The sequence below is a fragment of the Pseudomonas sp. CFBP 8758 genome (genome assembly GCF_014841725.1).
Classification (GTDB): domain Bacteria; phylum Pseudomonadota; class Gammaproteobacteria; order Pseudomonadales; family Pseudomonadaceae; genus Aquipseudomonas; species Aquipseudomonas baltica.
The window spans coordinates 458,775-515,927 of record NZ_JACYUK010000003.1 but is presented as its reverse complement, the minus strand read 5'-3'; the positions used below and the strand labels follow the sequence as shown (position 1 = coordinate 515,927).

Here is a 57,153-nt window from a genome sequence, read left to right as displayed (position 1 = left end):
ATCGATAGACAGCAACAATGCGCTCACTGCCAACGGTATTGATGAATAGATATTTTCATCAATACCGTTATTGAATAACTTGATATAAAGCTGCTTTCAATACCAACTTTAAAAACCTCTCGACTACACTCGTTGCATTGCAAGTCTGCATTGACCACCTGATCGCCCACCGCGCCTTGTTTAATCCGCGCGCTTGGCTGTGGGAGTTGCCAATGAATACCAACGAGTTGTTGATACGCACCAGTCTACTGACCGCACTGGCCGTACCGTGCGAATACGCCCGGTCCGATTGCACCTTCAGCCCCGGCGTCGGCAATGACGCCTACGTGTGCGACAGCGGAACGGCGCCGGGGCTTTCCGACCTGCTGGGCAACAACAGCCTTACCCTGCCCGCCGACGGCACGGGCACCATCACCGGCGCGGTCGAGTTCGGCCCTGGCCAGGACAGCTTGTTGATGCGCTCGGGCACTGTGGGCGGCGCACTGAACACCGGCGCGGGTGCCGATACCGTGTTCATCAGCGCCGGGCGCCTGTTGTCCCTGACCCAAGGCGATGGCGCCGATACGCTCGAAGTCGTTGGCGGTACCGTCAGCGGTACGGTTAACCAAGGCAGCGGCATCGACAACTTCATCATGCGCGGCGGGCAGATCCAGGCTCTGGGGCAAGGTGACGGGCTGGATACCTTTCTCATGACCGACGGCACTATCGTCGGCGCCTTCGAGGACGGCGACATCGCGCGGATGAGCGGCGGCACCATCGGCCGGGTCGACATGAAGCTCGACAACAACCTGTTCGAGCTGTCCGGCGGGCGCATCAACGGCAACCTGGTTGCCGGCTTCGGCAATGACACCATCGCCGTTTCCGCAGGCAGCATCGGCGGCAACATCAGCGTCAGTGGCGGCACCGACCAGGTGACGGTAAGCGGTGGTGATATCGGCGGCAACGTCTTGCTCAGCTTCGGCGACGACCGCTTCATCTGGCGCGACGCGGGCCTGATCCACGGCGCCATCAGCCTGGGCCCAGGCAACGATACGGCGCTGCTGAGCAACCTGGGCGAGACACAACTGGCCTCCCCCAGCCTGGTCTACGGTGATGCCGGGGTCGATACCCTGACACTGGACAACAGCCGCACCACCGGCGGCGCGCGCTACAGCTACTGGGAAACCATCAACCTGAACAACGGCTCGGTGCTGGACCTGCCCGACCGGCTGAGCCTGGCCGATGACTCGACGCCGCTGGACAGCGGTCTGCTCAACCTTGACCGCACCAGTACGCTGGGCGCCACCCAGGGTTGGGTCGGGCCGATAGTCGCCGCGCAAACGGTGACCCTGAACAACGCCGGCCTGATCGATCTGACCCGCAGTGGCGCCGACGCGAGTGACCGGCTGACCGTGATTGGCAACTATGTGGGCAATGACGCGCGTTTGCGCTTGCAGAGCGTGCTGGGTGGTGACGACGCGCCTGCCGACCGGCTGATCGTGGCGCGCGGCACCGTCAGCGGCAGCACGGCGATCACGGTGGACAACCTCGACGGCCAGGGCGCGCTGACCCTTGCCAACGGCATTGCCGTGGTCGAGGCCACGCAGGGCGCGACCAGCACTGACGGCGCTTTCAACCTGGCGCAAGACTTGTCGGTCGGGGCCTATCAGTATTACCTGTTCAAGGGCGGCGTGACCGCAGGAAGCGAGAACAGCTGGTTCCTGCGGTCTTCCGTGGTGGCAGCGCCGCCGGTGACACCGCCTGTGGTCGAACCGCCGATCATCGCGCCCCCGGTGGTCGAACCTCCGATAGCCGAACCACCGATCATCGAGCCGCCCGTTGTCCAACCTCCGGTGACGCAACCCCCGGTCGATGAGCCGCCATCGGTAACACCGCCGGACGCCGAACTGCCCGAGGAGACCCCGGTCGAGCCATTCGTGCCGCCGGCGCCCGTGCAGCCGGAAACACCTGTGGCCGAACCAACACCAACGGAACCCGCTCCAGCCGCCCAGGCACCCGTTGCTGCGGTCGGCACGCCGATCTTGCCGAAGGCCACTCCGGGCCAGCGTATCGTGCTCTATCGGATCGAGGTGCCGGCCTACAGCGTCGTACCTCCGGCCGCCGCCTTGCTGGCGCTGGACAGCCTGGGCAGCTTCCACGAGCGGCAGGGCGAACAAAGCCTGCTCGGTGAGCGCGGCGCCCTGGCGGCGGGCTGGGCACGCACATTCGGCAGCCACGGGCGGCAGAAATGGGCCGGGGCCGCAGCGCCAAGCCTCAAAGGCAACACCCGCGGCTACCAGGTCGGTCACGACTTGTTCGCCACCCTCGGCGACGACGGCTATCGCCAGCATGCAGGACTGTTCGCTGGGCATTCACGTGTGGACGGCCAGGTGCGTGGCTTCGCCCTGGGGTTCGACGACACCCCCTCCGGCGACATCCGCCTGCGCGCCGACAATCTAGGTGCCTATTGGACCCTGGTGGGCCCGGCCGGCGGCTACGTGGACGTGGTGGCCATGGGCACCCGGTTCACCGGACGCAGCCGCTCCGAACGCGGCTATAGCCTGGATCTCGATGGACACGGCATCACCCTTTCCGTGGAAGGCGGCTATCCGATTGCTTTATCCGGGGACTGGACACTGGAGCCGCAGGCGCAACTGATCGGCCAGAGGGTCACGCTGGACACGGCTCGTGACCCGGTATCGAAAGTGGACTTCGACAGCGAAGACTATTGGCGCGCCAGATTGGGCGCGCGCTTGAAGGGCGAGTACCGTGTCAGCGGCACGCCGGTCGAGCCCTACGTACGGGCCAACCTGTGGCACACCTTCCAGGGCGAAGACGCAGTGACGTTCGATGACAGCGACACCTTGCGCACCCAGCATCGCAGCACGCAGGCTCAGCTCGGGTTGGGCATCGCAGCCCGATTGAGCAGCGATGTCAGCCTGTACCTCAATGCCGACTACGCCCGCAGCCTGGACTCACAACCCCAGGAAAGCCTGCAAGGCAGCCTGGGGGTGCGCATCAGTTGGTAGCTTCAGGCGGGATCGTCAGGGCTCATGTCAGCGTCACCGGTCTGGGTGCGGACCTCACGCGGATCCATCTCCCGATCGCGGTCCATCGATACGGGCGAAAGATTCTCGTCGCCGGGACGTGGGTCTTCGGCAGGCTTGCCCTCGGCAAACGGCTCGGGTTCGATCGGATCGTTGGGACGATCCAAAGGGTCGGGAATCTGCGTCGAACTGCTGGGTGCCATATCATCCTCGCTGAAAGCACATGGGGTTCAGCGCATATGACGCCGTTGCAGCGCCGACGTGCAGATTACTTTGCAGCACAAGGCCTTGCACTCAGAGGCAGGTGGCCAGAGAGGCCAGGCGACGCGTAGCGACCTCGCCCTGCTCGCGGGCATAGAAGCTGACCAGACTGCCGGCGCCGCGCGGGCGGATGTCGGCGAAATAGGTCGCCGCAGGTGTGAACACCGTGTACCCGCCCTCGCTGGCCTCCGAAGAGGCATCGGTCATGACACCGAACATGGCTTCGTCCTGCCAGCTGAACTGAACGCACTGGGCTATTTTCTGCGCGGTTTTTTCCGAGCTCATGGTTTGCACAGGCGCTGCGCTGCGCGCCTGTTTCATGTTCAGGCCCGTGCAACCGGTAAGTACACACAAGCCCAGTGCTGCTGCGATGATCCGCATCGTCGTTTCCATTCGAAATAAACCGCGAATGTATCACTGCCACGTGATGCCGGCATCACCGACCCATCACTGACAAAGATGCATGGCCATGAGGAACAGAACGAAAGCGCCAAGCACCTCGAAATGACCCAGCACCCAGGCGCCCAGGCGGGAACGCCGAGGTGCGCCGTACACGCCGTACACGCCGTACAATTGCGGCCACAAAGCGGCCGAAGTCGCCAATACGGCGCCTGCCAACAGCAACAACACATAGGCCATCGCAAGGTCCCGCGGTGATGAATGAAGGTAGGCCTTAGTGCCCTCGCTGCAGTGCTCGTTCCAAACCGATGCGTGCGCTTCGTCACAAAAGCGCGCATCAGCGGCATTGCCTGCCTGCATCCGTGCCTGCACAATCCCTGCTCTTTCATTACCCATCGAAGGCCTCATGGCAGAACCCGATTCGCGTCACCAGGCCGCCCTGGACCGCTTTCTCGAAGCGCGTCCCGAGCTGCAAACCGAACTGGACACTCTCAACCCGCTGGCAGCACGTGCAGCCGGAGTCAGCGTTACGGAATACCGTGCGGAGCGCCTGCACGAGGCGTTCGAGGAATTCGCTGATGCGCAAGGCATGTTTGCCTGGGAATTGACATTGCAACTCACCGCCGCGACGCCGCAAGAGTTCGAAACCCAGCGTCTGGAAGTGCACAAGGAAGTGGCCGAAATGGCCGGTATGCCATGGGATGAATACATGCAACTCAACGGGCTGAAAGAGAGCTGACGAATCACGCTGCACAAGAGCACCCCGCACTCGGCAGGGTGCAGGTGTGCCTGGTGGTCAAACGTATGGCTTAAAGGCTGTTGCCGAGGGAATGTTCTTCGTCTTCATCGACAAGCGCGTTGCGGCCTGGTTCATCTACCGCCTTGTTGCCCGGCGAGCCGTCCTGATCATCGTCGTGCTCGTCGTGCTTCTCGTCCTTCTCGTGAATATCAGGGTAGCCCTCTTCCCCGCTGCCGGGCTCGGCCGGCCCTTGATAGGGGTTATCCGGGTGATTGTTGTCTTGGACCATGATATGTCTCCTTTCTTGGCACGGTTCATCCGCGCCTGATAGTGGGAGACGACTACTGCGCTGGAAGTGCCGTTGGCTTGACGAGCGGCATCCTGACGTCGACCAACCACGCCTCGCCTTGTCATCTGTCGATTCTTTGCTATAGCTAAAGGCCTCGCTGATGATCCTGGCAATGGAGTGGCCGTCATGAAGAAGATGAGTGTAAGTCAGCTGACCATGCTGACAGCCGTCAACATGCTGGGGTCCGGCATCGTTCTGTTACCCACCAAACTCGCCGAAGTCGGCGGCATCTCGATTCTCTCCTGGCTGATCACGGCCACCGGCTCCCTGGCCCTGGCCTATGCCTTCGCCCGCTGCGGCATGCTCAGCCGCAAGACCGGCGGCATGGGTGGCTATGCGGAATATACGTTCGGCAAGTCGGGCAACTACATCACCAACTACACATATGGACTGTCACTGTTGATCGCCAACGTGGCGATCAGCATCACGGCGGTTGGTTATATCCAGACGTTGTTCGGTATCAAACTCGATTCGCTGCAAGTGGGCCTGGCGACCATTGCGCTGCTGTGGATCACCACCTTCGCCAATTTCGGCGGGGCCAACATTACCGGCAAGATCGGTGCGATCACGGTGTGGGGCGTGATTGCCCCGGTCGTATTGGTATCGACGGTCGGCTGGTTCTGGTTCGACAGCAGCACTTATGCGGCGGGCTGGAACCCCCACGACATGCCCTGGTACGAAGCGGCCGGTGCCTCGGTGGCAATCACGCTGTGGGCGTTCCTGGGCCTGGAGTCGGCCTGCGCCAACGGCGATGCCGTGGAAAACCCGGAAAAGAACGTGCCCATCGCCGTGCTCGGCGGGACCCTGGGCGCGGCGGTGATCTACATCGTCTCCACCAACGTCATCGCGGGCATCGTCGGCAATGCCGAGCTGGTGTCCTCTACCGCACCGTTCGGCCTGGTGTTCGCCACGATGTTCACGCCGATGATCGGCAATCTGGTCATGGGCCTGATGGTCCTGGCCTGCATCGGCTCGCTGCTGGGCTGGCAGTTCACGGTCGCACAGGTGTTCAAGAGTTCTGCCGACACCGGTTACTTCTTGCCGATCTTCGCCAAAGTCAACCAGCACGGTGTGCCGATCATCAGCATGCTGGTCCTGCTGGCAATCCAGACGGCCCTGGCCCTGCTGACCATCAGCCCCGACCTGGCCAAGCAGTTCGATACCCTGGTGAACCTGGCGGTGGTCACCAACCTGGTGCCCTACATCCTGTCGATGGCCACCCTGATGACCTTGCAGAAAGTGTCCAACGTACCGGCCAACAAAGCCCTGGTGACCAACATCGTCGCCTGGATCGCAGCGGCCTACAGCTACCTGGCGCTGTATAGCTCGGGCGCCCAGGCGCTGATGCTTGGCGGTGTGGCGACCATCGTCGGCTATACGCTGTTCGGTTTCGTCAACAACCGCCTGATCCGCCTGGAAGCGGTCAACAACAGCGCCCCGACCCAGACCGTCGCCGCCCAGCACATCGTCGGCGAGCCGATTCCCGTGAACGGCCTGCCCCACTCGACATTGAAGACCCCTGAACTGGAGGCACGACCATGACGGAACATAGAAACCTGCTGGGGATGCTGGCACTGCTGGTCAGCAACCAGCCCGACAAACGCACGGTATTCGGCCGGGCGCTGATCCAGCTCATCGCCGATGTGGAAGAGCGCGCGGTCAGCGTGATCACTTCGGAAAGCGTGCGCGACGCCAAGGCCATCCTGAGCACCGACCCGGCGATCCAGTGCGTGCTGCTGAGTTGGGAAATGGACGAGAGCGATCACCACCAGCAATGCATCGACCTGCTCGTCACCCTGCGCGAACGCAATACTCGGGTCCCGGTGTTTCTGATCAGCGATCGCAGCACTGCCGCCAATGTGCCGCTGATCGTCATGCAACACGCCGACGATTTCATCTGGCTGCCGGAAGACACCAGCCGCTTTCTCAGTGGGCGGATCATGGCCGCCATCGAGCGCTATCGGCAGGCGGTGTTGCCGCCGATGTTCGGCGCGCTGCTCAAGTTTGCCCGCAGCTATGAATACTCCTGGCATACGCCAGGGCATGCCGGCGGCACGGCGTTTCTGAAGAGCACGGCGGGCCGGGCGTTCTACGAGTTCTTCGGGGAAAACCTGTTGCGTTCCGACCTGTCCATCTCGGTGGGCGAGCTGGGCTCCCTGCTCGACCACAGCGGGCCCATCGGCCAGGGCGAGCGCTACGCGGCCAAGGTGTTCGGCGCGCATCGCACCTACTACGTCACCAACGGCTCGTCGATGTCCAACCGGGTGATCCTAATGGCCAGCGTCACCCGCGACCAGATCGCGCTGTGCGACCGCAACTGTCACAAGTCTGCCGAGCACGCGATGACGCTGTCGGGGGCGATTCCGACCTACCTGGTGCCGACGCGCAATCGCTTCGGCATCATCGGTCCGATTCTGCCGCAGACCTTGAGTGCCGACGGGGTGCGCGCGGCGATTGCAGGCAACCCGCTGGTCAAGAGTCACATCGACCCCACGCCGGTGCATGCCATCGTCACCAACTCCACCTACGACGGCCTGACCTATAACGTGACGCGCGTGGAGGAGTTGCTCGGGCAAAGCGTCGACCGCCTGCACTTCGACGAGGCCTGGTACGGCTATGCGCGGTTCAATCCGTTGTACAAGGACCGCTTCGCGATGCACGGCAGCCCCGACGATCACGACGCGTCCAAGCCCACGGTGTTCGCCACGCAGTCGACCCACAAGTTGCTCGCAGCATTGTCCCAGGCGTCGATGATCCACGTGCGCAACGGGCGCAATCCGATCCCCCACGGACGCTTCAACGAGTCGTACATGATGCACGCCTCGACCTCGCCCAACTACGCGATCATGGCGTCGTGCGACGTCAGCTCGGCCATGATGGAGGCGCCGAGCGGGCAGATTCTCACCAACGAATCCCTCGAGGAGGCCATCGCTTTCCGCCAGGTGATCTCGCGCATGCACAGCGACATGCTCGCCAACGGCGACTGGTTCGTGTCCTGCTGGCAGCCGCCGTCGATAGCGGTCGGCGGTGCCGCCATCGCGTTCCATGAAGTCGATCCGCTCAAGCTCAAATCCGACCCCGACTGCTGGGTCCTGCACCCCAACGAAGTCTGGCACGGTTTCGGCGACATCGAAGACGGCTACTGCATGCTCGACCCGATCAAGGTGTCGATCCTGAGCCCCGGCATGGGCGACGACGGCGAGCTTCTGGACTTCGGCATACCGGCGTGTGTGATCAGCGCGTATCTGGGCCGGCAGGGCATCGTGGTCGAGAAGACCACCGACTTCACCCTGCTCTTCCTGTTCTCCATCGGTATCACCAAAGGCAAGTGGGGCACCTTGGTGAATGCGCTGCTGGACTTCAAGCGTGATTACGATGCCAACCTGGAGCTCGAGCTGTGCCTGCCCGACCTGCTTGCTGCCACCCAGCAGCGCTACAGCGGCATGGGCCTGCGCGATCTGGCCGAAGAAATTTTCGCGGCAATGAAGGAAACCCGCACCACTGCAGCCTTGGCCGCGGCCTTTGGCATGCTGCCCAAGGCCGAATTCAGCCCGGTGGAAGCCTACGAGAAGCTGGTCAGGAACGAAGTGGAACAGGTCACTCTGGAGAACGCAGCCGGACGCATCGCCGCCACGGGCATAGTGCCCTACCCGCCCGGCATTCCGTTGCTGATGCCTGGAGAAAACGCCGGCGCCGCCGATGGACCGCTGCTGGCCTACCTGCGAGCCCTGGAGAGCTTCGACCGGTCATTCCCCGGGTTTACCCATGACACCCATGGCATTGAAAGCGATGGGGGGGAGTATCGGTTGTTGGTGCTCAAGTGAGGATGCATCTGCTGGGGGAATTGACTGTCGGGCGCCGTACAACTGCTGCCATACCTATGCGACAATACGCACAATGTCCGGTTTGAATTCCCCGCGTATCGCCCAGCAGTTCGGCCACCGAAACCATCGCTCCCCCAGTTATTGATAGGTAAGCTCCTTGATCTCCACCGCTAACATCACCATGCAGTTTGGCGCCAAGCCGCTGTTCGAGAACGTTTCCGTGAAATTCGGCAACGGCAACCGCTACGGCCTGATCGGCGCCAACGGCTGTGGCAAGTCGACGTTCATGAAGATCCTGGGCGGCGATCTGGAGCCGTCGGGCGGGCAGGTCATGCTCGAGCCGAACGTGCGCCTGGGCAAGCTGCGCCAGGACCAGTTCGCCTACGAGCACTTCACGGTGATCGACACGGTCATCATGGGCCACGAGGAGCTGTGGAAGGTCAAGGCCGAGCGTGATCGCATCTACTCGCTGCCGGAAATGAGCGAGGAAGACGGCATGGCCGTCGCCGAGCTGGAAACCGAGTTCGCCGAAATGGACGGCTACACCGCCGAGTCCCGTGCCGGCGAGCTGTTGCTGGGCCTGGGCATTCCACTGGAACAGCATTTTGGCCCGATGACCGAAGTGGCGCCGGGCTGGAAGCTGCGGGTGCTGCTGGCGCAGGCGTTGTTCTCGGATCCGGAAGTGTTGCTGCTCGACGAGCCGACCAACCACCTGGACATCAACACCATTCGCTGGCTGGAAAACATTCTCACGGCGCGTAACAGCACCATGATCATCATTTCCCACGACCGGCACTTCCTCAACAGTGTCTGCACCCACATGGCCGACCTGGACTACGGCGAGTTGCGCCTGTTCCCCGGCAACTACGACGAATACATGACCGCTGCGACCCAGTCGCGCGAGCAGTTGCTGTCGGACAACGCCAAGAAGAAAGCCCAGATCGCCGAGCTGCAGACCTTCGTTTCGCGCTTCTCGGCGAACGCCTCCAAGGCCAAGCAGGCCACCTCGCGGGCCAAGCAGATCGACAAGATCCAGCTGGCCGAGGTCAAGCCCTCGAGCCGCGTCAGCCCGTTCATTCGTTTCGAGCAGAACAAGAAGCTGCACCGCCAGGCGGTCACCGTCGAGCGGATGTCCAAGGGCTTCGACGGCAAGCCACTGTTCGAGAACTTCAGCTTCGTGGTCGAAGCAGGCGAGCGTGTAGCGATCATCGGCCCGAACGGGATCGGCAAGACCACCCTGCTGCGCACCCTGGTCGGCGAGCTGACCCCGGACGCGGGCGCGGTGAAGTGGACCGAGAGCGCCGAGCTGGGCTACTACGCCCAGGACCACGCACACGACTTCGAAGACGACATGAACCTGTTCGACTGGATGGGCCAGTGGACCCAGGGCGAGCAGATGGTACGTGGCACCCTGGGCCGGATGCTGTTCTCCAACGACGAGATTCTCAAGTCGGTGAAGGTGATTTCCGGTGGTGAACAGGGCCGCATGCTGTTCGGCAAGCTGACCTTGCAGAAGCCCAACGTGCTGCTCATGGACGAACCGACCAACCACCTGGACATGGAGTCGATCGAGGCACTGAACCTGGCGCTGGAGAACTATCCGGGCACGCTGGTTTTCGTCAGCCATGACCGCGAGTTCGTGTCGTCGCTGGCCACCCGCATCATCGAGCTGAGCGCCGATGGCGTGATCGATTTCAGCGGCACCTACGATGATTACTTGCGCAGCCAGGGTGTGGTTTTCTAAGGGTTCAACGCATTTCGACCCACATACCCCCGGACGCGGATCACGCGATCTCTGTAGCAGCGGCGCGAGCCGCGTCCGGGGGCGTCGCGTTTATCCTGACCCCCCGCATGTGTCGCCGACGCGGCTTGCGCCGCTGCTACAGGGGTTCCGGGCGGCCTAGGAGGAAGCCTTGGGCGTTGGCGGCGCCCAGGCGTTTGAGTTGCGCCAACTCGGCTTCGGTTTCCACGCCTTCGGCAACGATCACACTCCCCGTCTCGCGGGCGAACGCGATCAACGCCGACGCCATGGCGCGTCGCTGGAAATCCTGGTCGATGCCACGGGTCAGGCTCATGTCGAGCTTGATGATGTCCGGACGCACCTGCAGGATGTGCCGCATGCTGGCATAGCCGGCGCCGGCATCGTCGATGGCCACGCGCACACCCCGCAGCCGCAGCGGCTGCAGGGCCACTTGCAACGACGCATAGTCCTGCACCACCGCATGCTCGGTGATCTCCAGCACCAGGCGCTCGGCCGGGTAGTTCTTGAACAGACCCAGCAATCGTCCGCTGAGCACCAGCTCGGGTGAGCAGTTGATGCTCAGGTAGGTGCCCGGCGCCAGCCGCGCCAGACCGGCCAGGGCCACAGCAATGGCCAGGCATTCCAGTTCCTTGCCCAAACCGACTTCGGCGGCCTCCTTGAACCAGACGTCCGGGGTGCGCGCCGGTTGGCCGTTGAAGCGCGACAGGCATTCCCAGCCTGCCACGTGCATGGTGTGCAGGTCGTAGATCGGTTGATAGACCACGCGTGGCTGCTGCGACTGGATCACGTCCAGCACGCGCAGCGCCTTGTCGTCATGATCGCGGACCATTTGCAGGTCGGACTCCAGGCGCTCGGCAATCAGCTCGGCGAACACCTTCATCATCTTCAGGTCGCGTTCGGTCAACCCCGGATCCGGTGCGTGACTGAAGCAGCAGAACGTCCCGTACAGGCGTCCATCACTCAAATGAATGGGCACGCTCATGTGCGCACCGATTGGCAGGCCGGGGGTCTGCGGTATGGCCATCGCAGCCGGCAATTGACCGGTATCGCGGATAAGCCCGGGCAGTTCGCCGCTGACCACGCCGCGACAGTAGCCGGCGCTCATCTCCAGCACATCGCCGGGGCTCAGGGGTATCAACGCCGCCGCGTCGACGTGGGTGAACACGCGGTCGGTCTGGCGGAAATGAGAAACGAACGCTACATCCATGCCCAAGTGCGTGCGCATGGCGCGCAACACGCGATCCACACAGCCTGCCTCGGTGGCAGACAACGGCTTCAGCGCAACCAGGTCCATCAGGTTATTGGCTGTCATGACACACTATCGCCTCCTAATGTGATAGTGCCATCAGTGTAGATGCAGCTCCCCCCCTGCATTCAAGTAAAAAACGACGAGTTGCCCAACGGTAGGTCCGCGTCGAGAGTTGGGGTGTGGCCAATTGCGCCGACCCGGCGCAACTTGCCGTGCCACGGGTGGCGACGCTGCTACACTGGGGCTTCCAACAGTCCACAGGACACAGCACCCGATGCTCGCAATCTTCAACGTCGCCTTTCCAGTGTTCGGGTTGATTCTGGTAGGTTTCGTCTGCCGTCGGCGCAACGTCCTGGGGCCCAATGCCTCGATCGAGCTCAACCGTTTCGTGATCTACCTCGGCTTGCCGGCCCTGTTATTCGAGGCCATGGCGCGGCTGGGCACACTGCACGGGCTGGACATGGGCTATGTGGTGGCTTTCGGCCTGGGCATGGGCATCGTGTTTCTGTTGACGCTGTGGCTGCGCGTGCGGGCCCGTGCGCACTTTCTCGATGCCACCATCGATGCCCTCGGGGCGGGTTATCCGAACTCCGGGTTTCTTGGCATCCCGCTGTGCCTGCTGACGTTCGGCGACCCCGGTATCGCCCCGGCGGTGATCGGCGCGGTGATGACCGCCTGCCTGCTGTTCGCTGTCGCCATCATCATGATCGAGACCTTCCAGCAAACCGAGAAACGCCTGGGGCGTACCCTGCTCAAAGTCGGCAAATCGCTGCTGCGCAATCCGATCATGGTCGCCCCGGTGCTGGGTTCGCTGGTCGCCTACAGCGGGTTGGTGCTGCCGGTGGGCGTGCGCCAGCTGTTCCAGTTTCTCGGCGCGGCGGCCGGACCCTGTGCGCTGGTGTCGATCGGTCTGTTCCTGGCGGCGGAAAAATCGCACAAGGCCGACGGCAAGACCTTGGCCATGCTGGTGGCGATGAAGCTGCTGGTGCAGCCGGCGCTGACCGCCTGGTTGGCGTTCTGGGTGTTCGACATACCGGCGATGTGGGCCTGGGCGGCACTGCTGGTGAGCGCCCTGCCCATCGGCAACGGGCCGTTCATGCTGGCTGCGCTGTATGGCCGTGAGGCCGACACCATGTCGCGGGCGATCCTGGTCTCGACCCTGTTGTCGCTGGTCACGGTGTCGCTGATCCTGGCCTTGATACCGGCCGGGGTGCAGCGCTAGTCGCGCATGTAGCCGCCGTCTACGTCCATGATCTCGCCGGTGACGAAGCTGGCCGCGCCACTGGCCAGGAAGCACACTGCTGCAGCGATGTCGCGTGGCGAGCCGGCACGGCCAAGCGGCATGTCGGCGAGCACTTTGGCGCGCGCCTCGGGGCTCAGGGCGCGGGTCATGTCGGTGTCGGTCAAGGCGGGAGTAATGGCATTGGCGGTGATATTGAACGGCCCGGCTTCACGGGCCAGGCCCTTGGTCAGGGCGATCACTCCTCCCTTCGCCGCTGCATAGCAGCTGTTGCCCAGCAGGCCGCCACCGCGCTTGCCGGCCACCGAAGCGATATTGATGATGCGTCCGGCGCGCCGGGCCATCATGCCCGGCAACACGGCCTTGGCGCAGAAGAACACGCTGGTGAGGTCGATGGCCATGACCCGGTTCCATTCGGCGGCGCTGACTTCCAGCAGCGGTCCGGTGGAGACGATCCCGGCATTGTTGACCAGGATGTCGACGCAGCCCAGCGCCTGCTCGACGCTGTCGACCATCGCTTGCACCTGGGCTTCGTCGGACACATCCACCGCCACACCGATAGCGTCGATGCCCAGTTCGCACAACTGCCCGGCAGCGGCGCGCGCGGCCGCGCCGTCGAGGTCGGCAATTGCCACCCGGGCACCGCATTGACCCAGCGCCTGGGCGATGGCAAGGCCGATACCGCGCGCGGCACCGGTCACCACCGCCACCTGGCCGGTGATGGCAAGACTGATAGGGGCATTCATTATTGTTGTTCCCTTGGTTGAAGATCAGGCAATACAGAGGCGGCGTCAGGCTGGCAGGTAGGCGCCCTGGGCCAGTTGGTCCTTGAGCGGCGGGATGCCCAGGCGGCGCAGGACGCGATACAGCGATGGTCGACAGATGCCCAGGGCACGCGCCGCCGCCGACATGTTCCAGCGGCAGGCGTTGAGCACATCGAGCACGTCGGCGCGCTCGTCCACCGGTGCGGCAAGAATCACCGGACGACGGATCGGCGTGACGTTGGCAGGCGACACGGCGGGCGCACTGCCCTGGGCGATGAAGTCCACCGGCAGGTCGGCGCGCTGGATGCGGGTACCTTCCATCACGGCACAGGCGTAGCGAATCACCGCACGCATCTGCCGCAGATTGCCTGGCCAGGGATGATTGAGCAGCAGTGGCCAGACATCCGAGGCGATGAGTTGCCGAGGGTCGCAGCCGGGCAATTCGCTGGCCACCATGCGGCAGACCAATTCGGCGCGGTCGGTGCGCTCGCGCAGCGGCGGCAATTGCACCACACCGGTGGCGATGCGATAGAACAGGTCTTCGCGAAACGTGCCTTGTTGCACCAGGCCAGTGAGGTTCTGGTGAGTCGCGCAGATCAGGGCGAAGTCGACCTTGACGCTGCGCTCGGCGCCCAAGGGTGTGACTTCGCGTTCGGCGATCACCCGTAGCAGGCGCGTCTGCTGTTCGAACGGCATGTCGCCGATCTCATCGAGGAACAGGGTGCCGCCGTCGGCCTGCTGGACCTTGCCTTTCTTGCCGCAGGGCAACGCGCCGGAGAAGGCGCCGCGCGAGTAGCCGAACAGTTCGCTTTCGATCAGGCTTTGTGGAATCGAGGCGCAATTGAGCGCGACGCACTGCGCCCGATGGCGTTGGCTGTGGGCGTGCAGGGCGCGGGCCAGCACTTCCTTGCCGGTGCCGGTTTCGCCCTGGATGAGCACGGCAATGCCACGCTCCATCAGGCGCAGGGCGCGACGAAAGGCCTGGCGAACCTGCGGGTCGCTGTCGTTGGCAATATCGGAATCGCACGCGGCGGGCGAAGAAAGTGCGGGCGAAGAAGTCGAAGCACGTGCGGTGTGTTCGCATACAGAAGACATCGGCGTCACCTTTTATTGTTCTATAGCTTGTGACTATCTCGAGGTCTGGCGCTCGTGACGCAAGCCTCGACGCTGTGGCCATTTCACAATACGGCAGGCGGAGTTATGTTTTCCAATCCATAATCAGGCACCCACTGATACCTTTGCGAGCATCAATGATCGAGCTCAGGCATTTACAGTACTTTCGTGCGCTGGCCGAAACCCTGCACTTCGGCCGCGCGGCCGAGCGGCTGCACATCTCCCAACCGCCGTTGTCGCGGCAGATCGCCTTGCTGGAAGACGAGTTGGGGGTAAAGCTGTTCGACCGCTCGCGGCGGCAGGTGGAATTGACCGATGCCGGCCAGCGTTTCTATCTGGACACCGGAACGGTGTTTGCGGCGTTCGAGCAGGCCAAGCGCAATGCGCTGGCGGCGGCTCGTGGGGCGGCCGGGGAATTGTCGGTGGGGTTCATGATGTCGACGGCCTACAGCGTGACGCCCGCGATCACTCGGCGTTACGCGGCGCAGTATCCGCAGGTGAATCTGAAGCTCACCGAAACACTGCCCATGGACCTGGCCCAGGACATCAGCAGCGGCCACAAGGATGTGGCGATCATGTACCGCCCGCAGGATTGCAGTGGGTTGGAAACGGTGACGATCTACCGCGAGGAAATGACGGTGGTGCTGCCGCCTGGGCATCGGTTGCTGGAGCAGCCGTTGATCGATCCGCGTGATCTGGCTGCAGAGACTTTTATCATCGTGCCGCGACGCATCGCCCCGGCTTTGCATGACATGATCGTCAACTATTGCCTGCAGCATGGCGTGACGCCCAACGTGGGGCTGGAAATCAACATGCAGCAGACCATCGTCAATCTGGTGGGTGAAGGGCTGGGCATCGCCATCGTTCCGCGCTCGATGCGCAACATGCGCTTGACCACCACCACCTTTCGGCCGCTGGTGGCACCGCCGGTGATCGAAGTGGTCGCGGTATGGAAGGCCGACAACCACAACCCCTGCATCGCCACGTTCGTGGAAAGCGCCATGCGCGCCGGGGAAGAGGCGACGCTGCAGGATCAGTGAACCCCTGAGGTATCGCGGCGCCCCTTTCGCGGCCGATGACCGCTCCTACAGGGGAGCTTGCGATTGTGCAGATCCTTCGTAGGAGCGGTCAGTGGCCGCGAAGGGTTGACGCGGTATGCCTGACACACCGCGGTGCCCTTTTCGCGGCCGATGACCGCTCCTACAGGAGAGCTTGCGATTGTGCAGATCCTTCGTAGGAGCGGTCAGTGGCCGCGAAGGATTGACGCGGTATGCCTGACACGCCGCCCTGAACTTTTACCTGGCAGTCAGATTTCGAGGATGCCGGAGGCCATGTAGCCGCCGTCCACCGGGATCACGTGTCCGCTGATGTAGGAAGCATCGTCGGATGCCAGGAAGGCCACCGCGCCGGCCATTTCCGCGGGGGTGCCGTAACGACGCATGGGCACGGCGCGGGCGTAGGACTCGCGGGTGGCACTCGAGTGCAGGCGTTGGGTCAGCGGCGTGTCCACCGGCCCCGGCGCGATGCCGTTGACAGTGATCCCGTACTCGGCCAGCTCGATCGCCATTTGCCGGGTGAGGCCAATGACCGCTGCCTTCGACGTGCCGTACGCGGTGCGCCCCGCGCTCGCGCGCATGCCGCTGATGGAGGCGACGTTGATGATCCGCCCCCAGCCCTGCGCCTTCATCAAGCGTGCCGCGTGCTGACCGCACAACAGTGCGCCGGTGACATTGATGTTGAGTACCCGCTGCCAATCGGCGAGGTCGCAGTCCAGGAAGGCTTGCGTCCTGGCGATGCCAGCGTTGTTCACCAGCACGTCGCAGCGCGGCAGGCTCGCGAACACCTCGGCGATCGACTCGGCATCACCGATGTCGATCATCGCCGCCTCGGCATCGATCCCCTGCGCGCGCAGGCCGGCGACCATTTCCTCGGCGGCGCCGCGGTTGATGTCGGCGACCACCACGCGGTGGCCGTCCTCGCCCAGGCGCTGGGCGATTGCCGCGCCAATGCCCATGGCCGCGCCGGTGATGAAAGCTACCCGACCTGCGCCAATGCTCTTCACGCCGGTGGTGCTTGAAAGCTGTCTGACTGCTTGGCTCATGACCAGGACTCTCTTAAAGGAAACCGATGGAAATCCACGGGAAACAGGCAACGATGACCAAGGCCACCACCAGTGCCGCCAAGTACCCCCAGACACGCCGGATGACGTGGTCGGACGACGTCTTGCTGATGGCACAGGCAGCGTAGAAACCCACCCCCAACGGCGGCGCAAACAGACCGATGCCCATGGCCAGGATCACCACCATGGCGTAGTGCACCGGGTGGATGCCGAGCATTTCGGCCAACGGGAACATCAAGGGGCCGAACAGCACGATGGCCGGAATGCCTTCGAGCACGCTGCCCAGGATGAGGAAGGTGACGATGGTGACGAACATGAAGCCGATCGCCCCGCCCGGTATCTCGCTGATCAGGTCGACCAGGTTGGCCGAGAACCCCGACTGGGTCAGTGCCCAGGCCATGGCCGAAGCCATGCCGATGATCAACAGGATTGCCCCGGACAGTGCCGCAGCCTCGATCATCATCGGATAGACCTTGCGGAACTCGATGTGGCGCATGAACAGGTGCATCACCAGCCCCACCAGCACCACGTAGGCCACACCGATGGTCGACACCTCGGTGGCGGTCGCCGCCCCTTCGAGCACGGCCACGCGGATCAGCAGCGGCAACGCCAGGGCCGGCAAGGCGATCATGAAGGTCTTGGCGACCACCGACATCGGTGCGCGCTTGACGGTGGGCATGGCTTCCTTGCGCGAGCGCCACCAGCAGACGATGGCGATGACTACGGTGGCGACCACCGCCGGCATCAGCCCGCCGATGAACAACGCGGTGATCGAGACACTGCATACCGCACCGATGGTGATCAGCACCAGGCTGGGCGGAATGGTCTCGGTCATGGCACCGGTAGCCGCCAGCAAGGCGGCCAGTTCTTCCGGCTCGGAGCCGCGCTTCTTCATTTCCGGGAACAGGGCCGGCGCCACCGCGGCCATGTCGGCCACCTTGGAACCGGAGATTCCCGACACCAGGAACATCGCACCGAGCAGCACGTATTGCAGGCCACCGCGCACATGCCCCAGCAGCGAGGCCATGAAATCGATCAGGGTGCGGGCCATGCCCGACAGCTGCAACACTACCCCCAGCAGGACGAACAGCGGCACGGCGAGCAGGACCATGTGCGACATGCCCTCGTCCATGCGACCGACCACGATGGACAAAGGTGCATGGGTGGCCAGCGCCAGATAGGCCATGGTCGCGGTGCCGAAGGCGAACGCGATCGGGATGCCACCGAACACGCAGGCGCCCAGCAGCACCAGGAAAAACACCACCAGGTTGTAGTTGCCGATCTCCGCCAGCAGCGGCTGGGACAGCCACAGCGTGCCGCCGACTACCGCGACCACGGCGACGCCGGCGACGAACTGGCGCAGCGTGGAGTAGCGCGCCATGCGTGACACCGCTGCCAGCAGCATGAGCATGGCGCCAACCGGCAAGGCTGCCGCGCGCACCCCGTCGGGGATGCCCAGCGCCGGGGTGGTGATCGCCATCTGCTCGTGGGAGTGGACCATCGCCGGGGTGATGATCATGGCCACGAACAGCACCACGATCAGCGCCGACAGGGTTTCGCTGAAACCACGCCAGGCCGGTGGCAGCTTGTTCACCAGCGCCGACATGCGCATGTGCTCGCCCCGATCCAGGGCCAGCACGGCGCCGAACATCGCCAGCCAGATGAACAGCGACGATGCCAGCTCATCGGTCCACACCAGCGGGTTGTGAAACACGTAGCGCGAGACCACGCCGGCCAGCAGTACACAGGTCTCGACCAGCATCAAGGCTACGGCAAGCACCTCGACCACGCGCATGGCGCCGCGGTTGAGGCAGATGAGCGCCCGGGCCGGCAGGGGCATGGCAGCGTTTTCGACCGGCATCGCCTCGGCGCTCATCATGCCAGCTTCCCGGAGTATTTTTCGAGGATGGCCCAGGCCGCTTCACCGAACTTCTCGTGCCAGTCGGCGTAGTAGTTGGCGCTGCGCAGCTTCTCGCGGAACGCCTGCGGCTCGGTGTCGGCCAGCTCCAGGCCCTTTTCCTTGAGGGTGTCGCGGATGCTGCCCTGCAAGGCCGCCAGGTCGGCGCGCTGGCTCATCACCGCGGCATCGACGTGCTTGCGCACCACGGCCTGCATGTCCGCCGGCAGGCGGGCGAAAGACTTGCTGTTGCCGAGCATCCAGAAGCCGTCCCACACGTGATTGGTCAGCGAGCAATACTTCTGCACTTCATAGAGCTTGGCCGACGACACCAGGGTCAGCGGGTTTTCCTGACCCTCGACGATGCGGGTCTGCAGGGCCGAATACACTTCGGCGAAGTTGATGCTGGTGGGCGCCGCATCGAACGCCTTGAAGATCGACATGATGATCGGACTGGGCGGCACGCGCAGCTTCATGCCGATCAGGTCTTCGGGCTTGAGCACCGGACGGGTGCTGGTGGTGGTGACGCGGAAGCCGTTGTCCCAGATCTTGTCGAAGGCGAACAGGGTCTCGGTCTTGGCGATCTCGCCGCGGACATGGGCGCCGAGCTCGCCGTCCATCGCACTCCAGACCTGATCGTAGTCCTTGAAGGCAAAGCCTACGGCGCTGATCTGTACCGAAGGCACCAGGGTGCCGAGGATCACCGGCGACAGGGCGAACATGTCCACCGCGCCGGAGCGCACCTGGGCCAGGGTGTCGGTGTCGCTGCCCAACTGGCTGCTGGGGAACACCTGGATCTGCACCGCGCCGTCGGTCTCTTCCTTGATCGCCTTGGCCATTTCCCGCGCCCGGACGTTCATCGGGTGAATCATGGGCAGGTTGTTGGCGAACTTGAGCTTGAAGTCCGCCGCCTGGCTTTTCGAGCTGTACAAGCCCAGGCCGGTGGCTGCGACCGCCGCCGATGCGAGGGTGGCGGTCTTGATGAAACTGCGGCGCGAGAAATCACTCATGTAGCTCTCCTGACCTTCTTGTTTTTATTGACCGGTTTGATGACCGGGCTGCCGTGGCTGGCGCTGGGGATGCAGGGTGAGAAAGCAAATCGGGTGCCACCCCTGCCCCGTCGGCGCAAAAAGCGTATCCAAGGGCGCCCGCCGGCAAGCAAGCCCCTGTTTTTCTTGAACAAAACTGTACCGACTCGAATGTATCCGCACGTTTCACGCCTAAAGCGCCGTACAGCCTGATGTAACAGGTGTCTCCCGCAGGTGTCGCCTGCCGCGAACGAAGCGACACCTGTGGCGACACGACACCTCGCCACGGTAACAGCCAGCCCGCCACGGGCCGGCGTTTCAAGCCCTTGGCACCGCTCTTGCTATCGACCTTGGCAAACAACATCAATCCAGATTTCATTCGAGGAAAGACCTCATGGGTTCGCCAGTCATCAGCGGTTGGTACCACTCCCCCTTCGGCAAATTCGACCAGCTCGACCCCGAGCAGATGATGGCCGATGCGGCCGTGGCTGCGCTCGAGCATGCCGGGCTTGACGCCGAACAGATCGATTCGGTTCACGTCGGCCATTTCAACGCCGGCTTTCTCTATCAGGATTTCCCCTCCGCCCTGCTCGCCAACCACATCCCGGCCCTGCGCTTCACCCCTTCGGTGCGCGTGGAGAACGCCTGCTCCACTGGCTCGGCGGCGATCCATTCGGCGTTGCAGGCAGTGCTCTCCGGCCAGTCGCGCCACGCGCTGGTGGTGGGCTTCGAGAAGATGAACACGCTGCCCACCGAGGAAGTCGGCAAGATCCTGCTCAAATGCTGCTACGCCAAGGAGGAAGCACAGATCGAGGGCGGCTTCGCCGGGGTGTTCGGCACCATCGCCCAGACCTACTTCGACCGCTACGGCGACCAGTCGGACGCGCTGGCGATGATCGCCGCGAAGAACCACGCCAACGGCGCGTTGAACCCCTATGCACACATGCGTCGCGACCTGGGCTATGAATTCTGCCGCGAGCCGTCGGCAAAGAACCCGTTCGTGGCTGGGCCACTCAAGCGCACCGACTGCTCGCTGATCACCGACGGCGCCGCCGCCCTGGTCATCAGTCGCGATGACCATGCGCCCGGCCGTGGCCAGGCGGTGAGTTTCCGCGCTGCAGTGCAGGTCAATGACTACCTGCCGCTATCGCGCCGCGACCCGACTTTCTTCGAAGGCGCGGCGCGCGCCTGGCAGCAAGCGCTGGGCACCTCTGGCCTGAGCCTGGCCGACCTGTCGCTGGTGGAAACCCACGACTGCTTCACCATTGCCGAACTGCTCGAATACGAAGCCATGGGCCTGGCCGAACGCGGCCAGGGCGCACGGGTGATCGCCGAGGGCATCAGCCGCAAGGACGGCCGGCTGCCGATCAATCCTTCTGGCGGGCTCAAGTCCAAGGGCCACCCGATCGGCGCTACCGGCGTGTCGATGCACGTGATGGCGGCCATGCAGCTCAGCGGCCAGGCCGGCGACATGCAACTGGCCAAGGCCGACCGCGCTGGCGTGTTCAACATGGGCGGCGCCGCGGTGACCAACTACGTGAGCATTCTGGAGCGCGTGCAATGACCGGCATCGACAATGTGATGAACCTGGGCGAACTGCTCAACCAGATTGCCCGCCGCTACCCGGATGCACCGGGGTTCATCCGCGGTGACCAGGTGCACACCTGGCGCAGCATCTCGCAGCGGGTCGACAGCGTCGCCGCCGTACTGCGCGCGCGCGGGCTGGGCAAGGGCGACAAATTGCTGGTGCATTCGCGCAATAACCTGCCGCTGTTCGAGAGCGCCTGGGTGGCGTTCCGCCTGGGCGCGGTATGGGTACCGACCAACGTGCGCATCACTCCGCCCGAGGCTGCCTATCTGGGCAGTTCCAGCGGCGCGGTGGCCATGTTCTACGACGACGGCCTGGCTCACTACGTGGATGCCGTGCGCGCCGAGTCGCCGGCCCTGGTGCATGTGATCGCCCTTGGCGAACCCCGCGAAGGCGAACTCAGCTACGGGCAGTTGCTGGACGAAGGCGCGCCGCACGCCAGCGCTTTCCGCCCCGCCGACGTCAACTACCATGACCCGTTGTGGTTCTTCTACACCTCGGGCACAACCGGCCACCCCAAGGCCGGGGTGCTCACCCACGGGCAGATGGCCTTCGTCATCAACAACCACATCGCCGACCTGATGCCCAGCCTGACCCAGCACTCGCGCTCCCTGGTGCTGGCGCCGTTGTCCCATGGCGCCGGCATCCATGCGCTGGTCAACGTCGCACGCGGCGCCGCCTGCGTGTTGCCGGCCGGCGATCGACTGGACTGCGACGAAGCCTGGCGCCTGGTGCAGGAACACCGGGTCGACAACCTGTTCACCGTGCCGACCATCGTCAAGATGCTTACCGAAGACCCCGCCGTCGACCGCTACGACCACAGCAGCCTGCGCCAGGTGATCTATGCCGGCGCGCCGATGTACCGCGCCGACCAATGTCACGCCCTGCGCAAGCTGGGCAAGGTGCTGGTGCAGTATTACGGGCTGGGCGAAGTCACCGGCAACATCACCGTGCTGCCCGCCGATTGCCACGATGCCGAGGATTCCCCGGCCGCCAAGGTCGGCAGTTGCGGCTATCCGCGCACTGGCATGCAAGTGGCGATTCTCGACGAGTCGGGCCAGGAACTGGCGACCGGCGAGGACGGCGAGATCTGCGTGCGCGGCCCGGCGGTGTTCAGCGGCTACTACAACAACCCCGAGGCCAACGCCAGCTGCTTCAAGCACGGCTGGTTCCACACCGGCGACCTGGGCCACGTCGACGAGCACGGCTACCTGTTCATCACCGGCCGGGCCTCGGACATGTACATTTCCGGCGGTTCCAACGTCTACCCGCGCGAGGTCGAGGAAGCCCTGCTGACTCACCCTGCTGTCAACGAAGTGGCCGTGCTGGGCATGCCGGACGCGAAATGGGGCGAATGCGGCTGCGCGGTGATCGTCACCACCGGCCCGGTCAGTGACGAGCAGTTACTGGCCCATCTGGAGCCGCGCCTGGCTCGCTACAAATGGCCCAAGCACTTCGTGCGTTGGGACGACATGCCCAAGTCCGGCTACGGCAAGATCGTCAAGAAGCAGATCCGCGCACTGCTGCAGGAACGCGAGGAGGTAGCCTGATGAACCCCCATTTCGAACAGCGCGATGGCGTACGGGTGTTCGTCCACGGCGGGCCGGCGCAGCAGCCGCGGCGCCTGGACCGCAGCGTGGCCCAGGGTGAAGAGTTGCGCATCGTGTTGCCCCTGGCGTGCAACGTCGCCGAAGGCTTGCTGGCCGCCCTGCGCGGGCGCCGCTACGGCAGCGCGGTGGGGCGCATTCTCTGTGGCGGCGCGGCGCACCTGAGCTATCACCGCATGGTGGTCACCGACAAGGCCGAGCGCCCCTACGACTACGGTGCGCCGGTGGTACTGGACGGCTACATCACGTTCATCAGCGGTGCCATCACCGTCGGCCGCGATGCGCAGAACATGCCGTTGCTGCATTGCCACGCCGGGTTCCTGGACCGCGACGGGCAGCAGCACGGTGGCCATCTGGTGCTCGACAAACTGGTGGTCGGCAGCGAAAACCTGGTGATCCGCCTGTGCCTGTTCGATCAGGTCGCCTATCAGGCACAGCCCGATGCCGAAACCCACTTCAATCTCTTGCACCCGATCGACCAGGAGGCCTCATGAACGCCAGCGCCGTACTCGAACCCGACCTGTCCGCTTCCAGCATCCAGACCGGCCGCCTGGGCCGACTCGTGGTCGCCCGGCTCAAACCCAACGAAGACATCGTTGAAAGCGCCGAGGCGCTGTGCGCCAGCCACGGGATCGCATTGGCCGTGATTCGCGGCGGGCTGGGCAGCCTGATCGATGCACAGCTGGGCTATCTGGGCCGACACGGCATGAAGACCCTGAACGTGCCGGGACCGGGAGTGGAGATTCTGAGCATCAGTGGTGAGATCGTCATCGGCGAGAGTCGCCTGCAGGCGGTGGTTGCGGACGCCGACGGCAACATCTTCGCCGGACGACTGGAGCGCGGCCGCAACCTGTCGTTCATCACCGTCGAGTTGACCCTGCAGGAGTGGCTGCCGGACTGACGCCCCCCCCCGTGGCCCTCACGTAGGAGCGGTCATCGGCCGCGAAAAAGCTATCGCGGTGGATCAGGCCGACCGCGTCAACCTTTCGCGGCCACGGACCGCTCCTACAAGGTTCTGCGCGGTTTTCGGTTCCCCGTAGGAGCGGTCAGCGGCCGCGAAAAAGCTATCGCGGTGGATCAGGCCGACCGCGTCAACCTTTCGCGGCCACGGACCGCTCCTACAGGGTCGTGCACAATCTCGGATTGCCCGCTCTATCATTCGTGCCAGTGGCGACATTTGGATGTCTGGCCGACACCCGGGTTGAACGCGTTGCAAGGGTCCAGCTGCTGGTAGAACGCCTTTAGCGCCGGCTTGGCCGGGTACAGATGGCCGACGTTGTGCTCTGCGGGGTACTCGGCGCCGCGCTCGTCGAGCAGTGCCCACATGCGATGCTCCACCGCCAGGCAATCACTGCCCTTGCGCAGGATGTAGTCCTGGTGGAAGACGTGGCAGAAGAAATGCCCGTAGTACAGCTTGACGATCATCTGCTGCTCGATGTCGTCGGGCAGCGTCTCGAACCACTGCCGATCGTTGCGCGACAGGGCGATATCCAGGGCCACGATGTCCTCTACCTCGCGGTCATGCACCGCGCGATAGCGAACCGCCGCACCGGCAGCGGCAAACCGATGCAGGAAGGCCTTGCTGCCCTCCTCTGCGGTACAGCGGAAGAAGTCTCCCTCGCGCCCGGCGAACAATCCTTCGAGCAGCTTCTGGGTCGGTGCCACCGAGCCGGCTGACACCTTGAGCATCAGGTAATGCTCGTAACGCTGCCGGAAATCGCGGATGCGGGGTGGCAGGTGATCGGGGAAGCAGCGCGCGGCGACCTGCAGGACCCGGTCGGCGAGGTTGGCGCGCAGCCAGGGAAAGCGCTTGAGAAAGGTGTCGGCGCGGCTCTTGAGGGCAAACATCCTGGGCAGGCGCTGCGTCCCCAGGTGGTGGATCATCAGGAAGGTGTCCTTGCCGTACTCGGCAGCCACGTCATAGGCGTCGCGATGCATGTACTCGCCGGCAATCGGCAGTTCGTCGAACTGCTCGAGCATGTGCCGGCGAATCTGCGTGAGGTCGGCGGTGTCGTTGCTGCCGATGTAGAACACGGCGGTGTCGCGCTCGGCGGCGAAGGTGTCCAGGCGCACGGCGAACACCGCCAGCTTGCCGGCACTGCCGCTGGCCTCGTGCAGGCGCTGGTGGTCGGCGTTGAAGCGCGCCGGGGTGGGCGCGTCGACCTCGCGCACATAGGCGGCATAGCCATGGTCGGAACCGAGCCCGGCATCGGCCTTGATGTCGGTTGCGGTGTAGCGCTGGGCGTCGAGGTTGCCCAGAATCTGCTCGGGCGTGTCGCCCAGTTCGACGCCCAGGTGGTTGACCAGCTGCAAGGTGCCGTCCGCACCGAGCTGGGCATACACGGCCATCTGCGTATAGGCCGGGCCGCGGCGCACCAGCGAGCCACCGGAATTGTTGCAGACACCGCCGAACACCGAAGCCCCGATGCACGAAGAACCGATCACCGAATGGGGCTCGCGGCCCAGCGGCTTGAGGACCTTTTCCAGCTGATCGAGGGTGGAACCGGGGAAGCAGATGACCTGCCGACCCTCCTCGATCACATGCACCGTGCGCATGCGCAAGGTACTGATGATCACCACTTCGCGGTCGTAGCCGCCGTCGGGCGTGGAACCACCGGTCAGGCCGGTATTGGCCGCCTGCATGATGACGATGACGTCCGCCGCCACGCAGGCCTTGACCACCTGCCACTGCTCCAGCAGCGAGCCGGGGCGGACCACGGCCAGTGCGTTGCCGCTGCCGAAGCGGAAGCCCTGGCGGAAACGTTCGGTCTCGGCCGACTCGGTCAGCACGTGGGTGGCGCCGACGATGCCGCGCAGGGCGCTGATCAACTCGCTCATTGCGGCACCACCGCGACCGCATCGACTTCGATGAGCATACCGTCCAGGGCCAGGCGCGGCACCGGGATCAACGTACAGGCAGGGGTCATTTCGCCGCCCCACGCCTCGCGCAGGGTGTCGCTCCAGATGGCCAGACGCTCGTGGTCGTGATCGACCACCAGCACGGTCAGCTTGGCGACATGGCAATAATCGGCACCGACCGAGGCCAGTGCGGTGCGCAGGTTGGCCAGGGCCTGCCCGGCCTGCAGCTGGAAGTCCGGGGAGATGCTGCTGTCCAGGCTTTCACCGCCCTGGCCTGCGATGAACAGCAACTTGCTGCCAGCGGCGACCTCGGCCACATGGGAGTAGCCATAGGGCGCCGGGTCGAAAAGGCCGGGCGGGTTGCTGAGCGTGAACGGGGCGAGGTCGGGCATGGGCAGGCTCCTGTTGGCTGACAGACCTTACCCTAGCACGGCTGGCCGGGCACATCGCGGCTTCTTCAGGCGTCTTTCGGCCATCCTCCGCCAAGGGCCCGATACAGACGCACACGGTCGATCGCCGCCGCGGTGGCGCTGTCGACCAGCTGGGTTTGCGTGGCCAGCAGCGCGCGCTGTACACCCAGTACGTTGATAAAGTCGGTGGCGCCCTGGTTGTAACGGTCGCGGGCAGTGCCCAGGGCCACGGTGTTCTGCCGCACTGCCTCGCCCAGCGCCGCGTGGTGCTGCTGTTCGGCGGCATAGTCGCTCATGGCATCGTCGACCTCGTGCCAGGCCGCCAGCACCACTCGTTGGTAGTCCAGCGCCGCTTGCTGCTGCTGGTGCTCGCGCAGCTCGAGGGTGCCGGTCAGTCGCCCGCCCTGGAAGATCGGCAGGTACAGGCTGGGGCCGAACGACCAGCTGCGCGAATCCCAGCCGCCCAGGTCCGAGCCGGCCAGCGCCTGGAAACCGAAGCTGGCGCCCAGGCTGACCCGCGGATAGAAATCCGCCTTGGCCACGCCGATGGCTGCCGTGGCGCGATGCAGGGCGGCTTCGCTGCGCTGGATGTCGGGCCGGCGCCGCGCCAGCTCCGAGGGCACCCCCATGGGCACGTCCGGGGCGGGGTTGGGAATGGCCTGCGGGGTGCGCAGTTCGTCGGCCAGGGCCCGGGGCGGCTCCGCCAGCAAGTAGCTCAGGGCGTTGATCAAGCGGTCCTGTTGCGCCTGCAGCATCGGCAGCGAGGCTTCGATGGTTGCCACCAGTGCGGCGGCGTTGGCGGTGTCCAGGTTGGTGGTGACGCCGTTGTCGTACCGGGTCTGCGTCAGGCGCTGGCTTTGCCGGGCGATGTCCAGGTTCTGCCGCGCCACCGCCAGGCGCGCCTGCACGCCACGCAGGCGGATGTAGTCGGTGGCGGTGCGCGCCGCGATACTCAAGCCGACCGCATCGCGCTCGGCCTGGCTGAACTGGACGTCGGCCTCGGCCATCTCCACGCTGCGCTGGACATGGCCCCACAGGTCCACTTCCCAGCTGGCGTCGAGCGCCCCGCTCCACAGTTCGAAAGGCGCCCGGCCGTTCTGGCCGGACGGATCGTTCAACCCCTCGCCACTGTTGCGCTCGCGCTGGTAGCCGCCACGCGCGCTGAGCCCGGGCAATTGCTGGCTGCCGCTGACCTGGCGCAGGGCCTGGCTTTGCTGCACGCGGTTGCTCGCCGAGCGGATGTCCAGGTTGGCCTTGGCCGCGCGGGTGACCAGCGCGGTCAGTTGCGGGTCGCCCAGCTGCTGCCACCAGGCGGCGTCCAGCGCCGCATCGGCGCGCGTCCCGGCGCTGTCCTGCCACTGGGTTGGCAACGCTGCCCGAGGACGCTGGAAGTCCGGGCCGACGCTGCAGGCGCCCAGGCTGCTCAAGGCTAGAACCAGCAATGCACGTTTCATTTCAGGGCTCCTGGGTGGTATCGACCGACGCGACCACCGACAGGCCCACCCGCAGACGGTCAAGGTGCGGTTGGTCGGCCTCGAACACCACCTTGACCGGGATGCGCTGCACCACCTTGGTGAAGTTGCCGGTAGCGTTGTCCGGGCTGATCGGCGCGAACGACAGGCCGGTGGCCGGTGCCACGCTGTCGATATGGCCGCGGAAAACCTGGTCGGGAATGCTGTCGACACGAATGTCCACACGCTGCCTGGCGTGCATGTGCGCCAACTGGGTTTCGCGGAAGTTGGCGACCACGAACGCCTGGTGCAGCGGCACCAGTGCCAGCAGGGGTCGGCCGGGCGCGACGTAGGCGCCCACACGCACCGAACGCTGGCCGATCATGCCATCGGCGGGTGCCAGGATCTGCGTGTACGACAGGTTCAGCTCGGCCTGCTGCAACGCGGAGCGGTCCTTGTCCACTGCTGCCTCGGCCACTTCCAGTTCGGCCTTGAGCACGTCCAGGGTGCGCTGGGCCGCGACCCGCGAGGCCGCATCGCGGTCGCGCGAGGCTTCCCAGCCCTGCAGTTCGGCCTCGGCCTTCTGCCGCTCTTCCTGGGTGCCGGCGCCGGCCTGGGACAGGTTGCGGTAGCGCTGGGCGTTGGCCTGGGCAAACTTCAGCGAAGCGGCAGTGGCACGGGTCGCGGCGCTGGCCTGGTCGATCACGGCCGCCTGACGCTCGATACTGGCGCGCAGATTCTTCACCTGTGCCTGTGCGGCACTGACATTGGCGTGGGCGGCCGCGACCGATGCCGCGTAGTCGCGCTCGTCCAGACGCGCGAGCAACTGCCCGGCCTGGACCGATTGGTTGTCCTGCACCAGCACCTCGGTGACCACCCCGGCCACACGTGGCGCCACCAGCACCGAGTCGGCGCGGATGTAGGCATCGTCGGTGCGCTGCACACCATCGCTGTGCAGCACGTGATAAAGGCCATAGGCCGCGCAGACGAGGATGGCGGCGCCGATGAGGGATACAGCGGTTCGGTTGTTCATAACGGATTTCATGACGGTACCGGGGGTTGCGGTGGATAGGCGCGTTTGGGCAGGGTTACCAACACCACCAGCAGCACGGCGATGAAGGCCAGCAGCGCGAGGAACGCGTCGCTGTAGCTGAGCACGAACGCTTGCGCGCGCACCCGACCGGCCATCTCGGCGGCCGGTTCGCCGTAGAGCGGCATCAGGCTCTGGTAGCTGCTGCCGAGCTGGTCGAGCAAGGTGTTGGAATGCAGGTGCTCGCGGGCGGTGACGAAATTCTCCAGCACCACGCCGGCCACCACCGAAGACAGCCCGCGCAGGGTGTTGACCATGGACGAGGCGAACGGGCCCTCCAGCGGATGAATCACGCCGGTGGCAATCATCAGCAACGGCACCACCACCATCGGCTGGCCGAACGTGTGCAGGGCCTGCAACAGATAGAAGTCGTCGCGGATCCATTCAGCGGTGATCTGCGAGCCGCCCAGCAGGGCCAGGGTCAGCAGGCCGAAACCGGCCGCCATCACATAGCGCGAATCCACCCAGTTGCGGTTGATGACGAACGCCACCAGTGGCGCGACGAGCAGCTGCGGCAAGGCGATGCACAGCGCGGTGGGCATGGTCTGCAGCGGCCGATAGCCCTGGATGTGGGTCAGGTAGCCTGCCGGAATCGCGCTGCCGGCCATGCCGACGAACAGGAACAGGCACAGCGTGGTGATGCCAAAGGCGAAGTTGCGCCGGCCCAGCAACTGCAGCTTGAACAGTGGCAGCGGGTGGAACCACTCGTTGAGCAGGAACAGCGGCAGGCAGACGCCGGCGCCGATCAGCAGCAAGGCAATCAACGGCGAGTCGAGCCAGTCGAGCCGCTCGCCCTGGGTCAGGCCGATGATCAGCATGCTGATGCCCGCGGTCCCGAGCAAGGCACCGCGCCAGTCGGCCTGCTTGAAGCGCTCCAGGCGCAAGGGATCCTGGGGCAGGCCATAGGCAATGCAGGCGGCGCCGATGAGGCACGCTGGAATGATCTGCCAGAACACCATGCGCCAGTCACCGCCCTCGGTCCACAGCGCGGCAAGCGGCATCGCCAGGTTCGGCCCGAAGGTGGCGGTAAGCGCATAGGCCGACAGCCCGTACAACTTGATGTGCCACGGCAGGAAACGCAGCGCGGCGGTCATCAGCAGCGGCGGCAGCGCCCCGCCGGCGAGGCCCTGAAGCACGCGCAACAGCAGCAGGCTTTCCAGATTGGGCGCGAACGGGCACAGTGCGCCGAAACCGGCGAAGGCCACGGTGACCACGATGGCGAAGCGGCGCAGCGAAAACGTTACCGCCAGCCAGGGCGCCAGCAGCATCGCCGAGACCTCGGCGGCCGCGTAGGCGGAACTGACCCAACTGCCTTCATCGTGGCCGAAACCGTAGATGCCCAGCAGGTCGGCCAGGGTAATGTCGGTGACACGGTCATTGATGCCGGACGTCAGCGCGGCGATCAATACGCCGATCAGGCCGAGTGCCAGACGCCCGCCGAAAGGGGCCGGGGCTGGAGGTGAAGGTGGGGACACAAAGAAATCCTGCTGGCGGCAACCGACGACAGACTGACTGTTGGCTCGGTAACCTGTTGACTGGTTAACCTGTTGGCTTAGCAAGTTATGCGATACACTGTACCGAACAGCGATACAAAAGGCAAATTACATGAGCAGCGACAATGATCGCAACGGCATTCAAGTGATCTCCCGGGCAGCGGCTATCCTGCGCTGCCTCGAAAGCGAACCGGACGGTCTGAGCCTGGGGGCGATCGCCAGGCGCATCGACCTGCCCCGCTCCACGGTGCAGCGGCTGGTCGACGCCCTGGCCCACGAAGAGCTGCTCAAGGTGCACGGCGCCGGCGGCGTGTGCCTGGGCCCGGCATTGATGCGCCTGGCCTCCAACAGCCATGTCGACATCATCCAGCAGGTCCGCCCCTATATGGAGGCACTGACCGAGCGCACCGGAGAAACCTCGGTACTGGTCAACCGCAACGGCACCCACCTGATGCTGCTGCACTCGGTGGTGTCGCCGCAGCCGTTGCGTGTCGCGCCCTCCTCCGGGAGTTTCCTCAGCGTCTACGCGACCTCGGGGGGCAAGGCATTGCTGGCCAAGATGAGCGACGAAGCCGTCGTGCAACTGCTCGGCCCGGTGCTCGAGCCGCTGACGCCCAGCACACCGGACCTGCCGCAATTGCTTGAACAATTGGCTGAGGTCCGCGCGCGGGACTATGCCTGCGACGCCAATGAGCACATGATGGGCGTTGGTGCCGTGGCCGTGGCCCTGCAGACCTCGCAAGGTCAGTACGCCCTGGCGCTGGTAGGTCCGGTATGGCGGGTCGAGGCGCAGCATGAGGTGTTTCGCCAGGCGTTGTTCGATACCCGCCAGGCCTTGACCCGTGCTCTGGGCGCAGGCCTGCGCACAGGCGAGACGTCGTCAATTTGAAACAAAATGCCACTATCTTGATTGGCACAAGTGCCGAACCTAAAGGCAACATGACACTCAGAGAGTCGCCCCTGCCACAGGATAACAGGCAGGAAAAACAAAGACAGGGAGACCCAGGCGGCTGCTCGCAGCACGCATTGGACGGGTGTGTCAGCTAACCCAAAGAGAGTTCAAGACCCATCCTATGAAAACTTTGAGCAACTGTGCCCGGCAGTTGAAACGCTACTACTACGCATTGCCCGCCATGCTGTTGGCCGGTACCTGTTCCTTCCTGGCTTTCGAAATCGGCGACAGCCGTGCGGCTCCAGTGGATGGCACGCAGACCCTGGTGTTCCTGCGCCACGCCGAGAAACCCGCCGGTGGCCTCGGCCAGCTCAACTGTCAGGGCCTCAACCGCGCACTGAACCTGGCCGAGGTGCTGCCACAACGGTTCGGCAATGCCGATTTCGTGTTCGCCGCCGACCCTGGCCGGCACGTCGAGGAAGGCGAGAACGACGAATCCTACAGCTACCTGCGCCCGCTGATGACCATCAGCCCCAGTGCGATCAAGCTCGGCCTGCCGGTGAACATCGAATACGGCGCCAACGACACCCAGGATCTGGCCAAGGAACTGATGCGCGACAAGTACCACAATGCCGTCATCTACACCGCCTGGTCGCATGGGTACCTGCCAGAGCTGATCAACGAGGTGGCCGGCCGAGCCGTAGGTCAGAAGATGAACATCACCGACGACTGGGAATCCGGCGATTTCGATTCACTCTACGTGCTGACCCTGACCTGGCACGACGGCAAGGCCAGCCTGCTCTCGCGCAACGTCAAGCAAGGCCTGGACAACGGCCATACGGCCTGCCCGGCCTGACCGCTGCCAGGGTCGTGTGAGCGGCACCAAGCGTTGCGAGGGAGGCTCGGGTATACTGCCCCTCCCTTTCAACGCGCTTGCCCCGGAGTCACCATGCCTGTCAGTCAACATCCCGATGCCGATCCGCTCGTCCAGGACGCCGAGCTCGACAGCCAGGCAGCGGTCCCGGCGTTCACCTTCCCGTTCAAGCCCGGTGCTTTCGCAGCCAAGGAAGCGGCTCGCTACCCCGGCGCCGGCAAGTCCAACCACGACAAGACCCCAGGCCGCGCGCCGAACGGCACGCGCCGCTCCATGGGCAAGCGCTGAGCGCCCGCCGCAAGCAAAACCCCGAATGCACAACGACAAAGCCACCCTAGGGTGGCTTTTTGATTTTCAGGGCTTCTGGCGCTGCTGGGAATACTGCCGCGCGATGATCGGCACGATACGCCGTCCGTCGTGCCAATAGCGCCCGGCCAGGCGACGCGGCTCGCTGAGGATGCGGTGCAGCCACTCCAGTGACAGCTTCTGCACCCACATCGGCGCGCGTTGCACCTTGCCCGACAGGAAGTTCAGCGCTGCGCCCGTGCACAAGCCTACGCCGTGGGCCAGGCCGCGGTCGGCGATCATCTTGCACAGCAGTTCCTGGCGCGGCGAACCGACCGACATGATCACCAGCTGCGCCCGATGCTGTTCGACGAACTGCAGGGTGGCCTCCACTTCTGCAGGGTTGTCGATGAAGCCCATCGGCGGGTTGTAGTGCAGGAACGTCACCGCCGGGTAGCGCTGGGCCAGCACCTGCAGCACATCGGTGGTCGAGCCGACGACCGTCACGGTCCAGCCTTCACGCTGGGCTTCATCCATCACCGACACGGTCAGGGTGCTGCCTGGGATGGCTTCGGGCACACCGGCGTCGAACTTGCGCAGCACGGGCATCAGTACTCGGCTGTCGCAGACCCGGTAGGCCGCCGCGTCATAGGCATTGCGGAAAACCGAGTCGCTTTCAAGCAGCACAACGTGGTTCACGTTGGCGGTAACCACGTAGCCAAACGGCTTGTTCACGTCGCCCTTGATGGCACGGATCAAGTGCGTTTGGTCACCTTTGTAGAAATCTATTCCAAAAACTTTCATCCAGGCCGTCCTATCAGTTCTAGAATGCGTTAATGCAGCGCCATAGAAAGGCTGCGGGAGCTTGGACGATTCGGCTTATTCGTCTGAAGCATGGTAATTGACTGGTTTCCATCCATAGGCTGAGCCAATGAACAGCAAAAGGTTGTATTCACGTGCAGATTCCGGGCGCGCAGTACCTTTCGTGCCTCAACTCCACCCGTCTCGTCCTCGTCGTGCACTGTTGAGTGCGGCGATGTCGATGGCGCTGGTGCTGGGCTCTGGCGCCGCATTCGCGGATGTGCCGATGGTTCAGATCAACGTATCGGGGGCAGAGTTCTCCGAGAATGCGTTTCCGGGCGTGGAAGGTACGCATTATTTCTTTCCGCGCGAAGGTTTCTTTGCCAACTGGAAGCGTCGCGGCATTCAAAGCGTGCGTTTTCCGCTCAAGTGGGAGCGCCTGCAACCCACGCTGGGTGGGGCATTCGACCCCACCTATGCCAAGTTGATCGACAAGATGCTGGTGCAGGCTGCACAGGCGAACATGCAAGTGATCCTCGACGTGCACAACTACGGGCGCTACCGCGGCAAGATCATCGGCACCAGGGAAGTCACCGTGGCTCACTATAAGAACCTCATGACTCAGATGGCCCGCCGCTGGAGCCCCTACAGTGCGCTGGCCGGCTACGACCTGATGAACGAGCCGCACGACGAATCCGACGCCATCTGGCCGACTGCGGCGCAGGCTGGCATCGACGCCATACGCAGCATCGACAAGACTCGTCCGATCTACGTCGAGGGCCGCTCGTGGGCCAGTGCCGAACGCTGGCCGCACTATAACGACGAGCTGCTCAAACTCAAGGACCCGTCGAACAAGCTGATCTTTTCCGCGCATATCTACATCGATCCAGACGGCAGTGGTAACTACAAGAATCGAATTTCCGGTAAATGGGATCCGGATATCGGGGTAAACCGAGCCAAGCCCTTCGTCGAGTGGCTCAAGCGCAACGGCAAGAAAGGCCACATCGGCGAGTTCGGCGTCCCTGACAATGACCCCCGCTGGCTGGACGCGGCCGAGCGGCTGCACAAGTACCTGGCCCTGCAGTGCATGCCGCTCACCTACTGGTCGAGCGGCCCTTACTGGGGTGGCTACTTCATGGCGGTCGAGCCGATCAACGGCAAGGCCCGTCCTCAATGGTCGGTCATGGGCAGGTACCTGAAAGAGCCGAAGTGCAAGGCTATCGGCCCGACCTGATCGCCAGGCCCACAGGGCCGGCCGGTCGTTCCAGTGGACGATCGGCCGGTTGCGATGCCGGCACCCTCACCTGACCGTAATAGACGAATGCCGCAACCGCGAGCGCTGCGATGTTGCCGTCGTACATCATGGCCGGCGACAGGAACAGATTGATCAGGTTGAAGCACATGTCCAGGACGAAGGCAGCCAGCAGGTCGCCTTTGTTGCGGCATTGACGGCTGATTCTCCAGAATCCGACGAAGTACACCAGAATGATCAACGGCATGATGAAGCCGTAGCGATACAGCACGCCCAGCAAGCCCACGTCCGACAGGTAGAAGTACGAGCTGTACAGGCGCGAGAACCCGCCCTGCCACTGCAGCGACAACGCCCCCATCCCTACGTACCAGTTCGCCGCGGTATCACGCAGAATGATCGCCGTGGTATCGGCACGCACCCCACCCGGCTCGGTCGCTTCCTGCACCAGGGCCATCAGTCGCTCGTACTGCGCTTCGAACGGCGCCGGCATCACCATGTAGGCGATTCCGCCCACCACGATCATTGCCAGGCCCAGCTTGACCAGCACATGCAGGTGCGCGCGGAAGATCCACAGCGCCGCCAGGGTCCACACCAGCATCGTGTTACGCGTCTGCAGAACCAGCCACAGGTAGGCGGTGAACAGGCCGAGCAACAGCACCGGGACCAATTCGATACGACGGCGCAGGCGGTACATCAGCATCATCGCGCACAGCGACACATACGACCCGCCAATGCTGAAGCGATCCGGACGCAACGGGTTGAGGCCGTAGTCCTTCTCGTCGACGTTGAACGCGACCGCGGCGTTTTCCGGGACGATCTTGAAGTAGTAGAGAAAGCCTACCGCAACGCACGCCAGGCCACCGATCAGGAAATAGCGCTCGAGCTGCTCCTGGGTCGGTTGCGCCTTCAACATCAGGTACAAGGCCGGGAAGAACAGCAGGTAGAGGAAGTTGCGGCGCTCTTCGAGCAGGCCGTAGAACAGCGGCTGCTCGAAGTGATACCAGGAGAACAGTGCGGACATCACCGGCAGGGCCACGCCCATGAACAGGATCCACATACTGGCCCGTGACTGCCACGGGCGTTGCCACATGGCCAGCAACAGCACCGCTGCGCCCACCACACCGGCCAGGTACAGCTCACGCAGGTACGGCAGCCCCGCCAGCTTGTTGTCGGTCAGGAAAACGAAGCCGGAGTTGACCACCACCAGCAGGCACAGCAACGTGCGCGGATTGAACAAAGCCTGGAGCATGTCCGTTACCTCGTGGACGATAGATCACTCAGCGCCATTTGAACGCCAAGCCCTCGGTGATGCCCTTGATGCCGAACTTGATGTTCTTGGCACTGCCGCGGTTCTGCAGCACGGTGATCGCGCCCAGCGCGATCGCCGAGACGAAGGTGCACGCGGTCGAATGAAAGCGCTTGTTGTACATGATGGCCGCGCGGTTGCGGTAGAAGTGGAACATGTGGCTGCGGCCACGGGTGCTGCCGCTGTCGCCATGGCGAGCGAAGCTGTTCAGAGCGACACGACCATGCCAGCCCACGGCGGCGGCGCGACGTTCCCAGTCCACTTCTTCGGAATACATGAAGTAGCGGTGGTCCATCATGCCGACCTCTTCGATCACCTCGCGACGCACCATCAGGCTGGCGCCCATCAGGTAGTCGGGCTCGGGCAGGCCGGCTGTGGCCAGTTGCGTGCGATCCAGGTTCTTGCCCATCAGCTTGGTCTTGCCCAGCCAGGGGAAGAGCATTCCGCCACCCACGCACTGGACCACCTGTGGCCGGTCCGAATACACCAGCACGGAAGCCGAGAAGCCGCATTTGGGCGACTGCTCCAGGGTATCGCGCAGCGCTTCCAGCGCACCGGCCTCGACGGTCACGTCGTTGTTGAGCAGCCAGATGTAGCGATAGCCTGCGCGTATCGCGTAGTCGATGCCCACGTTGTTGCCGCCGGCGTAGCCGTGGTTGCCTTCGTTGACGATCAAGACGCGCTCATGGGGCGTGTCATAGCTGCCGGCGGCGCGCTCGTCGATCACCCGTACGTCCGGGCCGGTCGAATCGTTGAGGAACTGCTGCAGGCGCGACACGCTGTCGTCCTTGGAATCATTGTCGATCACCACGACGGGAACGCGGCAGTGCGCGTCCAGAGCACGGATGCAGTCGATGGTGGTATCGGCGCCATTCCAGTTGAGGATGATCGCGCATACGTCATTATTGGATCTGGTCATGCTTCAGCCTCCTGTAGAGTGCCACGCTGGCGGTTCTGCCAGGCACGCGCCTTGAATACGACGATCGACAGCATCGCCAGATAGATGAAAATGTTTGCTGCCGCGATGGCCATCACCACCGCCAGGGCCGAGCCGCCCCAGAAGGCGCCCAGGGCCACCGCGCCGAAGCGCAGCGAAGTCGCGAAGACTTCGAAGCCCAGGAAGTAGGCCTGCAGACGCAAGGCCGGGATGGCCACTTCGCACGGCATCGCCGCGAACCGGGCCAATTCCGCCAGGGCCAGCCAGCGCGCGTATTCGCCCGCTTCGTGCCACTGGGCACCGAAGGCCACGGTGAACAGCCAGGGCCCGGCAATGACCAGGATCAGGAAACCCGCCGAGCCGATCGCCGTCATCGCGCCGACGCCCTTGAGCAGCAGGCCGACCACCGCTTCACGCGCATGGACGGCGGCGGCGATACGCGGGTAGAAGACGCTGCCCATGGCCTTGCCGATGAAGTTGCTGGGCATTGCCAGCACTTGCAGGCACAGGGCGAAATAGCCGGCCGGTATGGCGCCGAACAGCGAGGCCAGTACCAGTGTGGGCATGTGCACCGACAAGGCGTTGATCAACACCTGCGGGGCACGGAAAAGTGGGAAGTCGCGGTATTCGCTGGCCAGTTGGCGCAGGGTCTTGCGCGGCGCTTCGTCGGTTTCGGCAACCTCGGCCGGGGCCGGCTTGCTCATGGCCATGCCGATCAGGATCAGCAGGCTGTGCACCACGTAGTACAGGGCGCTGGTGACCACCAGCATGGTTGCGCTGTTGTTGAACAGGCCGCCGACACTGCGCATGCCGTTGTAGACCAGCGCATGGCTGGTGGCGGCTCGGGCGGTCAGGCGATAGCGCCCATGGCGGTAGAGCCACTGCTGCAGCACTTCGAGCACCGCCGAGCTGAACATCACCAGCGGTAGCAGCATCAGGTATGGGGTGAGCAGTGACAGGTTCCAGCGCTCGGCCAGCATCGGCCCCCACCACAACAGCACGCCGGCAACCAGTATGGAAACCAGCAAGGCGACCACGGTCGCCAGCTTGGCCAGTCCGCTGGCGTCGCGGTGGGTCTGCGGCAGGACGATGGCCATCGACCAGGTCAGGCTGCAGGCCGGGATCAGAATGATCGTCAGGCTGAGGAAGGTACCCACCACCCCGAACGCTTCGGGGCCGTAGATACGCATGATCACCGGGATCAGCGCGAGGTTGATCAGCTGCGCGCCGGCCGAGCCGCCGAGCGCAGTCGCCAGATTCCGCACCATGCGGTTCTGGCGCAACTGCTGAATGAGGCCGGGGGCCGGTGTCGGCCCCTGGCTCAAGTCGTGTTCCATCCCAGCCTCCGGGCTCAATAGATGTTCCGTGAGAACAGGGTGAACGGGGTCTTGATCAGGATCTTGATGTCCAGCCACAACGACCAGTGATTGATGTAGGCCAGGTCACGCTCCAGGCGCCCCTGCATCTTGTCCAGGGTATCGGTTTCGCCACGGAAGCCGCTGACCTGGGCCAGGCCGGTGATGCCTGGCTTGATGCGATGACGTGCCATGTAGGCCATCAATTTGTCGCAGTAGTAATGGTTGTGGGCGATGGCGTGGGGACGCGGACCGACCAGGGCCATTTCGCCGCGCAGTACGTTGATCAGCTGTGGCAGCTCGTCGAGCGAAGAACGACGCAGGAACGCACCGACGCGGGTTACGCGCGAATCGTTGCGGGTGGCCTGCTTCACTTCCTGGTCGTCGTGCATGCGCATCGAACGGAACTTGTAGACGTGAATCACGGTGCCGTTGCAGCCGTCGCGACCCTGGCGGAAGAACACCGGGCCTGGCGAGGACAGCTTGACCGCCACTGCGCAGCTGATCAGTACCGGTGCCAGGGCGATGATCGCCAGCAGCGCCAGGCTGCGGTCGATCAGGTCCTTGGCCATGGCCGCAGCAGGGTGCGAGCTCAGCGGGGTTTCGTTGAGGTAGATGGCCGGGAACTGCTCGATCTGCGAGATCGACTGGTTGAGCAGCATCATGCTGCCGAAGTCCGGCACCCAGACCACGTCCACCGCCAGGTCGAGCAGGTCGACGTAGATCGATTCGATCTGCACCATGCGATCCAGTGGCAGGGCGATGTACACCCGACGCACTTGCTCGCGCTGAACGATGTCGCGCAGTTCGTCGAAACCGCCCAGGTGCGGCACGCCCGGCACCGGTACCCAGTCGGCATCGACTTCGGCGTCCGGCGCGATGACGCCCAGCACCGGAACCCGCGGCTTGAGCTGGCGCGCCAGCTTGCCGGCCAGTTCACCGGCGCCGATGATCACGGCCTTGCGCTCGTTCTTCAGGCGCTGGTTGTGGCGGTTGAGCAGGAAGCGCAGCGGGATGAAGGTTGCCGCCTGGGCCAGGAAACCGTAGGCGATCAGCTTGACGGCCATGCCGGGCGCCAGCGTCTGCGGGCTGCCACTGAGCCAGATGACCACGGCCAGGGCCGCGACCAGGGTCAGCCAGCCGCCGAGCAGGCGCAACAGGCCGCTCAGGTAGTTCAGGCGCTTGTGGTAAACGTGCAGGAAACTGTAGACGGGGACCGAAGCAAGAACCCCGATCATCATCAGGACCCGATACTGGGGCGGGAATTCGTTGAAGTGTGCGTACAGGACACTGAATGTCAGCGCGCATGCCAGCGTGGCACCCGCGAGCCACATGGTCCAGAACGTCAGGCCCCGACGATTTACCATCGGGTGCAAGCGAGGCGCAATCATAGATGTATCCTCTGCAGACAAGTGCGGCGTGGTTGGGCATTTTCCGTAACGCGACCAGCCGTGCGCACGGCTCACCCCGAAGGGAGAGCGGCGCGGCTGCAAGGTCGGAAAGGTTTACTGAGCCGGGGCTGCCGGCAGGTAGTCATAGTAGTGGTCGCGACGCTGACCGGGTTCGGGACGCGACACCTGGTTGAGGACCACACCGGTGATCGGCGCGCCGGTCTGCAACAGCTGACCGATGCTCTTGCGCACGAGCGGCATGCTGGTGGCTTCGGACTTGATCACGTAGATCACCGAATCGGCCATGCCGCACAGCAGTGCTGCGTCACTCACCGACTGGCTGGCCGGGGTGTCCAGAATCACGCGGTCGTAGCGGTGGCGTGCCCACTCCAGGAAGGTCTGCATGCGCGTGCTGGCCAGCAGTTCCTGAGGGTTGTACGGCATTTCACCAGCGCAGATCACGTCCAGGCTACCGATGGTCTGCAGGCAGTCATCGACGCCCGCCTTGCCCGCCAGTAACTCGGCCAGGCCGATGTGCTGAGCGTCCAGGCCCAGGTTGGTGGCCACTTTCGGACGGCGCAGGTCGGCTTCCACCAACAGCACGCGTTCGACGCGGGCCATGGCACCGGCCAGGTTGATCGCCAGGGTGGTCTTGCCTTCGCCCGGAGTGGTCGAGGTCAGGACCAGGGTCTTGCGACGTACATCGTCGTCGTTGAGCATCACGCCGGTGCGCAGGGTACGTACGGCTTCGGCGAATGCCGCGTCGTCGTTGCGCTCGAACTGGCGGTGGATGCGCGAACGGTTGCGGCGCTTGAGCAACGGCACCACGCTCAGTACCGGCAGCTGCAGGGCACGCTCGACGTCGGCGCTGTTCTTGAAGCTGTTGTTCAAGGCTTCACGCAGCAGGGCAATGGCGCAACCGGCGATCAGCGACAGCAGCGCGGCCAGCACTACCAGAATGGCCTTGCGCGGAGTGGTCGGGAACAGCGGTGCAATGGCAGGGTCGACCACGCGGGCGTTGCCCGAGACCAGGTCGGCAGTCGCCATGGTTTCGCGCAGCTTGGTCATGAACGTGTTGTACACGTCACGGTTGCTGTCGACATCGCGCTGCAGTTCACGCAGGGCGAACTCCTTGCGGGAGATGTCCTGGATTTCCTGCTTGTTGGTGTTGAACGAGGAGCGCAACGAGTTCTCGTTGTCCTGCGCCAACTGGTAGTTGTGCTGCAGACCGGCGACGACCTGGCTGACCTGGCTGCGCAGGCTGGCCTGGGCGGCTTGCAGTTCGGAGCGCGCGGCAACCATCTGCGGATGCTTGTCGCCGTAGCGCTGGCTGTACTCGTCGACCCGCGCCTGGGCAGTAGCGGCCACGGCCTGGAACTGCTGGATCACCGGGTTGTTGATGACCGCAGGCACGCTGGACAGGTCCAGGTTGCCACCGCGGGCCAACAGACCCTGCACCTGACGGTACTGGCTCTGGGCATCGGCACGTTCGCGGCGTGCGTCGACCAGACGGTCGCTGGTACGAGCCAGTTCGTTGGCAGTGATGGTAGCCACGCCGCCGACATCGACCAGGCCCTGGCCATCGCGATAAGCCTGCAACTTGCTTTCAGCCTGCTGCAGCTGGGTGCGCAGCTCGACCATGCGGGTGTTCATCCAGCGGCTGGCGGTCAGCGATTCCTGCTGCTGCGAGTTCTGCCGGCTGGCCAGGTAACCCTGGGCCAAGGCGTTGGCGGTGGCCGCGCCGGTTTCGGCATCGGCCATGGTCACGCCGATGCTGACCAGGTGGCTCTTGCCCACGACGGTCACGCTGGTGCGCTGGCGCAGTTCCATCACGGCGCTGTTGAACGCCTGCTGCTCGGTGTAGTTGAGCTCCTGGTGCCAGCTCTGCGGGAACCAGTCGGCATGCCAGTTGGACAGCTGGGCCTTGATCTTGGCCAGGCGCGACTGCTTCTGCCGTGGGTCCAGTTCCTCGTGGTGCGACAGGTCGAGCTCGCGCACGGCGCGCTCGGCCACTTCGCGACTCTGGATCAGGCCCATCTGGGTCTGCAGGTAATCGCTGTTGGGATCGGGACGGTCCGGCGTCTGCTGGAACGTGATGACCTGGTTACCGCTTGGCTCGATGACCAGAGTGGCAACGGAGCGATAGGTCGGGGTCATGTTCAGCGCGTAGATCACGGCGGCGGCGGTGCCTACCGCGAACACGCCGAGGATCATGCCGCGGCGACGCCACAGCGTGCGCCACAGTTTGCGCGAATCCAGCGCATCGCGTTCTTCTGACGCGGGCACAGCCTGCCAGGGAGCAACGCCCTGGCTGTTTCTTACGGCAATCTGGCTCATGTCAGAAGAACCCCTGGTCAATGGTGATGGTGTCGCCCGGTTCTACCGGTGTTGCCAACTGGGCCGCTTTGGCACTGCCGCCGCGATTGATGTTGATGCGGTTGACCGAAGCACGCTCGGTCAGGCCGCCGGCCAGCGCGATGGCACGGTCCATGGTCAGGCCCGGCTTGTAGGGATACCCACCCGGTGCCTTGACTTCGCCGCCAATATAGAAGGGGCGGTATTCGACCACGCTCACGGTCACTTTCGGATCTTTGAGGTAATCACCGCTCAGACCCTTGGTGATGACGCGTTCGATCTCGTCGGTGGTCTTGCCCAGGGCTTTCACGTTGCCGAGAAAGGGGTAGGAAAAGGTACCGGAATCGTTGAGGTGGACTTCCTCGTTGGTCAGATCGGGTTCACCCAGTACGGACACCCGGATGACATCGCCCGAAGCGAGTTTGTAGGCATCGGCCTGGGCTCCCAGGCTGAACAGTGCCAGTACGACAATCAATGCATGCTTGAACATGGTGGCTTCTCCCCTTTGGGTTGAGTTCACAGGGACAGCTTGAGGCTGAGCAGGTAGATGTTGCGAACGTAGTCTTCGCTGTTCACGTTCGAGTTGTTGTCGACGCGGCTGTAGCCCAGGCCAACCTCGGCCCAGCGGCTGGCGGTGTAGATGATCTCGGCGCCGGCGGCGTTCTGCTTGTCGTCGCGACCGCCCGTGCCCAGGTACTCGCGATCTGCATAGCGATAGTTGACGTCGGTGGCGAAGAACGACGACCAGCTGTGGCGCCAGCCCAGGCGGCTGCTGGTCACGTGCACGGTGTTGGCACCGTCGTCACCTTCGTCGAAGGCGCGGCGCATGTTCACCGAGATGGTGGAATAGGTGCGTGGTTTGTAGTCCATGCCCACTTCCCAGGTGCCGCTGCCGTAGTCGTTGCTCTGCGAGCTTTCGAAATCCTTGCGCTCGTAACCCAGGCGGGCGGTACCGCTGAGCTTGGCGGTGACATCGCGGTCGATACCGAACAGCACGCGGTTGCCCTTGCTGTTGCGACGATCGAAGTCCAGGTAGTCGTAGTCGACATGGTTCAGCTCGACCAGGGCGCGGGTGCTGCCGCCCAGGCGATGGAACCAGGTACCGCTGACGCTGGTAGCGTCGTATTCCTTGTCATCGTTGATGCCGTCGGCATTGCGATAGCGCTGCTGACGATAGCCACCGCCCAGTTCGATCTGGTTCATGGCGCTGAGTGCGCCAAAGGTGTACTTCAGGCGACCGCCCTGACGGGTGTACTTGTCGTTTTCGCGCTCGTCGGCGGAATCGACGGTTTCTTCACCACGCTTGTAGTCGAGAATGGCGTCCAGACGATTGCGCGAATCGAAGGCCCACACGCCGCTCAGCTCGGCATCGTGGTCGATGTGACTGGCGTCGGCGTGGTCCAGGTAGGTCTGGCTGTCGGCCGAATACTGGAACTTGTAGCCGGTGTTGCGGGTTTCGCGGGTAAACAACAGGGTCGGCTTGACCGAGGTGATCCACGACGCGTCCTCATTGCGATCCACTGCACGAAAGTTGTCGTCGTAGCGTTCGCTTATCTCCAAAGTCGGAGTGAAGTTCACGGGACCAAGCTCGACTTTTGCCGGTTCCAACGCCCAAGCGCTCAAGGGCCAAGGCGCCAGCGCCAGGCATGCCATCCACTGTTGTTTATTCATATCCATTCCCACTGCCGTGATTCGGGGTAGACGCCAAGGGCGCCTAGAAAGAAAAGCCGATTTCGTTGCGTCGCAGATCTGCCTCGACCATCATTCGGCAAAGCTCCTCGAGACTGGTCTGCGGCTGCCAGCCCAGTATCTCGCGCGCCTTGGCCGGATCACCGATCAACAGATCGACTTCGGCCGGACGGTGAAACATCGGGTTGACCTTGACCAGCACCTTGCCGGTCGCGCGGCAGGTGCCGCATTCCGCATCATCCTTGCCCGACCAGTCCAGGCTGATGTCCACAGCCTTGAACGCCATGCTGACGAAATCGCGCACGGTTTCGGTACGGTTGGTCGCCAGCACGAAGGTGTCGGGTTCGTCGGCCTGCAGCATGCGCCACATGCCTTCCACGTATTCCTTGGCGAAACCCCAATCGCGCTTGGCGTCGAGGTTGCCCAGTTCGAGCACGTCGAGCTTGCCGAGCTTGATCTTGGCCACGCTGTCGGTGATCTTGCGGGTCACGAACTCACGGCCGCGCAGTGGCGACTCGTGGTTGAAAAGGATGCCGCTGGTGGCGAACAGTCCGTAGGACTCGCGGTAATTGATGGTCATCCAGTGGGCGTAGAGCTTGGCGACACCGTACGGGCTGCGCGGATAGAACGGCGTGCTTTCGATCTGCGGGATCGCCTGCACTTTGCCGAACATCTCAGAGGTGGACGCCTGGTAGAAGCGGATCTTCGGATTGACGATGCGGATCGCTTCGAGCAGGTTGACCACCCCTACTCCGGTGATCTCGGCGGTAGTCAACGGCTGGTCGAACGACACGCCGACGAAACTCTGTGCCGCAAGGTTGTAGACCTCGGTGGCTTCGGTGTTCTGCAGCAGGCGAATGCTGGCCGACAGGTCGGTCAGGTCGTACTCGACCAGGTGCAGGTTGGCGTGGCCAGCGACACCCAGCTCTTCCAGGCGCCAGAAATTCACCGAACTGGTGCGGCGGTAGGTACCGTAGACGGTGTAGCCTTTCTCCAGCAACAGCTGCGTCAGATACGCTCCATCCTGGCCGGTTACACCGGTGACAATCGCTTTCATGCAAATCTCCAGAGTCTTTGGTAAGCAACAACGACCGGTGCAACGCCAACGGCACATCCTGCGAAGCTGACCTTGGACAAGCTATTGCGACAAGGTTCAGTCCGGACGTCGTTTAAACGCAGCATCGGAGCAAAAAAAACAGGTACACCTCTCGTTTAGTCCTCAAAGGCGCTGAAACGAATCGGAGTGACCCAGGCATTGGCGATCTCGTGCGACCCACAGGTCGCTGTTTGTCAGTGCCGACTCTGGGGCGGCATCGGTAAGGCGAGGTGATACTAGGTGGCAGAAGTCCGGCAGTGCAAGCCGAGTGCTATCACCCGCATGTAAATAAATTATCAGGGCTGTATTTTTTTAGAAAGTACTTATAAATCAGTTGCTTATGCAAACTGGATTGATGGCGCCAAATATCTGCAGGCCCAATTCGTCAATTTTATTGGCGTCAATGAAGCTCATGGCGACAGTGTATGGCAGATCGCCAGCGCAAAGCGACGGTTCATTGGCGAAATTGCCCACCGCCCGACGACCGACACGCTACAGCCCCCGGTGGCCGAGGGCTGCACCTATCGGCCACGGAACACTGTGCAACGCACGCGAAACAGGTTTGCGGCCGTACCGCCAGAACCCTGACCGTTGGCGAAGGCACAAACGCCAGTAAACCGACTCAACGGGTCTCATCGATCAGTGCATCGGCACGGGCCTTGACTTGCGGGCGCAGCGCTGTGCCAAAGCCAGGCACCGTGGGTACGTTACTGAAACCACTCCTTCAAATCGGTTTCGGTCGCTTCGGCAGACGCAGAGGACTTCCAGCGGTGCTGAATCAGAACACGGCGCGAGTGCTCTGTCGCTCGATGAGGGAGAAGCCGATATCGACGATCTCGGCAACCTGCTCGGGCTGCTGCAGACGGCGCAGCAACAGGTCAGCCGCACAGGCACCCAATTGCGCACCGTCAATGCGCACCGTGGACAAGGCCGGAAAGGTATGGCTGGCGAAGTTCATGTCGCCAAAGCCCATCACACCCAGTCGCTCGGGCACCGGCAAGCCACGCGCAGCCGCTTCGGTGAGCACGCCATGAGCGAGGGTGTCGGAGGTACAGACCACCATCAAGGGTGGCGTCTGCGGGGTTGGCCAATCGTCCTCGAGCAGCGCAGCGAGCCCGCGTCGCCCCTGTTCCAGGGTCGGCAAGCCGGCGAAAATCTGCTGCTGAACATCGCCGATGCCGGCTTGGGTGAGAGCATCGAGCAGACTCTGGGCACGGCGCAATCCACGCGGATCGTCCACCGCCAGCAGGGCAAATCGACGGTAGCCCAGTCGCAGCAGGCGTTGCGCGACCTCGCTGCCCACGCGTTCATGGGAAAAGCCCACCAGCATGTCGATGGGGTCGTCGGTCAGGTCCCAGGTCTCCACCACGGGTACAGCCGCGGCACGCAAGCGCGCGCGACTGGCCTGGGTGTGCAGGGTGCCGGTGAGGATGATGCCGTCGGGGCGTCGACTGAGGATGACGTCGAGCAGATGCTGCTCCTGTTCGCTCTGGTAACCGGAAACACCGAGCAGCACCTGGTAGCCTGCCTGCATGAGGCGTTCGTTGATCGCCTGGAAGGTGTCGGAGAACAGCGGGTTGGTGACCATCGGCAGGACCACGGCGACCAGGCGGCTGCGATTGCTCGCCAGGGAGCTGGCCAGGCGGTTCTGCACGTAGCCGGTCTGGACGATGGCCTGCTGAATCTTCAGTCGGGTTTCCTCGCGCACCGCATCCGGCGCGTTCAGATAACGCGAGACGGTCATCGGCGCCACACCGGCCAGACGCGCGACATCCACCAAGGTGATACCGCGGGTACTGCGTCCCTTGCTGCCCGGTTGCTTTGCCGTCATGGTGTGCCGCGTGCCTCAGCTTGCTTCAGGAACAATGGCGTGATGGTATCAGCGCGTGCCGGGCCGCTGCACCTGCGGCCCGTTCGATAATTCAAGGAAGTCCCGTGTCGTCGTCTCAATCTGCAAAACGCTGGTGGGTGCTGGTCGCGGTCATGATGGTGTTTCTGCCCGTGGTGCTGGACGTGACCATCCTGCACGTGGCGGTCCCCTCGCTGACCCTGGCGCTGCAGGCCACTGGCACCGAGGTGCTGTGGATCATCGATATCTACCCGTTGATCATGGCCAGCCTGCTGATCCCCATGGGTACCCTCGCCGATCGGATCGGCCATCGCCAGCTGTTGATCACCGGGTTGTGCATCTTCAGCCTCGGCTCGGTGCTTGCGGCGTTCTCGCCCAGCGTGGCCACTCTGATCGCCGCTCGGGCGTTCATGGCCTTCGGCTCGGCGATGATCATTCCCTGCACGTTGGCGATCATCCGCCAAACCTTCGACGACGAGCGCGAGCGGGCCCTGGCGCTGGGCGTCTGGGGTGCCACCGGCTCGGCAGGTGCGGCCATCGGGCCATTGGTGGGCGGCGCCCTGCTCGAGCATTTCTGGTGGGGCGCGGTGTTTCTGGTCAATGTGCCGGTGATGCTGGTGGTGATGCCGCTGGTGCTCAAGCATGTACCGCGCACCTCCATCACCGGCGACGGCAACTGGACCATCGGCCAGGCATTGATCCTGATGCTGGGTATCATGGCCACTGTCTATGCGCTCAAGTCCGGGTTCAAGCCCGGCAGCTCGGTGTTCGTCACCAGCGCCTCGGCACTGATCGGCCTGACCATGCTGGGCTGGTTCGGGCACAAGCAATTGCACGCCGCACGCCCCATGCTCGACCTCAGCCTGTTCCGCTCACCGGCGATCAGCGCAGGCGTGGTCATGGCGTTGGTGGTGATGGGCGCCCTGGCCGGGGTCGAATTGATGCTGGCCCAGGAGCTGCAATTCGTGCTCGGCCAGACACCGCTCCAGGCCGGCATGTTCCTCTTGCCGTTGATGATCGCCTCGGCGGTCGGCGGGCCCATGGCGGGTCTGCTGTTGCGTGCCATTGGCCTGCGCTGGGTCGGCAGTCTGTCGCTGGCTGCTGCCAGCGCCAGCCTGGCAGGGCTGGCCATGGCTGACCTGCACCACAGCGGATGGGCCGTGATCGGCCTGCTGGTGGTGCTGGGTCTGTCCCTGAGCATTGGCCTGACGGCATCGTCGGTGGCGATCATGAGCAGTACACCGCCGCACAAGGCCGGCTCGGCCGGCGCGCTCGAAGCCACCAGCTATGACCTGGGCACAGGGCTGGGCATCACCGGGTTCGGTATCGTCCTGGGCAGCGGCTACACCCGCTCCATCCAGCTGCCCGATGGGTTGCCCCCGGCAATCGCGGAGACGGCCCGGCATTCGATCGGTGAAACCATGAGCGCGGCGAAGGCGCTGGGTGGCCCGCAGGCTGCCGAGCTGGTCGCCGCTGGCCAAGCCGCGTTCAGCACGTCGCACAACCTGGTGCTGGGATCGGCAGCGACCTTGATCGGGGTTCTCAGCGTGGTGATCTGGGTGGCGCTGCATCGCCATGGGCACACCCACAGCCAAGCGGCGTGATCGGCGGGGGCGTTCGTCGGTCCAGGTGAATTTCTGCAGGCGGGCTCACTCGAAACCAGACACCAAAAACACGATGGGTGCTGTCATGATCCCGCTTGAATCCACTGGCCATCCGCATTCAGGGGCCAGGCCCGAGCGTACTGCCCTGCCGCTCTACCGGTCGCTACTCGACCAGCCCGACGCCACCGAGCCAGGACGGGCGAAGCAGTTTCTCGAAGAACAACTGGCGCTGGCGGCCGAGCTGCCCTGCCCGATGCCCTCGAACCCTGCGCAGCTGCTGCAGTGGGTGGCCGACAACGCCGCGGCGGTGGGTCGCCAGTATTCCGAGTATCTTGCCCTGCGCCACGCCGGCGCGCCCCGACGGTTTTTCAGCAACAAGGCCCACGCCCTGTATTTCCTGCAACAGGTGGCACCGAGCAAGCTGGTCGATGGCGCGTGGTTGTTCGGCACCGTCAAGCATGCGGCGGACTGGCGCTATCACGGCCTGATCCGCACCTACCTCGAAGAGTTGGGCGACGGTGACCCCTCACTCAACCACGTCACGCTGTACCGCGCGCTGTTGGCCGAGCACGACTGCCTGGCGACCCACGACCTGGCCGACGAGCTGTACCTGCAAGGCGCCATTCAGTTGGCCTTGGGCCAGGCCAGCGAGGACTTCCTGCCCGAGGTGATCGGCTACAACCTGGGCTACGAGCAACTGCCGCTGCACCTGCTGATCACTGCGTTCGAACTGAACGAGCTGGGCATCGACCCTTACTATTTCACCTTGCACGTGACCATCGACAACGCTGGCACTGGGCATGCCCACAAGGCGGTAGCGGCCGTGCTCGATCTGCTGCCGGGCGGTGCGGACAACGCTGCGTTTCTGCAGAGGCTGCGGGCAGGCTACAACCTCAACGACTTGGGTATCGGCTCTGCCGCAGTGATCGAGGGCTTCGATCTGGACCATGAGGTGGTGCAGATGCTGGAGCGCAAGCGCGGCTTTGGCCAGTACATGCATTCGGACTACTGCCGCCTCGAAGGCAGGACCGTCAACGAGTGGCTGGCCAAGCCGGGCCAGTGCGGCGCTTTTCTGACCGCGCTGGAAAACAAGGGCTGGATCAAGCGACACCAGGACCCCGAGGCCAGCCGTTTCTGGCAGATGCTCGATGGGCCGGGCGCGCCCATGTTCGGCGTGTTCAACGGTTACGAACGGCAGTTGCTCAAGGACTGGATCGCCGGCGATTGGCTGGACGATCAGTCCGGCGCCAGCAATCCGTTCAGGGCACGCTTTCGCCGGCGCGCACCCGCGGTCGCCATTGCGACCGGCACAGCCCGGCCTGCGGAACCGACCCAGGCACTGATTCGCAAGATGTCGCCGTCGCTGCACGCATCGCCCGAGGGGTTGGAAGCTACCCGGGCATTCACTCGGCGACTGAGCGAGGGAGCGCTGAGCCATGAATATTGAGGTACGAGGCTCTGACATGAACCAGGTGAACGCGTGCCCAACCGTCGAGGCCGCGGAACTGGACCAGGTGCTGCTCCAGCTGGGTCGCCGCTTGCAAGCAGATGGCTACCGCTTTGTGACGGTGACGCCGCTGACCCATCAGCGCAACAACGAGCGGCCTGACAACGCGATCGCCCGTGACCTGCGCGATGTGTTCGGCTGGAGTCGCCCGTTCGAATCCAACCTGTTACCCGAAGTGGAGACGGCGGCATTGCTGGAAAATGCCATTGTCAGCGAGCAGTCCGGGCTGCTGCGCAGCGAGGTGCGCTGGTCCAGCCTGGACGGGCAGTTGTTCGTTCACTCGGCCTATCCGACCGTCGCCCACGATTCGGTTTTCTTTGGGCCCGATACCTATCGTTTTGCACGGGCCATCGAGAAGCACCTGCACGAGTCCCGGCAGCCGATCCGCAGCGCGGTCGATATCGGTTGCGGCAGCGGCGCAGGGGCGATTCTGATTGCCCTGGCGCGCCGCGAAGCGCAGGTTCAGGCAGTGGATATCAATCCTGCGGCGTTGCGTTTCACTGCAGTCAATGCGGCACTGGCGGGCGTAGCCAATGTAGCGGCCTGGCACAGCGACGTGCTGCAGGGCACCCGCGGGGATTTCGATCTGATCGTTGCCAACCCTCCGTACATGCAGGATCCCCAGGCACGGGCGTATCGCGACGGCGGCGGCGAACTGGGGTCGGCCTTGTCGGTGCGCATCGCCAGCGAGGCGTTGGGTCGATTGGCGCCCGGCGGCAGTCTGCTGCTGTACACCGGCGCGCCGTCGGTGGCCGGCGTCGACTTGTTTCTGAGTCAGGTGCAACCACTGGTGGACGTACCAGGGTTTCAATGGACCTACGAAGAGGTGGACCCGGACGTATTCGGCGAAGAGCTGGAAACCCCCGGGTATCGCCAGGCCGAACGAATCGCCGCCGTGGTCCTCACCGTCACCAGAACCTGACCTTGCGATGATTTTGCAAAGCCCTGTAGCAGCGGCGCGAGCCGCGTCCGGGTTTACTGCGGTGTATCAGAGGGACCGCATTTACCGCCGACGCGGCTTGCGCCGCTGCTACAGGGGGATGCGCGCTTCCAGATGCCGCTGAACCCCTGTAGCAGCGGCGCGAGCCGCGTCCGGGTTTACTGCGCTGTGTCAGGGGGGCCGCATTTACCGCCGACGCGGCTTGCGCCGCTGCTACAGGGGGGGCGCGCTGCTAGATACCGCTGAACCCCTGTAGCAGCGGCGCGAGCCGCGTCGCGCGCGGCTAGATGCCGCTGAACCAGTTGTAGCCCTGGTCTTCCCAATAGCCGCCGGGATAATCGTTGCTGACGAAGATCTCGACGATGTGCTTGGGGTTCTTGAAGCCCAGCTTGGTCGGCACGCGAACCCGCAATGGGTAGCCATATTCGGGCGGCAGCGCAACCTCGCCATAGTCCAGGGCCAGGAGCGTCTGCGGGTGCAGGGCCGTGGGCATGTCCAGGCTCGAGTAGTAGCGGTCGGCGCACTTGAATCCGACGAATTTGGCTGTGGTATCGGCGCCAATGTGCTCGAGGAAGGTTTTCAACGGCACCCCGCCCCACTGGCCAATGGCGCTCCAGCCTTCGACGCAGATCAACCGGGTGATGTCCGTCTGCTGGGGCAGCTTGCGCAGACCTTCAAGTGTCCAGGCCGCCTTGTCGCGCACCAGGCCGGATACTGCCAAGGCGTAGCCCGATACGTCGATATCGGGGATGTCGTCCTCGCTGTAGAACGCGTTGAACGGGAACGGTTGGGTCATCTGCGCCTTGCTGTAGGTAGGCGCCAGACGCTGGCCGTTGAACAGCCAGGCTTGCACTCGATCGTTCCAGCGCGACATGGCCCAGAGCACCTTGTCGACCTGATCACCGTCCTGCAGATTGCAGCCGCTGAGCATCGCCATGGCGCCGACGGTGAGGCCGCCGCGCAGGAAATGTCGCCGCTGCAGGCTTTCGAGCTGGCTGCGCTGGGCCGGTTCCAGGATTATCGGAGCGACCCGGCGGGATTTGGGTTCATTCATGATCGGTCTTCCCGGTAGTCGAAGGCCTTACCCCGCCGGTGATCATCGGCGGCAGCGTCTTGGGCACCAGCAGCACCAGGGCCAGGTGCACCACTGTAAAGGCGCCGATGGCAGACATCGCGGCGAAATGGACGTAGCGGGCGAAATCGTAGCCGCCCAGCAGTGCTACCAGCTCCTGGAACTGGATGGGCTTCCAGATGGCTACCCCGGATACCAGAATCAGCACCCCGGCCGCCAGTACCAGCCAGTACATGAGGCGCTGCACCGCGTTGTAGACGCCCTTGTCATGGATCAGCCGCAAATGCAGGGCATCGCGCAGGTCGCGTTTGACCGCGCGGGGAGTGATCGGCAGCAAATCGCGCTTGAAGTGGCGGCTGATCAATCCGTAGAGGACGTAGACGAGGCCATTGATCACCAACAGCCACATCACCGCGAAATGCCAAGCTATCGCGCCACCCAGCCAACCACCCAGAGTGAACGAGGGCGGAAAACGGAACGCAAACAATGGAGAGGCGTTGTAGATGCCCCAGCCACTCATGAACATGCAGGTCATGCCGAAGGCATTGATCCAGTGGGTGAGGCGTACCGTCAGTGAATGTATGCGACGCACGGCCATCGAATGGCCCTCCCATGTCAAAGAAACACACGCCAATGACCGCTCCCACAAGTAAGAGGATGCATCTACCCCTGTGGGAGCGGGCTCTGCCCGCGAAAAGGACGCCGCGGTGGATCAGCCATACCGCGGTGCGCCTTTCGCGGGCAGAGACCCGCTCCCACATGAGAGCGGCGACGGACGTTCAAGACACAGGTTACATCGGTGGCTGGAAGCCATCCTTGCCTACTGCCACGCCACGGGCGGTCTTGCCGTCTTCGGCAGGGAACACGACGACCTTGGCGCCTTTCACCAGCTGCTCCGACTTGCCGGCTTCGACATAGGCGATCGGCACATCTTCAGGCACGACGACCTGCTTCTCGCCGCCCTTGTAGTTCACGGTCAAGGTCCGACCATTGGCCTGGGCCAGCTTGCCGACCGTGCCATTGGTCATGGTGCCGGTGGTACCGTCGGCGTTTTCCCAACCGTAGTGCCCTTCCCCGCTGCCCTTCAGGCTGGGTTCGAACACGGTCACTTCCAGCGCTTTCAGCGTGCCATCTGCCTGGGGAGTAGCCGCCGAGCCGATGAAGCTGTCAGCCTTGATCGAGTCGATGTTGGCCTTGGACACCAAGCGGATGCCGGTCTTGTCGGTCAGGCCGATGGTCTGGTGCGCGCCGCTGCGAGTGGTGAAAGACAAGGTGTTGTTGTCCAGGCCATCGACCGTGCCACGCATCGGCTTGACCACCGGCATGTCTGCAGCCGAAGCCATCACGGCGGCACTGAGCAGCAACGTGCCCAGAGTGGTCGACAGGGCAGTTTTGATCTTCATCGGTACGACTCCTTGCGGTAGGTGTGCACCCATCCTCGGCCACCAACCCGCACGCGCGCATGACCGCTCGATGACATTTCTGTCATTCGCGCGGCATGCGCCTCAATGACGGTAATGTAACCGACAGCGCCGCGCCGCTTGGTTAGACTGCGCTGTGCGAACCCACCCGCCACGAACCCTCCACGGCAACCGCGAACGCCCGAGCGAGCCTGATCGATGCACATCCTCTTGATCGAAGACGACACCAAGACCGGCGAGTACCTGAAAAAGGGCCTCGGCGAATCCGGCTACAACGTCGACTGGGCGCAGCACGGCGCCGATGGCTTGCACCTGGCCCTGGAGAATCCCTACGACCTGCTGGTGCTCGACGTCATGCTGCCCGGCATCGACGGCTTCCAGATCATGGAGGTGCTGCGCGCGCGGCAGAATGTACCGGTGCTGTTCCTGACCGCCCGCGACCAGTTGCAAGACCGCATTCGGGGCCTAGAGCTGGGCGCCGACGACTACTTGGTAAAGCCCTTTTCGTTCACCGAACTGCTGTTGCGCATTCGTACCATCCTGCGCCGCGGCGGCGCCCGTGAAGCCGATCGCTTCCACCTCGCCGACCTCGAACTGGACCTGCTGCGGCGCCGGGTGACGCGGCAACAGGAAGTGATCACCCTGACCAACAAGGAGTTCGCCCTGCTGCACCTGCTGCTGCGGCGCGAGGGCGACGTGCTCTCGCGCACCCAGATCGCCTCGGAGGTATGGGACATGAATTTCGACAGCGATACCAATGTGGTCGACGTTGCGGTCAAGCGCCTGCGCAGCAAGGTCGACCAGCCCTACCCGGTCAAGCTCATCCACACCGTGCGCGGCATCGGTTACGTCTGCGAGGTGCGGGCATGCGAAGCCGACGCCAACCTTCCCTGACCCTGCGCTCGACCCTGGCCTTCTCTCTGGTGGCCATGCTCACCGTGGCCGGCGCCGGCTGGTACCTGTACGAATCAATGAAAGCTTCGGTGCTGCAGCGCAGCGACAACGCCGTGCTCGGGCGGCTCGACCACTTTCGCAAACTGCTGCACTACGACCTGACCCTGGACAAGCTGTCGAGCAGCCCGCAGATCTTCCAGAACATGCTCGGCAGCGAAGACGACATCTTCGTCATTGCCGAGACCGGCCAGCCACCGGTGATTCAAGTCAACCCGCTGCACGCGACCCTGCCCTCCGTGCCTGCGGTCGCCCACGATGCGATTCCCGGCAGCGCCGACCTGCGCACAGGAATGGCACCCTCGGGCATACCCCTGCGGGCGGCGAGCGTATTGACCACCTCCGGTGGGCGCGAGGTGCAACTGACGGCGGCGCACATCATGGTCAAGGAGATGGTCATGCTCGGCGAGTTCCGCCAGCGGATCTACCTGGCCGTGGGCATGGCGTTCCTGCTCACCGCCTTGCTCGGCTTCGTGCTGCTGCGCCGCGGCTTGCGGCCGCTGCGCGAGATGGCGGCGCACGCCACCGACATCTCCCCGGCACGCCTGCACAGCCGCATGAGCAGCGACAACACGCCGGTCGAACTGCAGCAGTTGAGCGAAGCCTACAATGCCATGCTCGATCGCCTGGCCGAGGGCTACCAGCGGCTGAACCAATTTTCCGCAGACCTCGCCCACGAGATCCGCACCCCGGTGGGCTCGTTGATGGGGCACTGCCAGGTCGCCCTGCGCCAAGGCCGCAGTGCGGACGAATACCAGGCACTGCTGGCGTCGAATCTGGAGGAGCTGGAACGTATTTCCCGGATCGTCGAAAGCATCCTGTTCCTGGCGCGCGCCGACGACGCCCAGGCGGTGGTACAGCGCCAGCCGCTGCAGGTGCACGATGAACTGGAGCGAGTCACCGAGTATTTCGAAGGGCTCGCCGAAGAACGCAAGATCCGCCTGCTGATTTCCGGTGACGCCACCCTGCACGCCGACCCGCTGCTATTGCGACGGGCGTTGAGCAACCTGGTGGCCAACGCGATCCGCTACGCCGACCCGCACAGCGATGCCCTGATCAGCGTCGAGTCGGCAGAGGGGCAATGCGTGATCGTGGTAGAGAATCAGGGCCCTGCCCTGGAGCCTTCGGCGCTGGCCAGCCTGTTCGATCGTTTCTACCGAGGCGACGCTTCGCGCCAGCATAATTCGGACTCCAATGGCTTGGGACTGGCCATTGTCGCGGCGATCATGCAACTGCACGCCGGTGAGGCCAGCGTGACCCAACCCCAGCCCGGACGCATCCGCTTTGCGCTGCATTTCCCGGCGCCGGGAAGCGGCTGAAACAAGTCTATTCGGGCTTCTTCCTGGACCTAAACGCCGCCACTTTCATGCGATTGCCACAGGTCGCCATGCTGCACCAGCGGCGTCGATGCGACTTGCTCAGGTCGTGAAAGAACAGCACGCAGTCATGGGCTTCGCATTGCCGAACGAACTCGAATGTGTCCCCCGTGACCAGTCTGGCCAGAGCGTCGGCCACCGGCCACAGCAGGCTTGCCGAACCAGCATCCCTGGGCTGCACCGCGATGCGAAACGCCGGTGCCGCGCCATTCCACTGCAAGCCGCTGACAGGGCGCCCGGCCTCGAGAATCTGGTTGACCACTTCAGGGTCGGCTTCTTCCCCGGTCATCGCGGCGTTCACCAGTCCTTTGGCACACGCGCGCAGCGCAAGGGCCTGGGTCAATAGTCCGCGAGCAGTGTCCGCCTGGTCATGCCGCGCAGGCAGGCCAGCAGCGTCGAGCCACTTCAGTACGTCCTCGTCGTCGCGCAGGCAATCGTGCTGCTGATCGCCCACGCCGTATTGGGTATTGATGAAATCCAGAGCCAGGTTGTCGGCCACGAACAACGTGTCAGGAGCGATGGCGGTAAGATTCATGACGTCCTGTAACCCATAAAATTAGTTTGACAGGTTACCAGAATGCTCCGTAACCTTCAAACACACCAATCAAGGGTTACATCAGGAGCCGTCATGACCATTTCGAAATCCGCAGCCGCGCTTGCCGCTTCGCTGCTGACCAGCGCCGCGCCGAACGCCCATGCCGACCGCACGGTGCACTACCGTTACGAGCAGGTCGGCGATGTCAACGTGTTCTACCGAGAAGCCGGTGATCCGGGCGCGCCCACGGTGTTGCTGCTGCATGGCTTTGCCGCCTCTTCGTTCATGTTTCGCGACCTGATTCCGCAACTGGCCGACCGCTACCATGTGATCGCGCCGGATCTGCCTGCATTCGGCTTCACCGAAGCGCCCGCCCGGGGCGACTACGCCTATACCTTCAGCCAACTGGCGCAGACCATCGGCCAGTTCACCGAACAGCTCGAGCTGGACCGCTACGCGTTGATGGTCCACGACTACGGTGCTCCAGTGGGTTGGCGCCTGGCCGTGGCGCACCCCGAGCGCGTGAGTGCGATCATCTCGCAGAACGGCAACGCCTATGAGGAAGGTTTGGGCGCTGGTTGGGCACCCATCCAGACCTACTGGCGCGAGCCTACCCAAGAGCACCGCGATGCCTTGCGGGATTTTCCGACACCGGCTTCGATCAAATGGCAGTACCTGGAAGGGGTCAGCGACCCAAGCGCGGTTTCGCCGGACGGCTACACCCTGGAAGGCCTGCAGATCTCGCGGCCCGGCAATGCCGACATCCAGCTGGACCTGGTGCTGGATTACGCCTCCAACGTGGCGATGTACCCCACCTTTCAGGACTACTTCCGCCAGTACCAGCCGCCCCTGCTGGCCGTGTGGGGCGAGCATGACCCGTTCTTCCTTCCAGCCGGCGCCCAGGCCTGGAAGCGCGACTTGCCCCAGGCGGACATTCGCTTCTACGACACCGGCCACTTCGCCCTGGAAACCCATGGCCGGGAGATTATTCCGGTGATCCGCGAATTCCTCGACAAGAACGTTCGTTGAGGGGGCGGTGCCGACTGCCCCATTCAGCGAGACGGCGTTGAGCAATGAGTGGCAGGATGCTGTCGTACCAGCACCCCACTCGAGGACCCCGACCCATGCTCTACGTCGTTCTGCTTGGCGGCAAGCACCCCAAGGCGCGCATCGAAGTGCACGATATCGCCTGCGCCGTTGCCGATTCGCTCGAAGCGACTTACCCGCAGCTGAGGGCAGACTGGTTCGGCAGTCAGAAAGGTTTGCACGTCGATGCCTGGATGGCGGTGGACGGGGTCGAACAGTGGAAGGTCGAGTTCAGCCCGCTGGCGCCTGGCGCCGGCATGCCGCGGCTGTATGTGATCAATCTTGGTGGCTACGAGGCGCAGTCGTTCGGC

The 57,153-nt window shown here is 63.9% G+C and carries 51 protein-coding genes (1 of these 51 cut by a window edge); 22 read left to right on the top strand and 29 right to left on the bottom strand.

The window, feature by feature from the left end; genetic code table 11:
* Window positions 1-212 precede the first annotated feature (212 nt).
* A complete protein-coding gene (locus tag IFT75_RS09210) occupies window positions 213-3,008 on the top strand; it encodes an autotransporter outer membrane beta-barrel domain-containing protein (RefSeq protein WP_192054438.1) in 2,796 nt (931 codons plus the stop codon).
* Window positions 3,009-3,010: 2 nt separating this feature from the next.
* On the opposite strand, the gene IFT75_RS09205 is transcribed toward IFT75_RS09210, so the two are convergent.
* The 3 genes from IFT75_RS09205 to IFT75_RS09195 form a co-directional block, all read right to left on the bottom strand.
* Window positions 3,011-3,229 (bottom strand): hypothetical protein, encoded by a 219-nt coding sequence (locus IFT75_RS09205; protein ID WP_192054436.1) that lies wholly within the window; start codon window positions 3,227-3,229, stop codon window positions 3,011-3,013.
* A gap of 91 nt (window positions 3,230-3,320) precedes the next feature.
* Window positions 3,321-3,668, bottom strand: coding sequence for a hypothetical protein (locus IFT75_RS09200; RefSeq protein ID WP_192054434.1), 348 nt, complete (start codon window positions 3,666-3,668; stop codon window positions 3,321-3,323).
* Window positions 3,669-3,734: 66 nt separating this feature from the next.
* A complete protein-coding gene (locus tag IFT75_RS09195) occupies window positions 3,735-4,082 on the bottom strand; it encodes a hypothetical protein (RefSeq protein WP_192054432.1) in 348 nt (115 codons plus the stop codon).
* Window positions 4,083-4,092: 10 nt separating this feature from the next.
* On the opposite strand from IFT75_RS09195, the gene IFT75_RS09190 reads away from it, so the two are divergent.
* Window positions 4,093-4,425 (top strand): DUF6388 family protein, encoded by a 333-nt coding sequence (locus tag IFT75_RS09190; protein WP_122478456.1) that lies wholly within the window; start codon window positions 4,093-4,095, stop codon window positions 4,423-4,425.
* Between the two features lie 70 nt (window positions 4,426-4,495).
* Here IFT75_RS09190 and IFT75_RS09185 read toward each other — a convergent pair whose 3' ends face one another.
* A complete protein-coding gene (locus tag IFT75_RS09185; protein ID WP_192054430.1) occupies window positions 4,496-4,714 on the bottom strand; it encodes a hypothetical protein in 219 nt (72 codons plus the stop codon).
* Between the two features lie 177 nt (window positions 4,715-4,891).
* Here IFT75_RS09185 and potE point away from each other — a divergent pair, with 177 nt between their 5' ends.
* From potE to IFT75_RS09170, 3 genes are all read left to right on the top strand, one after another.
* Entirely contained in the window at window positions 4,892-6,316 is a 1,425-nt protein-coding gene (potE, locus tag IFT75_RS09180; protein WP_192054428.1) for a putrescine-ornithine antiporter, read from the top strand.
* On the top strand, window positions 6,313-8,598 hold the full coding sequence (locus IFT75_RS09175) for an Orn/Lys/Arg family decarboxylase (protein WP_192054426.1): 2,286 nt from the start codon (window positions 6,313-6,315) through the stop codon (window positions 8,596-8,598). The genes potE and IFT75_RS09175 overlap by 4 nt, the downstream gene beginning before the upstream one ends.
* Window positions 8,599-8,755: 157 nt before the next feature.
* Window positions 8,756-10,342 carry an ABC-F family ATPase gene (locus IFT75_RS09170; protein ID WP_122478465.1) on the top strand — a complete coding sequence of 529 codons (1,587 nt, stop codon included), beginning with the start codon at window positions 8,756-8,758 and terminating at the stop codon, window positions 10,340-10,342.
* A gap of 136 nt (window positions 10,343-10,478) precedes the next feature.
* Here IFT75_RS09170 and IFT75_RS09165 read toward each other — a convergent pair whose 3' ends face one another.
* Window positions 10,479-11,672, bottom strand: coding sequence for a sensor domain-containing phosphodiesterase (locus tag IFT75_RS09165; RefSeq protein WP_192054424.1), 1,194 nt, complete (start codon window positions 11,670-11,672; stop codon window positions 10,479-10,481).
* 211 nt (window positions 11,673-11,883) lie between these two features.
* Here IFT75_RS09165 and IFT75_RS09160 point away from each other — a divergent pair, with 211 nt between their 5' ends.
* The gene (locus tag IFT75_RS09160; protein ID WP_185793546.1) at window positions 11,884-12,831 is read left to right on the top strand and encodes an AEC family transporter; all 948 of its coding nucleotides are present in this window, start codon (window positions 11,884-11,886) and stop codon (window positions 12,829-12,831) included.
* On the opposite strand, the gene IFT75_RS09155 is transcribed toward IFT75_RS09160, so the two are convergent.
* Together IFT75_RS09155 and IFT75_RS09150 are read right to left on the bottom strand one after the other, a co-directional pair.
* Window positions 12,828-13,595 (bottom strand): SDR family NAD(P)-dependent oxidoreductase, encoded by a 768-nt coding sequence (locus IFT75_RS09155; protein WP_192054422.1) that lies wholly within the window; start codon window positions 13,593-13,595, stop codon window positions 12,828-12,830. The genes IFT75_RS09160 and IFT75_RS09155 overlap by 4 nt on opposite strands.
* Window positions 13,596-13,640: 45 nt before the next feature.
* Window positions 13,641-14,708: a sigma-54-dependent Fis family transcriptional regulator gene (locus IFT75_RS09150; RefSeq protein ID WP_122478473.1), complete on the bottom strand. Its 1,068-nt coding sequence runs from the start codon at window positions 14,706-14,708 to the stop codon at window positions 13,641-13,643.
* A 155-nt stretch (window positions 14,709-14,863) separates the two neighbouring features.
* Between IFT75_RS09150 and IFT75_RS09145 the strand changes: the two genes are divergently transcribed.
* Window positions 14,864-15,766 carry a LysR family transcriptional regulator gene (locus IFT75_RS09145; protein ID WP_122714213.1) on the top strand — a complete coding sequence of 301 codons (903 nt, stop codon included), beginning with the start codon at window positions 14,864-14,866 and terminating at the stop codon, window positions 15,764-15,766.
* A gap of 266 nt (window positions 15,767-16,032) precedes the next feature.
* On the opposite strand, the gene IFT75_RS09140 is transcribed toward IFT75_RS09145, so the two are convergent.
* From IFT75_RS09140 to IFT75_RS09130, 3 genes are read right to left on the bottom strand one after another with little or no spacing between them, the layout of a single operon-like run.
* On the bottom strand, window positions 16,033-16,827 hold the full coding sequence (locus IFT75_RS09140; RefSeq protein WP_192054420.1) for an SDR family NAD(P)-dependent oxidoreductase: 795 nt from the start codon (window positions 16,825-16,827) through the stop codon (window positions 16,033-16,035).
* 13 nt (window positions 16,828-16,840) lie between these two features.
* Entirely contained in the window at window positions 16,841-18,724 is a 1,884-nt protein-coding gene (locus IFT75_RS09135; RefSeq protein WP_197975690.1) for a TRAP transporter large permease, read from the bottom strand.
* Complete coding sequence (locus tag IFT75_RS09130) at window positions 18,721-19,752, bottom strand: TRAP transporter substrate-binding protein (RefSeq protein ID WP_192054419.1); 1,032 nt, start codon at window positions 19,750-19,752, stop codon at window positions 18,721-18,723. The genes IFT75_RS09135 and IFT75_RS09130 overlap by 4 nt, the downstream gene beginning before the upstream one ends.
* Window positions 19,753-20,164: 412 nt before the next feature.
* Here IFT75_RS09130 and IFT75_RS09125 point away from each other — a divergent pair, with 412 nt between their 5' ends.
* From IFT75_RS09125 to IFT75_RS09110, 4 genes are read left to right on the top strand one after another with little or no spacing between them, the layout of a single operon-like run.
* Entirely contained in the window at window positions 20,165-21,334 is a 1,170-nt protein-coding gene (locus IFT75_RS09125; RefSeq protein WP_122478481.1) for an acetyl-CoA acetyltransferase, read from the top strand.
* A complete protein-coding gene (locus tag IFT75_RS09120; protein WP_199864077.1) occupies window positions 21,331-22,908 on the top strand; it encodes an acyl-CoA synthetase in 1,578 nt (525 codons plus the stop codon). The genes IFT75_RS09125 and IFT75_RS09120 overlap by 4 nt, the downstream gene beginning before the upstream one ends.
* Entirely contained in the window at window positions 22,908-23,459 is a 552-nt protein-coding gene (locus tag IFT75_RS09115; protein WP_192054417.1) for a hypothetical protein, read from the top strand. The genes IFT75_RS09120 and IFT75_RS09115 overlap by 1 nt, the downstream gene beginning before the upstream one ends.
* Window positions 23,456-23,866, top strand: a complete 411-nt coding sequence (locus IFT75_RS09110) for a PPC domain-containing DNA-binding protein (protein WP_122714218.1) — start codon at window positions 23,456-23,458, stop codon at window positions 23,864-23,866. Before IFT75_RS09115 ends, IFT75_RS09110 begins: the two co-directional genes overlap by 4 nt.
* Before the next feature lie 254 nt (window positions 23,867-24,120).
* Here the strand turns inward: IFT75_RS09110 and dld are convergent, their stop codons facing one another.
* The 5 genes from dld to IFT75_RS09085 all read right to left on the bottom strand — a co-directional run bounded on the left by dld (window position 24,121) and on the right by IFT75_RS09085 (window position 30,250).
* Window positions 24,121-25,803: a D-lactate dehydrogenase gene (gene dld, locus IFT75_RS09105; protein ID WP_192054415.1), complete on the bottom strand. Its 1,683-nt coding sequence runs from the start codon at window positions 25,801-25,803 to the stop codon at window positions 24,121-24,123.
* Complete coding sequence (locus tag IFT75_RS09100) at window positions 25,800-26,216, bottom strand: RidA family protein (RefSeq protein WP_192054413.1); 417 nt, start codon at window positions 26,214-26,216, stop codon at window positions 25,800-25,802. The genes dld and IFT75_RS09100 overlap by 4 nt, the downstream gene beginning before the upstream one ends.
* Window positions 26,217-26,281: 65 nt before the next feature.
* A complete protein-coding gene (locus tag IFT75_RS09095) occupies window positions 26,282-27,688 on the bottom strand; it encodes an efflux transporter outer membrane subunit (RefSeq protein WP_192054411.1) in 1,407 nt (468 codons plus the stop codon).
* A gap of 1 nt (window position 27,689) precedes the next feature.
* Window positions 27,690-28,718: an HlyD family secretion protein gene (locus IFT75_RS09090; protein WP_244646840.1), complete on the bottom strand. Its 1,029-nt coding sequence runs from the start codon at window positions 28,716-28,718 to the stop codon at window positions 27,690-27,692.
* Between the two features lie 8 nt (window positions 28,719-28,726).
* Window positions 28,727-30,250, bottom strand: a complete 1,524-nt coding sequence (locus IFT75_RS09085; protein ID WP_446731061.1) for an MFS transporter — start codon at window positions 30,248-30,250, stop codon at window positions 28,727-28,729.
* 130 nt (window positions 30,251-30,380) lie between these two features.
* On the opposite strand from IFT75_RS09085, the gene IFT75_RS09080 reads away from it, so the two are divergent.
* The 3 genes from IFT75_RS09080 (at window position 30,381) to IFT75_RS09070 (ending at window position 32,322) form a co-directional block, all read left to right on the top strand.
* Window positions 30,381-31,157, top strand: coding sequence for an IclR family transcriptional regulator (locus tag IFT75_RS09080; RefSeq protein ID WP_192054409.1), 777 nt, complete (start codon window positions 30,381-30,383; stop codon window positions 31,155-31,157).
* 184 nt (window positions 31,158-31,341) lie between these two features.
* Complete coding sequence (locus IFT75_RS09075; protein ID WP_192054407.1) at window positions 31,342-32,016, top strand: histidine phosphatase family protein; 675 nt, start codon at window positions 31,342-31,344, stop codon at window positions 32,014-32,016.
* Window positions 32,017-32,109: 93 nt separating this feature from the next.
* On the top strand, window positions 32,110-32,322 hold the full coding sequence (locus IFT75_RS09070) for a hypothetical protein (protein ID WP_185793556.1): 213 nt from the start codon (window positions 32,110-32,112) through the stop codon (window positions 32,320-32,322).
* A gap of 66 nt (window positions 32,323-32,388) precedes the next feature.
* Here IFT75_RS09070 and IFT75_RS09065 read toward each other — a convergent pair whose 3' ends face one another.
* Complete coding sequence (locus IFT75_RS09065; protein WP_192054405.1) at window positions 32,389-33,123, bottom strand: WecB/TagA/CpsF family glycosyltransferase; 735 nt, start codon at window positions 33,121-33,123, stop codon at window positions 32,389-32,391.
* 181 nt (window positions 33,124-33,304) lie between these two features.
* On the opposite strand from IFT75_RS09065, the gene IFT75_RS09060 reads away from it, so the two are divergent.
* A complete protein-coding gene (locus tag IFT75_RS09060) occupies window positions 33,305-34,354 on the top strand; it encodes a glycoside hydrolase family 5 protein (protein WP_342214248.1) in 1,050 nt (349 codons plus the stop codon).
* Here IFT75_RS09060 and IFT75_RS09055 read toward each other — a convergent pair.
* From IFT75_RS09055 to IFT75_RS09015, 9 genes are all read right to left on the bottom strand, one after another.
* Complete coding sequence (locus tag IFT75_RS09055; protein WP_192054403.1) at window positions 34,338-35,621, bottom strand: hypothetical protein; 1,284 nt, start codon at window positions 35,619-35,621, stop codon at window positions 34,338-34,340. The genes IFT75_RS09060 and IFT75_RS09055 overlap by 17 nt on opposite strands.
* Before the next feature lie 28 nt (window positions 35,622-35,649).
* A complete protein-coding gene (locus IFT75_RS09050) occupies window positions 35,650-36,597 on the bottom strand; it encodes a glycosyltransferase family 2 protein (RefSeq protein ID WP_122478509.1) in 948 nt (315 codons plus the stop codon).
* Window positions 36,594-37,952 (bottom strand): lipopolysaccharide biosynthesis protein, encoded by a 1,359-nt coding sequence (locus IFT75_RS09045; protein WP_185793558.1) that lies wholly within the window; start codon window positions 37,950-37,952, stop codon window positions 36,594-36,596. The genes IFT75_RS09050 and IFT75_RS09045 overlap by 4 nt, the downstream gene beginning before the upstream one ends.
* Before the next feature lie 14 nt (window positions 37,953-37,966).
* Entirely contained in the window at window positions 37,967-39,361 is a 1,395-nt protein-coding gene (locus IFT75_RS09040; RefSeq protein ID WP_122478513.1) for an undecaprenyl-phosphate glucose phosphotransferase, read from the bottom strand.
* Window positions 39,362-39,475: 114 nt separating this feature from the next.
* A complete protein-coding gene (locus tag IFT75_RS09035) occupies window positions 39,476-41,698 on the bottom strand; it encodes a GumC family protein (protein WP_122478515.1) in 2,223 nt (740 codons plus the stop codon).
* Window position 41,699: 1 nt separating this feature from the next.
* Entirely contained in the window at window positions 41,700-42,206 is a 507-nt protein-coding gene (locus IFT75_RS09030) for a polysaccharide biosynthesis/export family protein (protein WP_122478517.1), read from the bottom strand.
* A gap of 26 nt (window positions 42,207-42,232) precedes the next feature.
* Window positions 42,233-43,387: an outer membrane beta-barrel protein gene (locus IFT75_RS09025; RefSeq protein ID WP_192054401.1), complete on the bottom strand. Its 1,155-nt coding sequence runs from the start codon at window positions 43,385-43,387 to the stop codon at window positions 42,233-42,235.
* Between the two features lie 43 nt (window positions 43,388-43,430).
* Window positions 43,431-44,462, bottom strand: a complete 1,032-nt coding sequence (gmd, locus tag IFT75_RS09020) for a GDP-mannose 4,6-dehydratase (protein ID WP_122478519.1) — start codon at window positions 44,460-44,462, stop codon at window positions 43,431-43,433.
* Window positions 44,463-45,279: 817 nt separating this feature from the next.
* Window positions 45,280-46,332: a LacI family DNA-binding transcriptional regulator gene (locus IFT75_RS09015; protein ID WP_192054399.1), complete on the bottom strand. Its 1,053-nt coding sequence runs from the start codon at window positions 46,330-46,332 to the stop codon at window positions 45,280-45,282.
* A 104-nt stretch (window positions 46,333-46,436) separates the two neighbouring features.
* On the opposite strand from IFT75_RS09015, the gene IFT75_RS09010 reads away from it, so the two are divergent.
* From IFT75_RS09010 to IFT75_RS09000, 3 genes are all read left to right on the top strand, one after another.
* Entirely contained in the window at window positions 46,437-47,954 is a 1,518-nt protein-coding gene (locus IFT75_RS09010) for an MFS transporter (RefSeq protein ID WP_342214322.1), read from the top strand.
* 85 nt (window positions 47,955-48,039) lie between these two features.
* Window positions 48,040-49,401 (top strand): iron-containing redox enzyme family protein, encoded by a 1,362-nt coding sequence (locus tag IFT75_RS09005; RefSeq protein ID WP_192054397.1) that lies wholly within the window; start codon window positions 48,040-48,042, stop codon window positions 49,399-49,401.
* Between the two features lie 16 nt (window positions 49,402-49,417).
* Entirely contained in the window at window positions 49,418-50,383 is a 966-nt protein-coding gene (locus IFT75_RS09000; RefSeq protein WP_192054395.1) for a methyltransferase, read from the top strand.
* Between the two features lie 301 nt (window positions 50,384-50,684).
* Here IFT75_RS09000 and IFT75_RS08995 read toward each other — a convergent pair whose 3' ends face one another.
* The 3 genes from IFT75_RS08995 to IFT75_RS08985 form a co-directional block, all read right to left on the bottom strand.
* On the bottom strand, window positions 50,685-51,455 hold the full coding sequence (locus IFT75_RS08995) for a molybdopterin-dependent oxidoreductase (RefSeq protein ID WP_185793562.1): 771 nt from the start codon (window positions 51,453-51,455) through the stop codon (window positions 50,685-50,687).
* On the bottom strand, window positions 51,448-52,071 hold the full coding sequence (locus IFT75_RS08990) for a cytochrome b/b6 domain-containing protein (RefSeq protein ID WP_192054393.1): 624 nt from the start codon (window positions 52,069-52,071) through the stop codon (window positions 51,448-51,450). Before IFT75_RS08990 ends, IFT75_RS08995 begins: the two co-directional genes overlap by 8 nt.
* A gap of 193 nt (window positions 52,072-52,264) precedes the next feature.
* Window positions 52,265-52,870 carry a hypothetical protein gene (locus IFT75_RS08985; RefSeq protein WP_192054513.1) on the bottom strand — a complete coding sequence of 202 codons (606 nt, stop codon included), beginning with the start codon at window positions 52,868-52,870 and terminating at the stop codon, window positions 52,265-52,267.
* A 222-nt stretch (window positions 52,871-53,092) separates the two neighbouring features.
* On the opposite strand from IFT75_RS08985, the gene IFT75_RS08980 reads away from it, so the two are divergent.
* Together IFT75_RS08980 and IFT75_RS08975 are read left to right on the top strand one after the other, a co-directional pair.
* Window positions 53,093-53,788 (top strand): heavy metal response regulator transcription factor, encoded by a 696-nt coding sequence (locus IFT75_RS08980; RefSeq protein WP_122478529.1) that lies wholly within the window; start codon window positions 53,093-53,095, stop codon window positions 53,786-53,788.
* Window positions 53,761-55,164 carry a heavy metal sensor histidine kinase gene (locus IFT75_RS08975; protein ID WP_192054391.1) on the top strand — a complete coding sequence of 468 codons (1,404 nt, stop codon included), beginning with the start codon at window positions 53,761-53,763 and terminating at the stop codon, window positions 55,162-55,164. The genes IFT75_RS08980 and IFT75_RS08975 overlap by 28 nt, the downstream gene beginning before the upstream one ends.
* A 7-nt stretch (window positions 55,165-55,171) precedes the next feature.
* Here IFT75_RS08975 and IFT75_RS08970 read toward each other — a convergent pair whose 3' ends face one another.
* A complete protein-coding gene (locus IFT75_RS08970; RefSeq protein ID WP_122478533.1) occupies window positions 55,172-55,756 on the bottom strand; it encodes a CGNR zinc finger domain-containing protein in 585 nt (194 codons plus the stop codon).
* A gap of 93 nt (window positions 55,757-55,849) precedes the next feature.
* Between IFT75_RS08970 and IFT75_RS08965 the strand changes: the two genes are divergently transcribed.
* A complete protein-coding gene (locus tag IFT75_RS08965) occupies window positions 55,850-56,785 on the top strand; it encodes an alpha/beta fold hydrolase (RefSeq protein WP_192054389.1) in 936 nt (311 codons plus the stop codon).
* Window positions 56,786-56,880: 95 nt separating this feature from the next.
* Window positions 56,881-57,153, top strand: partial view of a DUF1543 domain-containing protein gene (locus IFT75_RS08960; RefSeq protein ID WP_192054387.1) — the 5' portion only. It continues 222 nt past the right edge of the window; the window shows 273 of its 495 coding nt (coding positions 1-273); its start codon is at window positions 56,881-56,883; its stop codon lies off the right edge, out of view.

Coding starts and splice junctions, on each gene's coding strand:
- IFT75_RS09005 (WP_192054397.1), top strand. CDS start 48,040: ATGATCCCGCTTGAATCCACTGGCCATCCGCATTCAGGGGCCAGGCCC.
- IFT75_RS09195 (WP_192054432.1), bottom strand. CDS start 4,082: ATGGGTAATGAAAGAGCAGGGATTGTGCAGGCACGGATGCAGGCAGGC.
- IFT75_RS09200 (WP_192054434.1), bottom strand. CDS start 3,668: ATGCGGATCATCGCAGCAGCACTGGGCTTGTGTGTACTTACCGGTTGC.
- IFT75_RS09055 (WP_192054403.1), bottom strand. CDS start 35,621: ATGCTCCAGGCTTTGTTCAATCCGCGCACGTTGCTGTGCCTGCTGGTG.
- IFT75_RS09130 (WP_192054419.1), bottom strand. CDS start 19,752: ATGAGTGATTTCTCGCGCCGCAGTTTCATCAAGACCGCCACCCTCGCA.
- gmd (WP_122478519.1), bottom strand. CDS start 44,462: ATGAAAGCGATTGTCACCGGTGTAACCGGCCAGGATGGAGCGTATCTG.
- IFT75_RS08965 (WP_192054389.1), top strand. CDS start 55,850: ATGACCATTTCGAAATCCGCAGCCGCGCTTGCCGCTTCGCTGCTGACC.
- IFT75_RS09205 (WP_192054436.1), bottom strand. CDS start 3,229: ATGGCACCCAGCAGTTCGACGCAGATTCCCGACCCTTTGGATCGTCCC.
- IFT75_RS09140 (WP_192054420.1), bottom strand. CDS start 16,827: ATGAGCCAAGCAGTCAGACAGCTTTCAAGCACCACCGGCGTGAAGAGC.
- IFT75_RS09030 (WP_122478517.1), bottom strand. CDS start 42,206: ATGTTCAAGCATGCATTGATTGTCGTACTGGCACTGTTCAGCCTGGGA.
- IFT75_RS09165 (WP_192054424.1), bottom strand. CDS start 11,672: ATGACAGCCAATAACCTGATGGACCTGGTTGCGCTGAAGCCGTTGTCT.
- IFT75_RS09210 (WP_192054438.1), top strand. CDS start 213: ATGAATACCAACGAGTTGTTGATACGCACCAGTCTACTGACCGCACTG.
- IFT75_RS09135 (WP_197975690.1), bottom strand. CDS start 18,724: ATGATGAGCGCCGAGGCGATGCCGGTCGAAAACGCTGCCATGCCCCTG.
- IFT75_RS09015 (WP_192054399.1), bottom strand. CDS start 46,332: ATGACGGCAAAGCAACCGGGCAGCAAGGGACGCAGTACCCGCGGTATC.
- IFT75_RS09025 (WP_192054401.1), bottom strand. CDS start 43,387: ATGAATAAACAACAGTGGATGGCATGCCTGGCGCTGGCGCCTTGGCCC.
- IFT75_RS09155 (WP_192054422.1), bottom strand. CDS start 13,595: ATGAATGCCCCTATCAGTCTTGCCATCACCGGCCAGGTGGCGGTGGTG.
- IFT75_RS09070 (WP_185793556.1), top strand. CDS start 32,110: ATGCCTGTCAGTCAACATCCCGATGCCGATCCGCTCGTCCAGGACGCC.
- IFT75_RS09110 (WP_122714218.1), top strand. CDS start 23,456: ATGAACGCCAGCGCCGTACTCGAACCCGACCTGTCCGCTTCCAGCATC.
- IFT75_RS09095 (WP_192054411.1), bottom strand. CDS start 27,688: ATGAAACGTGCATTGCTGGTTCTAGCCTTGAGCAGCCTGGGCGCCTGC.
- IFT75_RS08970 (WP_122478533.1), bottom strand. CDS start 55,756: ATGAATCTTACCGCCATCGCTCCTGACACGTTGTTCGTGGCCGACAAC.
- IFT75_RS09145 (WP_122714213.1), top strand. CDS start 14,864: ATGATCGAGCTCAGGCATTTACAGTACTTTCGTGCGCTGGCCGAAACC.
- IFT75_RS09080 (WP_192054409.1), top strand. CDS start 30,381: ATGAGCAGCGACAATGATCGCAACGGCATTCAAGTGATCTCCCGGGCA.
- IFT75_RS08975 (WP_192054391.1), top strand. CDS start 53,761: ATGCGAAGCCGACGCCAACCTTCCCTGACCCTGCGCTCGACCCTGGCC.
- IFT75_RS09040 (WP_122478513.1), bottom strand. CDS start 39,361: ATGATTGCGCCTCGCTTGCACCCGATGGTAAATCGTCGGGGCCTGACG.
- IFT75_RS08995 (WP_185793562.1), bottom strand. CDS start 51,455: ATGAATGAACCCAAATCCCGCCGGGTCGCTCCGATAATCCTGGAACCG.
- IFT75_RS09175 (WP_192054426.1), top strand. CDS start 6,313: ATGACGGAACATAGAAACCTGCTGGGGATGCTGGCACTGCTGGTCAGC.
- IFT75_RS09190 (WP_122478456.1), top strand. CDS start 4,093: ATGGCAGAACCCGATTCGCGTCACCAGGCCGCCCTGGACCGCTTTCTC.
- IFT75_RS09045 (WP_185793558.1), bottom strand. CDS start 37,952: ATGGAACACGACTTGAGCCAGGGGCCGACACCGGCCCCCGGCCTCATT.
- IFT75_RS09100 (WP_192054413.1), bottom strand. CDS start 26,216: ATGCCCGACCTCGCCCCGTTCACGCTCAGCAACCCGCCCGGCCTTTTC.
- IFT75_RS09065 (WP_192054405.1), bottom strand. CDS start 33,123: ATGAAAGTTTTTGGAATAGATTTCTACAAAGGTGACCAAACGCACTTG.
- IFT75_RS09090 (WP_244646840.1), bottom strand. CDS start 28,718: ATGAACAACCGAACCGCTGTATCCCTCATCGGCGCCGCCATCCTCGTC.
- IFT75_RS09150 (WP_122478473.1), bottom strand. CDS start 14,708: ATGTCTTCTGTATGCGAACACACCGCACGTGCTTCGACTTCTTCGCCC.
- IFT75_RS09075 (WP_192054407.1), top strand. CDS start 31,342: ATGAAAACTTTGAGCAACTGTGCCCGGCAGTTGAAACGCTACTACTAC.
- IFT75_RS09115 (WP_192054417.1), top strand. CDS start 22,908: ATGAACCCCCATTTCGAACAGCGCGATGGCGTACGGGTGTTCGTCCAC.
- IFT75_RS09050 (WP_122478509.1), bottom strand. CDS start 36,597: ATGACCAGATCCAATAATGACGTATGCGCGATCATCCTCAACTGGAAT.
- IFT75_RS09125 (WP_122478481.1), top strand. CDS start 20,165: ATGGGTTCGCCAGTCATCAGCGGTTGGTACCACTCCCCCTTCGGCAAA.
- IFT75_RS09000 (WP_192054395.1), top strand. CDS start 49,418: ATGAACCAGGTGAACGCGTGCCCAACCGTCGAGGCCGCGGAACTGGAC.
- IFT75_RS09160 (WP_185793546.1), top strand. CDS start 11,884: ATGCTCGCAATCTTCAACGTCGCCTTTCCAGTGTTCGGGTTGATTCTG.
- dld (WP_192054415.1), bottom strand. CDS start 25,803: ATGAGCGAGTTGATCAGCGCCCTGCGCGGCATCGTCGGCGCCACCCAC.
- IFT75_RS09185 (WP_192054430.1), bottom strand. CDS start 4,714: ATGGTCCAAGACAACAATCACCCGGATAACCCCTATCAAGGGCCGGCC.
- IFT75_RS09120 (WP_199864077.1), top strand. CDS start 21,331: ATGACCGGCATCGACAATGTGATGAACCTGGGCGAACTGCTCAACCAG.
- IFT75_RS08990 (WP_192054393.1), bottom strand. CDS start 52,071: ATGGCCGTGCGTCGCATACATTCACTGACGGTACGCCTCACCCACTGG.
- IFT75_RS09035 (WP_122478515.1), bottom strand. CDS start 41,698: ATGAGCCAGATTGCCGTAAGAAACAGCCAGGGCGTTGCTCCCTGGCAG.
- IFT75_RS08980 (WP_122478529.1), top strand. CDS start 53,093: ATGCACATCCTCTTGATCGAAGACGACACCAAGACCGGCGAGTACCTG.